The organism is Pectinatus frisingensis (genome assembly GCF_015732285.1).
Classification (GTDB): domain Bacteria; phylum Bacillota; class Negativicutes; order Selenomonadales; family Selenomonadaceae; genus Pectinatus; species Pectinatus frisingensis.
In genome coordinates, this window is record NZ_WIQU01000019.1 from 1 (window position 1) to 55807 (window position 55807).

Consider the following 55807-nt stretch of genomic DNA (forward strand, 5'->3'; position numbering starts at 1 on the left):
CCTGCCATATTGATTCTTTACAGGTGTCTGTAAATCTATGGTTAAGCCGCTGCCAGACTTCAGCGGAAAAACCTTAACCAGTAAATCATTTTTTTCTTCAAACCCGGCTTCAGCGGGGCTGGTTAATACTTTTGCCATTATCGTTCCTCCAATTATTTCCAAATGGGATATTCTTAATTTGTCATTTTTATTATAAATCACAATTATTTTTAAATAAAATAAAGAAATTTTATCATCAACCATTTATATTTTTTTATTTATACTTGTTCACATACAATAAAAAATAGTATTTGTATTATTTAATTAATTAATTGTCAGTAATCATATTTTTAAATTTTACATATTTATATATCTTTAATATTATATAATTAGTTTTTTTATTGGATGGAATCTTCATAAAATTAGGAATAGCTATTGGGGAGTGATATTGTGCCACAAGAAAAGAAGAAAAAATGTATTAGCTCTATTTTTACAGTAGGCGTGGTAGTGATATTGTTTTTGATACCACCACCAACTGGTTTAAATTTGGCGGCATGGCGTTTGTTCGCAATTTTTTTAGGTACGGTTGTTGGGTTTATTTTACAGCCTATTGAGTTAGGAACAATAGCCTTAATAGCATTGGTACTGTGTGCTTTGACAGGAGCAATGAAATTTTCACAGGTATTGTCGGCTTTTAGTGGAAATACGGTGTGGCTTATAGTATCAGCATTTTTATTGGCCCGAGCCTTTATTATCACTGGCCTTGGCCGTAGAATTGCATATATGGCAATGCGGGCATTTGGCGACAGCAGCCTCAAACTGGTTTATTCCCTGGCATTGAGTGATGTAATTATTGGACCGGCAATTCCATCTAATTCTGCGCGGGCCGGCGGGCTCATTTTTCCTATTGTTCAAAGTCTTGCTGATGCATTTGGTTCTAAGGCCGGTGAAAATCCGCGCAAAATTGGTGCCTATTTAATGGCTTGTGTATTTCATCTTGATTTAGTCGTATCGGCGTTGTTTCTGACTGCCATGGTAGGAAATCCTATTGCTGTGGCATTGGCAAAAAAAGTTTTAGATGTAGATATTACATGGATAAGCTGGTTTGTAGCGGCATCAGTTCCAGGCATCGCTGCACTCATTATAATTCCATTTGTTTTGTATAAATTGTACCCACCTGAGATAAAAAAGACACCCGAAGCAAAAATTATCGCCAATAAGGCCTTGATAGAAATGGGTCCTATGGGAATGAAAGAAAAAATTCTTTTGTTTGTTTTTGTGATGCTGCTTATTTTATGGGCAACAACGACAATCACTCATTTGGATACAACTTTAATTGCTTTTGTCGGATTGTGTGTACTTTTAATCGGAAGAGTTCTGACATGGAAAGATGTTATAAGTGAAAAAAAGGCATGGGATACATTAATATGGGTCGGCGGTGTAATTGTCATGTCCGATTATTTAAATAAATTAGGATTTATTCCATGGTTTGCAAATATATTAGAAAATCAGATGGTTGGTGTAAGTGCTATGACAGCGGTGATATTATCATTTGTAATATACTTATACAGTCATTACTTTTTTGCTAGTATGTCGGCACATGTAACGGCCATGTATGCTGCATTGATAACATTAGGTGCAGCTGCCGGGGCACCGGCATTTGTTTCTGCTTTTGTTGTGGCTATCGCTGCAAATATTTGTGGTTGTTTAACCCATTTTGGGACAGGACCGGCTCCTGTATATTTTGGAGCAGGATATATTGACCAAAAAACATGGTGGATCATCGGCTTTGGGGTATCGTTATTACATATAGTAATTTGGCTGGGATTAGGCGGTGTTTGGTGGAAATTCCTAGGTTATTGGTAAATCCAGTGTATATGTATCGATATTATATGACAACATAAATAAGCGAAAAGTTACTTTGTTGCAGGCTGCAATCATGATGATAGCGTTTTCAAAATTTTAAAAAGGATTGTTATATGCACCTATTTTCGTTTAGAAATTATGTAATCTTTTATTTCTTTCGTCTAACCTTTAGAAAAGCATAGAAATGGTATGGTTATAGTCGGCATTTTTATGAAATAAATGGTGTTTGTGCAGTTCCTTAGAGTATAGCTGACAATTTTAATCCCTTCCAAATATGCTGAATTATATTTGAAAGGGATTTTCATGTACGAATAAAAAAACGATAATATGCAACCCTCAAAAAAGACTGTCGCACTTTTATATTACCAAATATGCAATATTACGTTCATGGAAAGATGAGGAGCATATAGCTATGGTGAACGGCATCTTTGTGAGATCAAGAATGTTCATGCAATAACGACTGTGGATGTCATTTTGCTATATGCTGTAAGAGCCAAGCCATATTTTCACCAATGACCCGCATATTTTCCAGACCTTCTTTGTCATTTTCTACTTCACCGATTTCTCGTCCGTACACCATATTCCAATAGCTGCCCCCCACTAAAAACATCTGCATATAATGTAAGAAATGATTCATTGTATCGAAAGCATGTGTAGCTCCACCCCTGCGAACTGCCATTACTGCCGCACCGGCTTTGTATTTCAATAATCCACCATTAGCATTAGCTACCATTCCCGCGCGATCTATAAACGCTTTCATTTCAGCAGTAACATCAGAAAAATAAACCGGCGATCCCAATATTATCCCATCTGCTTCAATCAATTTCTGCATGTATTCGTTGAACATATCATCCTGCATGATGCATTTATTGTTTCTCGTTTTGAAACAAGCACCACATCCCGTACAACCGTGCAGTGGTTTACCGGCAAACTGTATTAATTCTGTATTGATGCTATCTTTTTTTAGTTCGTCAAATACCTTTTTAATGATTATTGCTGTATTTCCGTCTTTTCTAGTACTGCCATTTATTCCGACTACTTTCATAAATTTCCCTCCTAAATAAATATTGATATATCAAATTTTCAGCTGATAAGCCCATTATATTAGCAATACTTCCATATGTAAAGTAGTGTAAAAAACATCATATAGTTACCTTAAGTAAAGTATTGTACAACAGATAAAAAAGAGCTTACCACTTTTTTATAATTCTATACCGAAGCGTTTTAGCTCTATAAAAATCTTTTCTAATTTTTTCCCCTTATCAGTAAGTGAATACTCAACCTTAGGCGGAACTTCAGGATATACTTTCCTTTTAACAATATCATTTTTTTCTAATTCACGAAGCCGTAATGAAAGTGTTTTTGGGCTTATCCCTTTCATAGATTTTTGTAAATCTCTGAAGCGCATTGTACCTTCCAACAGTAAATCCCGCACTATTAAAAAAGTCCACTTCGTTCCTATAATGTCCAGTGTTTTTGCTATCGGACACAACTCACCTGGTTGTCCTTTGGTTAATTTTATATCATTTGAAATCTCCATAAAATTACTCCTTGAATTTATTTAAATTAATTTATTTACCTGATAATCTGCTCAATCAGTTTTAAATATAGAATTTATTCCATAAAAATACTGGTTAATAAATAATTTTAAAATATTATCCGCTAATATTAAATTTATACTACTAGATAATTTATCATTTAATATTAATAAATACAATAAGCAATTATTCGATTTGAGCTATTACTTTAGATTCAAACGGAAAAATGAAATTATCACTGCAAGTGATAAAAACACGTACTCCAGTAATTGAAAAACATCAATATAAGCTGATGTACTGTCCTGCAAGCAAAGCACCTGGTGTATTTTTTCCAGAACAGCATATGATATCTCATTTGTATTTAATAAAAATAGTAAATGAATACCATTAATAACCGTGCCTTAAGCTTGATAGATATCCGACAGAATATGTCGTTGGATGTCAAGATAAGATTGTTCTATTTGTTGGCTGTTATCCGAGTAATTTGTTATTAATAATATGCCAAAACTTTCTTCCCAATTTTTTATAAGCGGAATAATAGTTACTACATCATTGCTTTGCTTAAGAGACTCATACTGTGAACCAGTCTATTCTATAAATATGCCATATGATTTTTTCAGTCTTACAAACGCCACATTAATTTCTAATGCTATACTGATATGAATGATGCAAATCTTGCTGTCTAATCCGCAATTTTCATCGTTCAATTATAAAAATAAACTGCAATGCTCATTTTTCATGCACAATTTAAAGAAGCAGACAATATATGAAAAGAGGGGAACTGCCATTGGCAGTTCCCCATATATATCATTTTAAAAGTGAATTTTGTGAATAATTTAAATAAAAGCGCCTGATAAAAATAAAATGGAAACTTTTTGTCTATGATCTGACCAGCAATTTAATAAAATATCTGATTTTTATATAACTATTAATAAATTTTAAATAAACTTATTGACAAAGCTGTCTGGAGTATCTACAATAGATATTCGCAAGGACTTATATCTTACTTACCCCTCAGCCTTTATGGTTAAGGGGTTTTTTTCTACCCTTTAATAGGCAATAGTAAGATTTATATGATTCTTTTCTAATAGTTTTCTGATTTCATCGGAAATTTTGCTGTCGGTCACGACTTTGTCTACTTCTGAAAAACGAAATTGTAAGACTACACCTTGTTTTTGGAATTTGCTGGAATCTGTTAATATTATTACCTGACGGGCTGATTCCGCCATGTTTCGCACAGCTTCCATACGCATCATTTCTCCATTGGTAAAACCTACTTTGGGAATAAAGCCGTCTATGCCAATGAATAATTTATCTACGAAGAATTCACTGGCATACTTTTTCAACAATGGCCCCACCATCGATTGTGTTTCCCGCTGATATTCCCCACCAAGCAGGATAATTCGTATATTACCCCGATCTCTTATATAAGATGCGAGAAAAGCAGAATTGGTCACAATAGTGACGTCTTTTTTTGTTTTGGCAATTTGTTCAGCTAAAAGTGTACAGCTGGAACCAGATTCAACCATTATGGTTTCCCCATCAGCAACCATTTCAGCGGTTTTGGCAGCTATCTTCATTTTGCTTTCGTAATGAATTGCCATTTTATTATTGACGTCATCAGCTTTGTGACATAAAGCATAACCATGTTCTCTGGCTAATAATCCCCGCTCCGCTAGAAGTTCTAAATCCTTACGAATGGTAACTTGTGACACATCAAGTATTTCAGCCAGACGATTAACTTCGATTTTTTTGTATTCATTGACTAAATCTAGAATTTGAGCATGTCTGTCATTCATAAAACAACCTCCTTTTACAAGTATAACATATGCATCTTTCATATGCAAAATAATAATATTTTTGTAATTTTATATTAAAAAGTCGCTTAAAATTAAGCGACTTTTTAAGGGATATAAAACATGCATATAAAATAAAAGGGGAGTGGGATTGATAATGAACAAGGGGATTGTTTAGTTTTAAACGTTATATAAATTAGTTATGAATGACTGTATTTAGATTATATAATATGTATATATAATTGTCAATAGTAATATAATTTACTTTTTAAAATATATGAAAAATATTTTAAAAATAACAATAAGCTTATACTATACTAATAGGCATATATGGACTGGTCGTTAACAAAAGTAATTTATAAGTAACTGGTCACGATAATTATTATCTAGTGTATTGTTAAAATCACATATTCTTTAGTTTAAATAGAGTAATATATGTTACAATATAAAAGATATATTATATTGATGGGGATGTGAACGATATTTTAACAGGAACTGTTGTAAATACGGCAGCGGTCGTTGGCGGCGGACTTGTCGGATTGGTTATAAAAAAGGGATTACCATTGAAATTGCAGGAAATTTTGCTGCAGGCGTTGGGGGTTGCTACGTTATTTATTGGATTGACAGGGGTTTTAAGTAAACAATTGGTTATCAAAAGTGGACAATTACAATCTGATGGTATCATGTTAATGGTAGCATCATTGATTATTGGCACTGTTATTGGTGAGATTGTAGACATCGAGCATGACTTGGGATTGTTGGGGGATAAGGCAAAAAAAATATTGAAGATGGACGAAAATGATAAATTTAGCGAGGCGTTTGTGACAGCTACGGTTGTAATTTGTGTCGGTGCTATGGCAATAATAGGATCATTTGAAGATGGGATAAATGGAAATTCTACTATATTATTTACAAAATCTATATTAGATGGTGTACTTGTTATGATTTTTGCTTCAACTATGGGAAGTGGTGCAGTGTTTTCAGCTGGGCCATTATTTTTGTACCAGGGAGGATTATCATTGGCTGCAGCTTCAATCGCACCTTATCTTACTTCGCAAATGATGAATGGTATGTCTGCCGTTGGTTCAGTTCTAATTTTTGTCATTGGAGTGAATCTCATGCTTGGTAAGATAATTCATATAAGAGTTGGCAATATGTTGCCGGCAATTATAGTTCCATTGTTGTATTATGCTGTAAATTGACAGAAGAGGAGATAATTATATGAATATAGATAGAATAGAACGGGCTGCTGGCAATCACAACAAAGGATATAATTGCGCACAAGCGGTTGCTTGTGCTTTTGTAGATAAAGTTGACATGGATGAGAAATCTTTATTTCGTGTGAGTGAAGCGTTTGGTTTTGGCATGGGGGATAGTTACGGAACATGCGGGGCTCTTTCTGGTGCGGCAATTATCATAGGATTACTTAACAGCAGTGGTAATCTGGATGGACCTTATTCAAAAGCTGATACATATGGGATAGTGCGGAGAATATCACAACTTTTTCGTGAAAAAAACAGTACAACTATTTGTCGTAAATTGAAAGGAATGGATAATAAAAAAGTATTGCGCAGTTGTGATGGTTGTATTGAAGATGTTGTTTCAATTTTGTCAAAAATAGTAAAAGATGTATAGATTATAAACGAAGCCCTGCTACAGTATGATTAATAGACTGTGGCAGGGCTTTAATAATATCATTATTAATGAGATTAATTATTTAGTAGTTGAATACAATGAGTTTTTCTTCTGTTAATTCGCGAATGGCATATTCAGGTCCTTCCCGTCCTATACCGCTGTCCTTTACACCGCCATATGGCATATTATCCATTCGGAATGTTGAACCATCATTTATAATGATACCGCCGGTTTCAATTTTTTCGGCACAAGTATGGGCAATTGCTAATGATTTGGTGAATACACCTGCTTGTAGTCCATAAGTGGAATTGTTTACAGCAGTGATGGCTTCTTCTATATTATCATAAGGTATGATGGAAAATACAGGTGCAAAAGTTTCCTTACAGATTACATCCATATTATCAGTAGTGTCAATTAATATTGTCGGTTCAAAAAAAGTGCCATTGCGTTTGCCGCCGATCAGCAAGTGAGCACCCTTGCTGATGGCGTCTTTTATCCATTTTTCAATGCGAATAGCTTCTTTTTCGGCAATCATCGGGCCGATATCGGTATTTGCGTCGGCAGGATTTCCAACTTTTAAAGTTTTGGTATAATCTACCGCGGCCTGATAGAATTCTTGGTATATATTACGTTGCACATAGACCCGTTGACATGATATGCAGACTTGACCGGCATTGGTAAAAGCATATTTGGCACAAAGCTGAGCTGTTTTTTTAACATCTTCGATATCACCATGAACGATATTGGCTGAATTTGAACCTAGCTCTAAAGCTATTTTCCTAAAGCCGGTATTCTTTTGCAATGCCTTGCCAACAGGAACGCTGCCGGTGAAGGAGAACATTTTTATTCGATTATCTTCAGTAAGCAAGTTACCAATAACTGAACCTTGCCCCATGATAAGATTTAGAAATCCTGCCGGTAAACCGGCATCGGCAAATGCTTCACAGAGTAATGAAGCAGTGAGTGGTGTAGCTGAGGCAGGTTTGTATATGACAGTGTTACCGGCAGCAATAGCCGGACCTATTTTATGGCAGGCAAGATTTACTGGAAAATTAAATGGAGTTATAGCGCAAACTACACCTAATGGCATTCGTTTGGTATAGGCAATGCGATTTTCACATCCAGGTGCTCCTTGTATGGGAACCATTTCACCGGTAAGGCGTTTGGCTTCTTCAGCTGATAAAATTAGTGTTTGATAGGCACGGGCAATTTCACCCATGGCATCTTTTATTGGTTTGCCTGCTTCCAGGGACAGTGTTTCACCAAATTCTCTTTGCCGCTGCATCATGTTAGCGGCAGCCTGCATCAATATTTCATAACGTTTATATGGTGTTAATTTTATTGTATCAAAGGCGTGTTGAGCGGCGTCAACGGCTAGCTTTACTTCTTTTTTCCCGGCAGTGCAGACAGTTGCGATTATTTCACCAGTGGCTTTATTATAGACATTTTGAGTTTCAGCGGTGGATAGTTTTTTACCATTTATAAACAAATCATATGCTTTCATAGATGATCCTCCCTAATAGATTTATATCTAACATGCAATATATATATTATATACATATAAATGATTTTTGTTAACTGGATAAAATGATAATTTATTATAACTTGTAAATTATTCGACTATGTGATACTATTCAAAAGACATCCTTGTACAACCAGATGGCATTCTGAAGGAGCCATACTGTAAGTGAATACGGTACTTTTTATATCTGCTTGGATCCGCAGCGACTAAGACAGAAGGGAGTTTTATATAGTAAAATATGAGTGCGCCTTTCGTTTTTTCGAAAGGCGTTTATTTTAGTTTTGGCAGCAAGTTATTAATTATAGATGGTAAAAGGGAGCATTGGCTATGAAAAATTTGTCTTATAAAGAAAAGTTTGTGCAGATGAATCGTGAAGCTCGTGTTATTTGTATCGTTACGGCTGTTATAATTGCTTTTTGGTGGTTAACAGCCTTTGGCATTAATGAATATATCACATTGTTTTATTTACCATTATGGCTTATTGTCTCGTGTATTGGGACCTATGTTTTGGCTGTCGTTTTACTGATATTTGCTATAAAAAAATTTTTTGTCGATTTTAGTTTAGATGAAGATGCCCCTGAAAAGGAGCAAAATAGTAAATGAATTTTGCAATATTGATACCAGCAAGTATATTTTTTGCCTTATTATTGACAATTGGTTTTTATTTGAAAAACAGAGAACGGCATAATCGCAGTGTTGATTTTTCTAAAGAATATTTTATTGGTGGTCGACGATTGAACGGTTTTGTTTTAGCAATGAGTCTGGTTGCCGGATATAGTTCAGTTAGTTCATTTGTAGGAGGACCAGGCATAGCATGGCAGGTGGGGTTCGCATGGGTGTTATTTGCTTCGGTGCAGATTGTGGCAGCTTATTTGATATTAGGATTATTGGGGAAAAAAATGGCAGTAATTGCCAGAAAGATAGATGCTATTACAATAATAGATTTAATTCGTTTCCGTTATAATTCCAATTTGTTGGCTAATTTATGTGCTTTAGTTATATTAATATTTTTTATTACGCGTATGATAGCTCAATTTATCGGAGGAGCCCAAATTTTTGCTGCGGTAACAGGAATGAATTATACTACAGGGTTGTTATTTTTTGCGGTAGTTGTTGTTGTGTATACATCAATAGGGGGATTCAACACTGTCGCTATAACAGATACGCTTTGTGCGATTATGATGCTGATAGGTATGGCATTTCTCACTTACACAATATTTGACCGCGGTCATGGTCTGGCTGCTATAATGCAGACGATACATAATGTCTCAGGCACAGCCGGTAATGCTGAGATGTTCTCTCCCACCGCCGGCGGGAAAATCCCTGTACCGCTTTTAATCAGTCAGTGGATATTATGTGGTATTGGCACAGTAGGATTACCGCAGTCAGCCGTTCGCTGCATAAGCTATAAGGATACCAGATCAGTGCATCGGGCAATGATAATAGGAACAATTGTATGTGGTGCAATGATGATTGGTATGCCGCTGTTAGGAGTATTGGCACATGGTGTAATAACTGAGCCGCTCAGTGAAATAGGTAAAACAACTGATGCGATAATCCCTATGCTTATTGCAGGTTATATGAATCCATGGCTGGCAGGAATAACGATTATTGGGCCGTTAGCAGCTACGTTATCGACGATATCTTCTTTATTGATTACTGGTTCATCGGCAGTGGTTAAGGATATATATCTTTTTTATGCCAAGGATAAAGACAGTGCAAAAAGTCAAAAAAATATTAGTCGTATTAGTATGACGGTCACTGCTGTAATGGGAATGATTCCGGTTATACTGGCAATAAGTCCGCCAGATGTCATCGTCTGGATAAACTTATTTGCTTTTGGTGGTTTAGAAACAGCATTTTTCTGGATACTGTTATTTGGCTTTTTTTGGCATAAAGCCAATTCACAAGGAGCTGTTTTATCACTTGTTGGTGGATTGGCGGCTTATTGTGTGACAATGGCTTTGGGGATAAAAATAGCTTCATTTCATAATATTGTAATTGGTATCGGTACAGGGTTGATTTTGTTTATTTTGGGAAGCTTGTTGACAAAAGAGCCAACGGATAAGGTAAAACGCATCTTTTTCCCGGAATTGTATTAAGAGATAGAGCTCTGTCACACAAGCAGTATTGTTTTTCAAAGATGCAATCCATTACCATTGTGTGATTTTCTGTACTTTTAAAGGCAGATAAAAGTACAGAAATGTTGTATTTATGAATAAAAATAATTATGTGTAGCAGTCATCTAAATATGATTATGGAATTTCCGGAACAAATAATGCCGGCATTTTATTTATGATATCAGATACTTTTTGTTCTAAGGTTAAAACTTCTTGATGGTTTTTTTCTGCTTTTGCCAGCATGGCAGGTGAATCGTCAGCTATTCCTTGGGCAAAATACTGCCAAGCTTGTATCGTTTTGGCATTGCTCTGCAAACGTAAAATGTGTAAGTGAAGTGCACCGGAAGGGACATCTACATCTTGTAGATAAGCTTCATGTGTTTTATAAGTCGGAATGATTTTGTTTACAATGAAATATTGTATTTGTTGACGTTGTGTTTTACTGATACTGGAGTTTATATTCTTTGTCAGGTTTTGAAACTGTGTTTGTAAACTTTGAAATGCACGGTTGTATTCAGCAGTTTTATCTTTGGTGTCTTTCACATAAGTAACTATATCATTATCACATAAATCACGCACATGGAGTAAATATTCATGATAGTTAATAATTTTGGTAACCTGCCAGGTCCCGGAAGTAGTTTTCTGCAGCAGTAATTCAAGAGTGAAGTCTGTATCAGTGTAACGGTCAGCTACTGTTAATGGTAAAATAAAGTCACCGTTTTCATTTTTTGTGAGTTTGCCAAAACTATGTATTGCCGTATTACGAAGCATTGAACGTTCTACAAGCTCATCATAATCAATACCAAGTTCGCGGCCTTTTAGTACAGAAGTTCCTGTAGGATCGTTCCATACATTATTTTTTAAATAGTCATCAATTATTTTTAAAGTCCCGGAACAAACAGGGGTTTTTATTAATTGATAAAATTGATTAAAAATTTGTTTCACTTTAGGCGGAATATTACTATTATATGTAAATAAATCACCGGTTAAATCGTCATAGCCGCTGGAAACAACGGAGTCTATATCGACGCTGTTAGTCAGCATTACAATATTGTGGTTTTTGTAAGCAAATTTAAGCTGCGCAGCAGTGTACCATGGGGTATACATAAAAAAAATGAATCCTGTATAGCATAGTAAAAAAACAAATGTAAATGTTAAAAAAATTTTATTTTGCATAAATTGATTACGCATTAAATACTTTCTCCTTGTTTGGTAAACATTGCATACGGATGATTTTAAGTTTTTGATGAAGAAATAATATGCCTATTTTAACATAATATGGATAATAACGTAAGGTGTAAGAAATATTACATTATCTGTGTGACAGGAAATTTAATTCATTGATTAAATTGTGATAATATCCTATAATAGTCAGCATATCTATTTTTGGTTAATTGCTGAGGAAGTGGTTAAAAATGAGTGTAATATTAAGTTCGCAGTTGGAGTTATTGGTCAGATTAATAGTAGCCGGTATATGTGGATCATTAATTGGTTATGAAAGGAAAAACAGATTAAAAGAAGCTGGTATCCGCACTCATATGATTGTGGCATTAGGAAGTGCTTTGGTAATGATTGTTTCAAAATATGGGTTTGCCGATGTGTTGCTGCTGCATAATTATATTTTAGATCCATCACGCGTTGCAGCTCAAATAGTCAGCGGAATAGGTTTTCTTGGTGCAGGGATTATTTTTGTTAGAAAACAGGCAATAAGCGGATTAACAACAGCAGCCGGTATTTGGGCCACTGCCGGTATCGGCATGGCTATCGGAGCCAAATTGTATTTTATGGGAATTTCAGCAACTGTATTGATTTTGTTAGTACAAATTATTATGCATAAAAATCTTGGATGGCTCAGTGTTCCTTATTCAGAACAGATTAATATAGAGTTTAGTGAAAATGCTGATGCTATTTCTTTTGTACAAAAAAGATTTGCTGATAATAATATTAAAATTATCAATATTAAAGTTGAAAGAACCAATAAAGGATTTCTTGATGTAGAGTTGTATGTGAAGATGCCTGCTGATTATGATATATCACATTTAATGGATTTGTTTAAAGATAATCCTCACGTGCGTTCTGTTGAATATTGATAAGAAAGGCAGCCCTCCGGCTGTAAACAGACGAGGGACTGCCTTTTGAGGGTTATTTTATTACATCGACGCCCATATATTTACGCAGTGCAGTAGGAATCAGAACACTTCCGTCTGCCTGTTGATAATTTTCTAAAATAGCAGCAACTGTTCTGCCGACGGCAAGCCCTGAACCATTTAGAGTATGTACGTATTCGGGTTTTGCCTTACTATCACGGCGAAAACGTATATTGGCGCGACGAGCCTGATAGTCTTCGACATTAGAGCATGATGAGATCTCCCGGTACATGTTACAGCTTGGCAGCCACACTTCAATATCGTAAGTTTTGGCTGCGGTAAAGCCAATGTCACCGCTGCACAGTGTGACCACATGATAAGGAATTTCTAATAATTCCAAGATATGGGACGCATCGCGTACCATTTTTTCTAATTCGTCATATGAAGTCTCTGGTTTGACGAATTTAATCAATTCAACTTTATTAAATTGATGCTGGCGGATGAGACCTCTTGTATCTCGTCCGGCGGAACCTGCCTCTTCGCGGAAACAAGCAGTGTAAACACAGTAATGTTCGGGTAATTTATCTCCATCTAATATTTCATCCCGATGGTAATTGGTCGCCGGAACTTCTGCGGTAGGGACGAGATAGAGGTCTGCATCCTGAATTTTGAACATATCTTCAGCAAATTTTGGTAACTGACCTGTTCCGGTCATACTGTCCTTGTTTACAATATATGGTGCCAGCATTTCCGTATAGCCATGTTCGTTAGAATGAGTGTCCATCATGAAGCTTATAACGGCCCGTTCCAATCGTGCACCTAACCCCTTATAGAATGTGAAACGTGATTCCGATACTTTGGCAGCTCGTTCAGAGTCAAGAATATCAAGATTTGCACCTATTTCCCAATGAGGTTTTGGTGTAAATTCAAATTGACGCGGCAGTCCCCACCGACGAACTTCCGGATTATCGCTGTCATCTTTGCCGACAGGCACTGCCGGATTTAGCATATTGGGGATATGCAATAAAATATCACGCAGCTTATCTTCAATATCACGCAGCTGACCATCCAGATTACTTATTTTCTCGCCAACCTGGCGCATTTGAATGATAAGCTGATCGGTATTTTCCTTCTTTTTTTTCATTTCACTTATTTGTTTGGAGACATTATTGCGCTGACCTTTTAAGGTTTCTGTTTCACCGATGATTGCACGGCGTTTTTCTTCCAAACTTTTAAAATCGTCAAGTTTCATTGGATTATTACGGTTCTTAAGCATTTCTAAAACCCTATCCATGTTATCCCTGACAAATTTAATATCCAGCATAGTATACCCGTCCTTTATCAATTTATCATAATAGTTGTTAAGATTTATATTTTAAATAAAAACAATTTATGTATTATTTTATCACATTTACGGTGAAAAATGTACGTTTATTTTACTACCGGGAGCAATGAAACTGCCTCCGACCGGTGATTGAGTATCACAGATGCCATTGCCAGATACATTTATTGTTAAATTAAGTGATGCCAAAGCCGCAGTTGCATCGCGTATGGTTTTACCGCGTAAATCCGGAACGGCAACCATTCCTGCCGGAATATTTTTGGCTGCAGTATCATTTTGTACAGCTTTTTTTGCAGAGACAATGGGATTGTTGTCTTTTATCGGAACAGAAGGTTCTATATGGAGATAACGGAAAATTGCTGAGAAAATGTCATGGGCTATTGGCGCGGCAATTTGACCGCCATAATAATTTACCTTATGGGGGTCATCTAATATAACTAATACGACAAATTGAGGGTCTTCGACGGGAGCAAAACCACAAAATGAAGCAATATAGCGTCCTGGTAAATAACCACCGTTTTGCATATCAATTTTTTGGGCAGTACCGGTTTTCCCGGCTATGCGGTAACCTGTCACCGCAGCTTTGCCGCCACCGCCGTCGGCAACAACCTTTTCCAATAGAGAGACCAGTGTTTTGTCAGTAGAAGAATCAATTGTCCGACGGACTTCTTGTGGTTTAGTTTCTTCATAAACCGCACCATCAGAATTATATATGCCTTTTATTATATGGGGATGCATTAAAACGCCGTCATTGGCTATGGCTGCCATAGCAGTGACTATTTGCAACGGAGTAACAGCAATACTTTGGCCTATTGAAGTTGTTGCAATATTGATTTCACTCATATCCTTAGGATTAAATAGTATGCCTTGTTCCTCACCAGGTAATTCGATACCGGTTTTTTTGCCAAAGCCAAATTTTTGGGCGTAATCCATAAGACGTTCTGCCCCAAGCTGCAGTCCCACATGGACAAAGCCAGTATTTATTGATTCTTCAATAACTTTTGTAAAGGTAACAGTTCCAAAACTGTCGTCGCTCCAGTTTTGGATACGGCGGCCATCTACCATTAAATAACCAGGGTCAACAAAGATATCATTTGGTCTGACAATTTTTTCCTGTAAAGCTGCAGCTGCAACAACGGCTTTAAAGGTAGATCCCGGTTCATAGACAAAGGATATTGCTTTATTTTTCCAGTTGGCAGCCGGATAAGCCGTAAAGTTATTAGGATCATATGAAGGTCTTGACGCCATGGCTAAAATATCGGCAGTCTTGGGATCCATAACGATAGCAGTGGCCGCGGCTGGAGCGTACTTGACCATCGCTTCATCTAAGGCTTGCTCAGTGATATATTGTATAGTACTGTCGATTGTCAATTCTACGTTCTTACGAGTGTTTTCCTGTGGTTTAGCTGAGTTGAGCACAGAATCAAGAATTGGACGGGCTAAAGTATCAGTAAATAATGAAGTGTTTATTACCTGCCCTTTAATTACCTTGTCCATGGATTGTTCTATGCCGTCGAGACCGGTGTCATCGGTTCCCACAAATCCCAGAATATTTGCAGCAAGTGTTTTGTTGGGATAGTAGCGTTTGCTTTCATTTTTAAAACCTAAGCAAGTTCCATAGGATTTTGATTTTATGAGTTTTTCCACGGCATCGGATTCGTCAGGTTCCATTTGACGCTTGAGCCATACAAAACCACCGCCAACAGAAATTTTCTGTAAGATGTCAGTTTTAGACATTTTCAGCAGCGGTGATAAATCTTCTGCTAATTGATCCGGATCTTGCACGTGGACCGGGTCTGCATATAGAGATTTAGTGATATTGCTGACGGCCAGCTCCCGGCCATTGCGATCATAAATCGAGCCGCGCGGTAAATGAATTGTATATTGATCTTCGGCTTGATATTGCACTCTGGCGAGCAAATCAGGATGGAGAATTGTCTGTACCCAGATATAGCGTAGTGCCAGCAATACAAAGAGTGCTGCCAGTAATAGTACTATTATGGCAATACGGGACTGAGTTTTTTGCGGATTGGTGGCATTTTTTGTTTCGCTGTATTTAGGCACAGCAGACACTCCTTATAATTATAATTGGACTGATTTGAGATAAAACAGCCAAGCGGCTGTTATGGTTTTACTGTACCAGAAATAATGTGTCATCACCAGGATGGCAGATAAAATTTGCGATCATAACAGGAGAAGCCGTTTTGCGAGGTTCGAACCGCCATTGGTTAACTGCTTCAATCAATGCATCATCAATATCCTCATTGCCGGATGATTTTGATTTAGGGATATTGGCAGAAACTGTGCCGTCAGGAGCGGCCTGATATAAAACTTCTACAGCGATGGATCCTTCTACCGGCAGTACGGAATCAGGCAACTTAACCCTGTTAGTTTTGTTTATTACAACAGGAGGTTTTTCATAACCAAATTGTGATAGATCTTTATTGCGGGTGTCGGTAGTAAGAGTACGATTGCGGTGCGGCCTGTTTTTGTCAGACTTGTTATTTTGAGTACCGGCAGGATTATCATTTTCTGCTGTATCCTGTAGATTGCCCGCGTCCGTCGGAGGTTGCTGCGATATAGTCACAGCAGCCTCCGACGGAAGTGATACTGTTGAATTATTCTGTGACGAGGTACTACCCGCGTCGTCGGAAGCAGATTCATCTTCTGACGATGTGTCTTCATCCATATATACCTCGGTAACAACGGGATCTTCTTGTTCCTCAGCCTGTTGGGCGGGAAGCCATAAGGCTATCTGATACGCGGCAAATAGTAGTATTATTAAATGAAGAAGCAGTGAAATAGCGATTGATATTTGCCAGCGTTTTTTTCCATTCATAATAATGTGGCCCTTTCATTGATAAAATGAATAAGATAAATTCTATAATCTATTATGAACGATACAACAGAAATACACCAATGCAAATGAGAGCGATACCGCTCAATTTGTATAAACCCATACTTTCGCCAAAGTAAAAATATCCGACAAATGCGGCGATGATATAACCTATGCTTAAAAATGGATAGGCATAGCTCACCTCGCTGCGGGACAGTACCATCAACCAAACGACAAAGCTTAATACATAGCAGAGCAATCCTAAATAAATATATACGTTAGTAGCCGCTTTCATTATCATGGTGATGATAGATGGAATATCCACCTGTACAACACCGATGATCGACATGCCTTTTTTTAATACCAGCTGGGCAATAGCGTTTAACAATACACCTGTCAATATAAGTATGAGATTCATGTTTAACCTTCTGACTAAAATTTATTAAAAGGGCCATTTTCCATGATAAAATAATAAAATTACGGAAAGAACAATGGAAAAAAAATATTCACCCGGTGAATCTACGGTAAATAATTTAAAGCCAATTTTCCTATTATGTGAAATAAGAGGAACTTTGCCACATAAGGCATCTTCGATAATGTGCAGCAGCGCTCCTGTCAGAAAAAAAAGGGCAATGAGCGCCACCGGCCAGACTAACGGAGTAATAATGTCAATGCGGTGTAATATTAAAACAGCAGTTATGAGCAGCAGGTATGGTACCGGCCAATGTGTCCAGGTACGGTGTCTTTGGCGCCACTGCCAGTAGGCCTTTTTATTATTGCGCGGTGGACGCCCTTCCAATTTGTCAGGTAAAATACTGCCGGCTGTGCTGTAAAGAGCCAGCAACGGGTCTCCCGTAACGGAATACACGACACTGCCGGTGACTAGCATATGATTTATCCATTTCATAATGCTGTCTCCCCATCCGGGATTTTATAATATTTTATAATAAGTAAAGTTTTCTTCATCTTTTTTACCGCCGAATTTTTCATAAAATTGCTGCGCCGGATCATTCCACACTAAACATTTCCATTCTATTTTACAACAATCAGTATTATTGGCAATAGATGTCAATTCGTTCATCAGGGTTTTTCCGAGTTTATGTCCACGCTGTTTTTCCCGGATAAATAAGTCATCCATATAAATAACTTTTTTGCCTTTAAATGTAGATACCATATAAAAATATGTAAGTAATCCTGCCGGTTCTCCGGTTTCATCGAAAGCAATCAATGCCTGCAGGATGCTTTCTTTAAATAGTTTTTTAATATCCTCCGGTTTTGCCGTACAGATATTTCCCAAGTTTTCGTAAACAGCCAGTTCACGTATTAAAGCAGCAGCAATCCCCCATAATTGTTCATTGTTGGCTTTTTTTATAGTATACAAATAAAATCCCTACTTTTTATTTATTTAAGCAACCTTTATATCTCTGCTTTATTTTACGCAAAAACAATAGCTTCTGCAAGTATTAAGAAATTAAAAAAATACCTTCTGCAGAGCAGTTTTAATATATCTGACTGTACTACAGAAGGATAAATTCGTTTAGAAATGATTATGAGACAGGTTTATTTATTACTAAGCCGGTCAGCAATTGTCCGGCGGACAAAATAAATCATTGCCGCAATACAAACTAAGATACCCAGCCAGCTTGCTGTTGAGCTGAAACTTTTACCAACAAGTGCCAATGGATTATCGCTGCCGCCCGATGTAACAGATACAACTATTATACCGGCAACAATAACGCCAATGATACTTTCTCCGACGATCATACCGGAGGCAAATAGTACACCGCGCCGTTCATGCTGTTCAATATAATCCTTGGCAGCAGTAAGATCCCTATCTTGGGCGCGATTTTTTAAATACTTGTGGACAAAATAAGCTACTATTGCACCGACTACCAGCGGTTCATCAGCAGATGGCGGTAAGTAAATTCCCATACCTACGGCAAGAGGGGGCAGACTCCAAGAAGGGTTTGTCCTATGCAGCAAGCTGTTTATTATTATAGCTGCGATACCAATACCAATGCCCACTTCAATCAAAGTCCAATCAACGTTGTTATTAAAAATTCCTTGGGCAATTGTCGTCATTAAGTTAGCCTGCGGAGCAGCCATTGCCTGGGACGGATCCATGCCTGGCCGTGGAAACGCACCGGTAAAACCGTATGCCTGATATAAAAGATTTAAGACCGGAGCTATGGCGCATGCCCCAAATACACAGCCGATAATAAGAGCAACCTGTTGTTTCCAAGGAGTGGCGCCGACTAATAAACCGGTTTTCAAATCTTGCAGATTATCATTGGAAATGGTAGCTGTAGCAAGGATTATACTCGTGATAAAAATAGCAAAAGCTATGGCGAAACGTTTACCATTGGGATCGGCAAATATTCCTTCGGAAGAGCCGGCTATTAAAATAATTATAGAAGTTATTATAATACCAAGTAATCCAATACCAGATATCGGACTTGATGAAGAGCCGACAAGTCCTGCCATATAGCCGCATGCGGCAGCTACTAAAAAGCTTATGATTAAAACAACGATGGTTCCTAAAATGGTAAATCCAATTGTCGTCCCGCTGGAAAGACCGGCAGCAGCAACAAAAGAATATATGGTAATGAAAAGACCGATTAATACCAAACCAAATACTATGGACATGGCTTTTAATGATAAATCTGTATCCATACGGTGTGTGGACTTTTCAGAAACACTGCGGGACGCATTGGCAATCAATTCTTTTATACCGCTTATTACGGGTTTTAATAAGGTTAAAAAAGTCCATAATGCCGCAATACCGATTGTTCCTGTGCCTATAAATCTGACTTTTGATGACCAGACTGAAGAGGCAAAGCTGACTAAATCCATACCTTCTTTTGGCGGTATAATGGTTGTGAAATAAGGTGTAAAAACACCCCAGGCCAAAATCATGCCGACGAGCATTGCAATACCACCGGCTAAACCAATCAGATAACCTGCACCAAAAAGGGCTAATGAAAGACCGGCAGTCAAATTAAAAACTGCCTTACCAATGGAAAAGGCCCACTGAACGTCACCGGCCAGAAGACGAAAACCTGATGTGCATAAGCTTACACCGCCGGCGATAATGCCACCAAGACCGATTTCCTTCAGACCGCTGTCTGATTGTTCAGCAGCGTTATCGTTGTTATGTGAAGCACTGCCGGCTTTTAATATTTCAGCAGCAGCTTTGCCTTCAGGATAAGCCAAGTCGCTGTGCACGACCATTGCCCTTCTGAGCGGAATACTGAATAAAACACCCAGCACACCACCGCACAAACAAATCATGAAGGTCTGCCACAATGGGAATTCAGTCCAGTAGCCGCTCATTAAAAGGCCTGGAATGATAAAAATGACCGCCGATAAAGTTCCTGCTGCGGAAACTTGTGTTTGTACCATATTATTTTCCAGGATATTTGATTTGGCGAACATTCGCAAGACTGCCATAGAGATAACTGCTGCTGGAATTGATGATGAAAAGGTAAGACCGACTTTAAGGCCGAGATAAACATTCGATGCTGTAAAAATACCTGTTAAAATCATACCTAAGATCATACCGCGAAAAGTAAGCTCGGGTAAATTTACTTCGTTTGCCATTACATCAACCGATTCTTTCATAAAAATCCTCCTATATATAGTATTTTATCGGGATGTGACAAATTAATCAGTAAATAATAATAAATTATAAATACATATATTAATTTATCAATACTTAATAATAATACCCTTTAATATGTGGATTGTAAATATATAGCATTAAATATCATAAGTTATATTGGAAAATCTTTCTGGGGAAGATAAAGGGTAAATACAGTTTTGCTGTTTTGTTCGCTTGCTGCTGATAATCTGCCATCGTTTTTTTCAGCCAGGGCCCTGGCAATGGAAAGACCCAGACCGTTGCCTTCATACTTTTGTGTATCGGTTGAGCGGTAGAATCTGTCAAATATATGAGGAAGGTCATCTGCAGCGATACCATGTCCGGTATTGCTGATAAAAATGGAGACCATGTTTTTTTGCAGTGTGGTTCCTATACATATTTTTCCGCCTTTGGGCGTGTATTTAACGGCGTTATCGAGCAGAATTGTCAATATTTCTTCCACATGCTTGGCATCGGCATAAATGTTTACATTTTGTGTATCTCCTGACAGAAGAAGTTCAATATTTTTGCCGGTAGCGATAGTCATAAAACGGTTCAATACATTCGTAATCAGTTGTTCGGCTGGGATAACTTCTTTTTTCAAATTGATAGCGCTGCTGTCGGAGCGGGCTAATAATAACAGATTGCCGATTAATGTCCGCATGTTAAGTATTTCATCTTTCATATCATTGATGATTTCCTGGGAAAAAGCCGATAATTTGTTGTCGGTGTCATCTTTTAATATATCCAATCCGGACATTAATACACTGAGCGGCGTTCGTAGTTCGTGTGAAGCGTTGGCAGCAAATAATGTTTGTTTTTCAAAGGATTCTATAATAGGCTGCATTGCATTATTGGCCATAAAGTTGGCAATTTTATTAATAATAAAAAATACGCCGATTAACAGCAGTATTATCCAAAGCAATAAACGGGCAAGAAACATCAAATCCCTGCTCACATCAAATCCGGCGTATACTTTTCCTGCATAGATGCCATTGTAATAAGCAGTTTCCCTGGCTATAACAAAAAAGCGGAAATCTTTTTTCTGGGTAAATACCGAATGAATTTCTGGTTGTCCGTTAAGCAGGGCATCGGTTGTTATCTTTTCATTGATAGCGGCAGTACTCCAGTCAATTTTATTGGAATATTTGATTAAATTGCCATCTCGATCATATATATAATAGAATATTTTATTTAAATATTTTTGGGTATGATTGTCATCGGAAGGAAAATCGGGCAGGGTTTTACCGTCACTGACAATATAGGTGAGTTCTTCTGCTTCTTCGGTAGCGAGCATTTGTGCCTGGTCGATAAAATTGTTATAGACCAACGATCCGACAAATCCGTAAATGAGGATAAGCAGTATAAAAATTATTGCCCCGGTAAGCTGCATATAACGCTTGATTAAACGTTGACGAAAACGTGAAAACAGATTCATAGTTATTCCTCGATTTTATAGCCGATGCCATGTACGGTTTTTATTATATCTTTTCTACCGGCATCAATCATTTTCCGCCTGAGTAATTTTATCAAGGCATCAAGCGCGTTTGATGAAATACCGTCGGCACTATCCCATATACTGCCGATAATTTGTTCCCGCGGCAGAGTAGTTCCTTCATTTTGCAATAATAAATCAAGTAATTGAAATTCCCGTCGTGTCAGTAATAAGTCTTGGTCATTTGAATAAGCGGTAAATTTTACTCTATCAATTGTAATACCATTATTAAAGTGAATAATATTACTTTGGTAGGATTTATTATGCCGACGCAGTACGGAACGAATTCTGGCTAATAATTCAGGAAATTCAAATGGTTTTACAATATAGTCATCAGCGCCTGTGTCCAGTCCTTCAATACGATTTTCCAGGGTATCCTTAGCAGTAAGCATTATTATGCCGCAATTTTTACCTTGTTTGCGGATGACTGCACATGCCTCAATACCACTTTTCCGCGGCATCATCCAGTCTAGCAGTACTATATCATAATCTTTGACTGCTATATAATTCAGCACATCTTCACCGTTGTCAACGACATCAACATTATATCCTTCTTTTTTGAGTAAAAAAACAAGCATTTTAGCAAGTCTTATATCATCTTCAGCTAACAGTATCTTCATAAATATATCCTCATAATTTATAGTATAGAAATGTAAAAAAATCATAATAAATTTTATCATCTTGATTTTAGCGCACGGCTCTGAATTTATTCTGAAATTAGCAATAAGAATACCCTAACCAGCGGCTTTCATAATTATTTCATTTCTATATATTAGAATATTATCATACAGTAAAAAATGCAATAACAACGGTTTAAAAATTGAAATAATAAAATATAAGGCTGTTATCTTGCGTAATGTCTGTATAATGATATAATAATTCTAGTTGTATAGAGAGGAGTATGTCATTGCATACCTTGAGCACTCGGCAAAAAAAACTGGCAGCAGCGGCTGTCATAATTTCAATAATTGCCCTGTACCTTGTTCATATTTATGATTATCCCCTTATGGATCCCGATGAAGGACGCTATAGCGAAATACCGCGAGAAATGATTGCTACCGGAGATTTTATAACGCCGCGCCTGAACGGTGTGGAGTATTTTGAAAAACCAATTTTGCAGTACTGGCTGACAGCTGCTTCTATGACTGTCTTTGGAGAAAATGAGGGCGCAGTACGCGTAGTGCCTGCCGTCACTGCTGTGGTTAATATATTCCTCACTGCGTGGCTGGCAAAATTGATGTTTACTAATCGAACGGCATTACTGACAGCAACTATTCTTGCAACGGCTACATTGCATATTGCAGTTGGTTCCATCAATATCCTCGATATGATGATAACGATGTTTATGACGTTGTCACTGGTTACATTTTACCAGGGACGGCGTACTAAAAATCGACGCTGGTATTTATTGATGTATGCAGCGATGGCACTGGGACTGCTGACTAAAGGCCTTATTTCTATAGTACTTCCCTTGGGAATTATTTTTTGGTATATGCTTTTTACCAGACAATGGTCAATAATACGTGACATTATTTATCTGCCGGGGATTATATTGTTTTTCATTATTGGTGTTCCGTGGTTCTATCTAGTTTGTCGGGCTAATGGCGATTTTTTCTACTTTTTCTTCATAAGAGAACATTTTCTGCGTTTTGCCACTAAGATTGAAGACAGATATCAACCGGTTTGGTTTTTCATTCCAATGGTAATCCTCGGAATGTTTCCCTGGCTTGGATTTTTGCCGGCTCTTTTTACCAAACAGGGAGTTATTCGCAGTACTGAGTCAGATGATAATAAACGTGATATAATATTTCTCTTGACTTGGTTTTTTGTTGTGTTTATTTTTTATTCCTGTTCTGATTCCAAATTAGTACCATATATCCTGCCTTGTTTATCACCATTAGCCATTTTACTTGCGGCTTCAATACGTCGCTCAGTGAAACTTGACCGGTGGATGGCACACGGATTATTAGTGAATAGCATTGGCTGTTTCATCTTTGTCGCGGCGCTCATTTGGTATTCTACACATGCTGATTATTTAAATGCCTGGGAAATATTCCACAAAGGCTGGTTGATTTTTTTATCATTGACTGTAGGCCTTGCAGTGGTGATATGCATTTGGCTGAAAACAAAGCAGATACGCTGCACGATTTCAGCATTTGTGGTAGTGGCTTTTTTGTTTGCCGCCGGATTGCAGTCAATTCACGGACAGGTAGCTGTGGAACGTACTGCTGATTACGTTGCTACCGATATTCGAAGGATAGAACAACCGGGGGATATTGTTGTGTCCTACGGAGATTACATACAGGGACTGCCGTTTTATCTGCAAAAGCGCGTTGTAGTGGCCTCTTATCTGGGTGAGTTGGAATTTGGGTCAAAACATCCTAGTGGTCAGGGGTGGTTTATCAATGATGCGCAGCTGATGAATTTATGGAATAGTGATAAACGTGTTTTTGTTGTTTTTGATAAAAGTAAAAAGCGGGCTATTAATAAACTTTTTCCTGATAAAATAAAAAGCAGTTCACCTAAGGGCGGATATTATTTTATTGTAAATAGAGATTGATTTTGTTGATGGTTTAGTTTTATTTTATAATAAGGAGAGAAATTAATTATGAGAAAAGATTTCCTGCCATTTTCTAAGCCCAGTGTGAGTGAAACGGCTATTGCTGATGTTTGTGATTCTATTCGTTCCGGTTGGTTGGCCATGGGACCCAAGACGGTTGATTTTGAAAAAAAATTTGCCGGATATGTTGGTGCCAAATTTGCTATATCGGTTAATTCTGCTACAGCCGGATTGCACCTTGCAGTTATGGCAGTCACTGAACCGGGCGATGAAGTAATAACTACACCAATGACGTTTGCCAGTACTGTGAATGCAATAATTTATTCTAATGCCGTGCCAATTTTGGCGGATATAGATCCGGTTACATTTAATATAGATCCCAAAAAAATTGAAGAAAAAATTACAGCAAAGACTAAAGCAATTATTCCGGTACATTTTGCCGGCCGGCCTTGTGATATGGATGCAATTGAAAAAATTGCCGCCAAATATAATTTGGCTATTATTGAAGACAGTGCTCATGCACTGGGGGCGAGCTATCATGGCAGAAAAATTGGTGCGGGTAAGGGTGCCCGTCATATTGCTGTGTTCAGTTTTCATCCGACAAAGAATATAACTACCGGAGAAGGCGGTATGATAACTACCGATGATGAGAAGGCAGCTGATCAAATGTCGGTACAGCGACAAAATGGTATGGACAAGGGCGCATGGAATCGCTTTGGGGCTAAGGGGAAAAGTCATTATGACATTTTTAGACCAGGGCTTAAATATCAGATGATGGATATACAAGCGGCAATCGGTCGGGATCAATTGAAATATTTGGAACAATTTAACAGCCGCCGTACGGCAATTGTTGAAAGATATAATGACGCTTTTGCCGATATAAAGGGGTTGACCGTGCCGGCACCGATTGAAACAAATTGTGTTCATTCCTGGCATATTTATACCCCGCTTATTGAAAGCGACGAACTTGGGTTTACACGAGATGAGTTTATGGAAAAAATGAAAGCATATAATATAGGTACGGCTTATCATTATCAAGCCTTACACTTGTTTAGTGCGTATGCCAGGATAACCGGACTTAAAAAAGGTGACATGCCGGTTTCAGAATTGATCGGGGAAAAGATAGTTTCACTGCCGTTGTTCCCGGCAATGTCAGATCAAGATGTAGCGGATGTAATAGAAGCCGTAAAGAATGTTTGTAAATAATAAGATGCACGAAAAGGTGAAATAATGGATCCGGAAATATCAGTAGTAATACCTGTCTATAATGAAGAAGAATCGCTGCCTCGTCTGTTTGCCGAGTTGTACCCTGTAATGGAAGACATTAAACGAAGCTACGAAATAATTTTTGTTAATGACGGTAGTCATGATAAATCGTTTGCTATGCTATATGATTTTCAGAAACAACATCCTCATAATGTAAGATTTATTGATTTTAATGGCAACTTTGGTCAGCATATGGCTATAATGGCGGCTTTTTCTAAAGTGCGTGGTCAATTTATAATTACACTGGATGCTGATTTGCAAAATCCTCCTGAAGAAATCCCTAAGCTTATAAAACAAATGGATGATGGACATGATGTTGTTGGGACTCGTCGGAAGAATCGTCATGATCCACTTTTTCGTAAGGTTGCATCAAAGGCAGTTAATAATATTACCAATAGAATAACTGGACTGCATATTAATGATTATGGCTGTATGCTTAGGGGATATAACCGCAGAATAGTTGATATAATTGCGCATAGTGGTGAATCAACGACTTTCATTCCGGCATTGGGACAAAAGTATGCGGTTAATCCGATAGAAATATTTGTGGCTCATCGTGAACGGGAATATGGTACATCCAAGTATAGTATTTTTCGACTTATTCGGCTTAATTTTGATCTTATGACGAGTTTTTCATTGTCACCGCTTCAATGGGTGACAATGAGCGGTATAGGAATATCAGCGTTAAGTTTTTTATTGGTTGCGTATATATTGATTCGTCGTTTTATTATTGGGTCTGAAGCACAGGGATTATTTACTTTAATGGCAATACAATTTTTCCTGACAGGTATATCAATTATGAGTCTGGGGATAATCGGTGAATACATAGGACGTATTTATAAACAAATTCAAAAGCGGCCGCGGTTTGTGATAAAAAAGATATGGGAAGAGGAAAATAATGATAAGCAAGCAGACTGAGAGTCGATCTTCCATAGCTTTGTTTGCCTACAGTCAGCCAGGATTTGCCTGTCTGTCTGAATTGATAAAAATCGGTGCCAATGTTTCAGTAGTGTTTACCCATATTGACGCTGATGATGAGGAAATATGGTTTGATTCGGTATATGATTTGGCAAAAAAAAATAACATTCCAGTCTATCGTTCTAAAAAAATAGATGAATCTGCGCGAAAGTTTTTTTATCAAGCGGCGCCTGATATAATTTTATCGGCATATTATCGTGCCATGATACCTGATGAATTTTTAAGTGTCCCAAGATTGGGAGCTTATAATTTACATGGTTCACTTTTACCCAGGTACAGAGGGCGTGCTTGCATTAATTGGGCGGTACTGAAAGGTGAAACGCGCACAGGAGTTACTTTGCATGTTATGACGGAAAAGGCTGACAGGGGTGATATTGTTGCTCAGAAAGCCTTTGATATAAAGATGACTGATACTGCACATGATGTTTTTTTAAAGACAAGTCTGGCAGTTAAAAAGATAATTAAAGAATACCTGCCTTTAATCGAAGCTGCTAAAGCACCACGTTTCAGACAGGATGAATCGCAGGCGACAAAGTTCGGCCGGCGGCATCCTGCTGACGGTATTATTGACTGGAATGACAGTGCTGCTGCTGTTTATAACTTGATTCGATCGGTAACACATCCATTTCCTGGAGCGTTTACCTTTTATAGGCAGCAGAAACTTTTTATTTGGTGGGCAGTCCCTCTAACAGAGGATTTTTCTGATCAATTGGCGGTTTCTTTACCAAAAAATTTACAGAATTATTCAGCAGGTACTATTGTCAGGTCGAAAGAGCATGTTATTGTAAAATGCGGTCAGGATTCTTTATTGCTGCATACTATCGCTTGGGCTGGAGAAGCTGATAATATTCCAACTGATAAAACATTTATTGATGTTTTCAAAACTGGCAATCGGTTTGATTGGAAAAATTAACTTTAAGGAGAGAATACTTTATGAAAATTTTTATTACGGGGATAAATGGCTTTATCGGAACACACTTATTGCGTGCTATATTGGCTAAAACGGATTGGTGTGTTCAAGGGTTTGACCTGCGTGACAGTAATCTTGCTGAATTTAAAGATAATCCGCGGTTTTCTATGAAAACCGGAGATGTTTTTGCTGAAAATGAGTGGCTGGAACAGGCTGTAAAAGATAATGATGTTATATTACCTCTTGCTGGGATTGCTCGTCCGGCTTATTATATAACACATCCGTTGTGGACATTTGAACTTGATTTTGAACAAAACTTAAAAATTGTCCGTAACTGTGCCAAATATCATAAACGTGTTATCTTTCCATCTACTTCTGAAGTTTATGGTATGCCGACGGAAAACAGTAGGGTGATGATTGAGGATGAAAGTACCTTGACCTTAGGTCCAATTAAAAAATCCCGCTGGATATATAGTTGCAGCAAGCAAATGATGGACCGGGTCATTTTTGCATTTGGGCAGGAAAAAGATTTGCCGTTTTCCATTTTTCGTCCATTTAACTGGGTGGGACCGGGACTGGATACATTCAAAGATGCTGCAGAACATAAAGCTCGCTCGATAACACAATTTATTTATGATGTGTTGTATACCGGTGAAATAAATCTTGTTGGCGGTGGTGCGCAAAAACGTTCTTTTATCTGGGTAGGTGATGGGGTAGACGGACTCATAACGATAATTAAGAATGAAAACGGCAAGGCTGACGGAGAAATATTCAATATCGGCAATCCGGCAAATCATTATTCAATAAAGGAACTGGCATTGATGATTGTTGAAGAAATGAAAGCTTATCCAGAATTTGCCCAGGCAGCACAGAAAGTTAAAATGAATGAAGTACCGGCAGCAAAATATTATGGGAAAAATTATGATGATATGCAAGATCGCTTGCCATCAGTGAAAAAGATAAAAGATATATTGGGATGGGAACCTAAGACTACTTTGCGTGAGGCAATTAAATTAACACTCGATTGGCATGCGTCTCATTTGGAAAAGGTATAGTTAAATGGCTAGAAAAATTGCGATAAAAATAGATGTTGATACCAAGCGCGGTTATACGCAAGGTGTGCCTAATATGCTTGATGTGTTTCAAAAACATGGGGTGAAAGCATCATTCTTTTTTTCGATGGGACCTGATAATTCCGGCAAGGCTATACGGAGAATCTTCCGTAAAGGGTTTTTAACTAAAATGCTTCGTACTAAGGCACCTTCTACTTATGGATTAAAAACTATATTGTACGGAACACTGTTGCCGGCGCCGCTTATCGTGGAACCAAATCCGGCACCGTTACTGCGGGCAATGGAGGAGGAACATGATTGCGGTATTCATTGCTGGGATCATGTTTATTGGCAGGATAAATTATCTCATTTGCCGGAAGCAAAGATTCGGGAACATCTGACAAAGGCATGCAATTTATTTGAAAAGGTAACGCATCAAAAACCGCACTTTTGTGGTGCTCCAGGTTGGCAGGTAACCGCTGACAGCCTTAAAGTGCAGCAGGAGTTTGGGTTTGATTTTTGTTCTGATGTACGTGGATACTATCCTTTTTATCCGGTTATGGATGGAAGAGAATTTTCACCATTGCAGATTCCTGGCACACTTTTGACAATGGATGAAGTGTTGGGAATCATGGGAGTGACAGAGGAAAATATTGTTGACTATTGGTTGAAAAATTGTGATAAACAATGGAATGTCTTTACTATTCATGCTGAAATGGAAGGTTTATCCAAATTATCAATACTTGATGATTTTATCACTAAGGCAAAGCAGCAGAAATTCGAATTTGTTCTTTTAAAAGAAGGTAAAAAAGTACCGCAGATAAGAAAATGTCGTGTATATGCAGGGACTTTACCAGGCCGGGCCGGAACTTTGGCAAGGCAAAGTGATCCGATCGAATAGTCTTTTTTAATGTATAAAGCAATGAGTCTCAAATTTGTGGTACAGTATGGTTAACAAAAAACAGTCGGGATATACTCATAAACTTTAGAGTATGTCCTGACTGTTTTTTGTTAATAGTTACGATAAAATTTCTTGATTTCGCGATTGACAGCGGAGTAGTTTGTACAAATATTTTTATAGTTGATCGGGGGTCGATCAATAACAACTGCAAAAATGCCGGCTTTTATTGCTGCCGTAAGTTTGGTATCGGATCCACCCAATTTGCCGCTGTTCTTCATCACGACAACCTGAGCACCGGTCTGTTCATACATAGCTTTATTGAGTCCTATAGAAAAAGGACCTTGCATAGCAATTATATGCTTAGGAAGGATGCCGACAGCCATACATGCTTGTATGGATTCCACTACAGGTAAAATTCGTGCGGTAAGTATTTGGTTTTTATTGTTAAGCAAAGCAGTAAATTCCGATAAGTGGCGGCTGCCGGTTGTCAAAAAAACGTTATTGCCAAGTTCAAAGGCTTTTTGGGCAGCTTCTGCAAAAGATGCTGTTGTATACAATTTGTCATAAATCGGTAATGCTATGGTGGGGCGTTCATAGCGGATATAATGAATTTTTAACTGTGCACATACATTCATAGCTGTTTGGGAAATATTTACAGCATATGGATGACTGGCATCGATAAATATATCTGCATTTATATCTTTTAATTTTTTTTGCAGTTCCGTTTCATCAAGAGCTTGTTCAATTACTGTGAGGTGGGAATGGTGCCGCAGGAGAATCTTTCCGTAATCACTGACCACGGAAGCGGTAACAGTATGACCTTCGTGTAATAATTGTTCAATTATCTGCCTGGCGTCTTGTGTTCCGGCGGCGACAAAAATCATAATTTATAGCCTCGTGGTGTTATCATTAGATTATTTTTTACATAAGTATGACTATTGCCGATGATAACCAGTGAAAACATATCTATTTCTTCTTTGGTAAAGTTGTCTAAATTGGATATAGTTACACTTTCGTTGTCGCGGGTCGCACCGCGTACGATACCGACGGGTGTATCGGCAGATTTGTATTTAAGCAGTATATCGCGAATTTCTTCAATATGTTGAACCCGTTTGCGACTTTTAGGGTTGTACAGGGCAATGACAAAGTCACCCTGTGCGGCATATGCGGCCCTTTTTTTTATAAGCGCCCAAGGAGTGAGCAAGTCACTTAAACTTATTACAGCAAAGTCATGCATAAGCGGTGCGCCAAGGATGGCAGCTGCGGCATTTACAGCACTTATTCCCGGGATGATATCAACCTGAGGACGGTTTTCAACGGGCAGCTGGAATAAAAGTTCCAGCACAAGTCCGGCCATACCGTAAACTCCTGAATCACCACTGGAAACAACGGCCACATTTTTACCTTTTACCGCTTCATCCAAAGCCATTTGGCAGCGATCTACTTCCTGCATCATACCCGTGCCAATGATATTTTTGTCCTTTAATAAAGGACTTATAAGTTTTATGTATGTATTGTAACCGGCAATTGTGTCGGCTGTTTCAATACTTTTTCGGGCGTGCGGAGTCATATCATCCAAACTTCCTGGTCCGATACCAATAACTGTTATTTTTCCCATGCTAATGCCACCGTCACTTTCTCAAATTTTGTTTTAGTCAGTACCAGTTTTTTACAGCTGCTGCCGGCAAGAGCAGCGGCTTCGCAAACATTGCCGATACCTATCTGCTGTTTTACAAATGGGGATTGTGATAATTTATAATCCAAAATAGTCTGCTGCAGGACAGTATTAGGCCAAAATTTGACAGGAACGGTATATTTGGCTGCAGTCTGCAGGATTCCTGTTTCATTTGCCTTGATGCAGGCACTGCTGATAAGAGTGATATCATTGATAGAATAATTTATTATTGCACAGGCTTTTTTCAAACATTGTTCGATATGTTTTTGAGAAACACCGCGGCGACAGCCAATACCGGCAATTAATCGATGCTTGATGAAGTATAAAATAGCTGCATCAGTTTGTTCATAAGTGTCGGTTATCATGATAGCTGGTTTGTTTATTATATTGGCAGTTACTTTATTGATCGACCGGGCGTCAATCGATAAATCACGCAGCTTGTCTACACATTGTGAGGCATCAGGCAGCGAATCATCCACATAATAATAAATTGGCCGGCCCTGCAGCAAGGCAGTATTAAATAGCTTGATTTTTGACACTGGCTTGACACTATAGCCAAGCTGGCGAGCTATAATATCCGGAGCAATCAGGCCATTTACATCGGTTGCTGTTGTTATTACCGGAACAGCATTGATGATACCGGCAAATTTTTTTGTTAATTCATTGGCACCGCCCAAATGACCTGATAGAAGACTGACTGCAAAATGGCCCTGCTCATCTATAACAATTATGGCCGGGTCCTTATCCTTCTTGACAATATATGGTGCAATCATGCGCACAGCAATACCGATGGCGCAGAAAAAGACTATTGCATCGCAGTATGGAAAGAGATGCTTGACCAGCAAGGACATTTTTTCATAAATGACTGTAGATGTATTTTCTGGACAACGGTCTTTTTTGCCATAAATCGTAATAGCATCATCAACTGCGGCAGCTAATTTTTCTGCCAAAGATACTCCGTTAGGAGTAATTGTAATAATTGCACATCTCATAATAGGTCAATCATCCTTTTTGTCCGTGCCTTGTCGGTACATATGGGTGAATTCAGGGGCATATAATCGTGATAAAGCATATTGGGAATCGAGGCAGTGACCGACAACGATCATTGCGGTGCGATTTATTTTTCCCGATTGACTTTTTTCGACAATATTATTTAGCTGTCCGCGGATAATTTTTTGCTCCGGCCAGGAAGCTTTTTGGACTATGGCAATGGGGGTTTCAGGAGTATAGCCGCCGGATATCAGCTCTTTTACAACTTCGTCGAGCATATGGATACTTAAAAAAATACACATTGTTGCTTTATGTGTGGCCAGCGATTTCAAATTTTCCTGTTCGGGGACAGGAGTGCGGCCGGCGTTTCTGGTGATAATGACGGTTTGGGATATTTCAGGTAGTGTATATTCCTGCTTTAGTGCCGCGGCAGCGGCCAAAAATGAACTTACGCCAGGAATTATTTCAAAGTCGATATTTGCTTTACGGAGAGCATCCATCTGTTCTTGTATTGCGCCATAGATAGCAGGATCACCGGTATGCAGGCGGACTACCCTTAAATTTTTGTCTACAGACTGTTTGATGGTGGTTATTACTTCATCTAATGTCATCGAGGCACTGTTATATATTTTGCAATTTGACGGGGCATAGTTTAAAAGCGCTGGATTGACAAGTGAGCCGGCATAAATTATTACATCGGCTTTTTGCAATAAATGCTGTCCTTTTACTGTTATAAGTTCCGGATCACCGGGACCGGCACCAATAATATAGACTGTGTTCATTATTATAATCGCTCCTTAAATGTGGAAATAGAATTTATTTCAGCAGGGTAATTTTATAATCATGCTCTTTATATATTAATATGCATTTAATTATAACAAAATTGTTTTGACCGGGCAATTTATGCCGCGTATTGACTTTTATACAATAGTATTTGAAAATGAATTGGACTTTAGCAAGGTTTTTAGGTACAATAGATTAGAAAAATAAGCAGGAGGTAGCTAAATGGTTGTTTCTGTCGAACTGGTGCCGCGTAATGAGCAGACATTGCGCGGGGAACTGCAGCAATTGAAAAATAATAAATTTCCTATTGATTTAATAAATGTGCCTGAACTTTTGCGATTTGATATTCATGCGTGGGAAGGAGCGGCTATAGCACAAGAATATGGTTTTGCTGTTATGCCGCATATTCGCTCGCTGGATATAGATTTGGATGAGAAACTGCCTATGCGTGACTACATTGAGCAAAAAAACATGCAGAAGGTCTTGGTTATAACAGGTGATCCACCGCAGGATATGGGGCACAAAGTTTATCCGACAGTGAGCACAGATGTAATTAGAAAGTTTCGTGAAGAAATGTCTGATGTCAAAATTTATGCTGGTATTGACCAGTATCGCTCAAGTATGAGAGAAGAACTTTACCATGTACGGCGGAAAAATCAGGCAGGTGCTGCTGGTTTTTTTACACAGCCTTTTTTTGATTTGCGTTATTTGGAAATGTATGCGGAACAACTAGCAGATAAAGAAGTATACTGGGGAATATCACCGGTTTTATCTGAACGATCGGTAAGCTATTGGGAAATAAAAAATAATGTTATATTCCCCAATGATTTTGAACCAACTATGAGATGGAATATTGATTTTGCTCGTAAGGTGTATAGATTTGTTGAAAATATTGGTGGCAATATTTATATTATGCCGATAAAGGCTAATTTAATCGAATATATGCAAGGAATATTTGCTTAAATTAACAAATAATATGAGTTATTATATAGATTATATTTTTTCATTTTATGGTAAATTATGCTATTATAATAACTATAAATAAGATAATATTTATAATACAATATTAGGTGTGTTGATGCGGTGAATCAGATAGTTTACCGCAGATATTTGTTTAGAGGAGTTAATTATAATGTATAAGATTTTGAAGAAAGTCTTGCTTTCCCCCAGTGTTTGGCTGTATGACATTGAAGCACCACGCATTGCTAAAAAAGCTGAGCCGGGACAATTTTTGATAGTCCGCACTGATGAGGAAGGTGAACGTATCCCATTAACTATTGCTGATTTTGATCGACAAAAGGGATATGTATCAATAGTGTTTCAGGAAATTGGTGCAGGTACAGAACTTCTGGGTAAACTGAATGAAGGCGATTATATTCTTGATGTAGTGGCTCCGCTTGGCAGGAAAACTCACATCGAACCCGGTATGGGAACTGTGGTGTGCATTGGCGGCGGCATAGGTGTGGCGCCAATTTATCCTATAGCCAGAGGAATGCATCAAGCTGGTAATAAGGTTATATCAATAATGGGAGCCAAGAATAAAGATATTCTTATATTGGAAAAAGAAATGCGGGCTGTAAGTGATGAAGTATTGATCACTACGGATGATGGTTCATGTGGTATTAAGGGATTCGTGACGACAGCTTTGCAGCAGATTATTGATCGTAGTGAAAAAATTGATGAGGTAATAGCAATTGGTCCTGTCGTAATGATGCGAAGTGTGGTTGAAGCAACACGGCCTTATAAGATAAAAACTGTAGTAAGCCTCAACCCTATTATGGTTGATGGGACAGGTATGTGCGGTGGCTGTCGTGTTCAAGTTGGTGATGAAATAAAATTTGCCTGTGTGGATGGGCCGGAATTTGATGGGCATTTAGTTGATTTTAAAGGGCTGATGTCGCGTCAGCGTATGTATAAGGATGCGGAAAAAGAGGAAACTAATCATGTTTGTAAATTAAGCAAAATCAAGGGGGCTATTTAAGCATGGCTTTACGAATGATGAAATATGCAATGCCGGAACAAGATCCGAAGGTTCGTGCCCACAATTTTGATGAAGTTGCCTTGGGATATGATGAAGAAACAGCTATTGCGGAAGCCAGCCGATGTCTGACATGTCCAAATCCTCGTTGTATAAAAGGGTGTCCGGTGCAAGTCGATATACCGGGATTTATTGCGAAGATGAAAACCGGTGATTTTGCAGAAGCTATAAAAGTAATTAAAAAATCTAATGCCCTGCCGGCAGTTTGTGGACGTGTATGTCCGCAGGAACATCAGTGCGAAAAATATTGTGTTATGGGTATTAAGGGTGAACCGGTAGGAATTGGACGCTTGGAAAGATTTGCTGCTGACTATGATTTGGCATCAGAAAATGAAACTAAGCCAATCGAGTATGCGGCAGATGCCTCAAAGGTGGCTGTTGTTGGTTCTGGACCGGCAGGCTTGTCAGCAGCCGGTGAATTAGCCAGACGCGGTTATAAAGTCACTATATTTGAAGCGTTGCATAAAGCAGGCGGTGTTTTGTCATATGGCATACCGGAATTTCGTCTGCCAAAGGAAAAAGTTGTGCAGGTAGAGATAAAAAATTTGGAAAAATTAGGCGTTAAAATAGCACTCGACACTGTAGTAGGTAAACTATATACAATCGATGAATTGATTGACGAGGAGGGATTTGGAGCCGTATTTGTGGCAACAGGAGCAGGATTGCCAAGCTTTATGCATATCCCGGGAGAAAATCTGAATGGGGTATATTCAGCCAATGAATTTTTAACACGCTGCAATCTGATGAAGGCGTATAGGTTTCCAACATATCAAACACCGATAAAAGCAGGTAAGGTGGTTGCGGTAGTTGGCGGCGGCAATGTTGCTATGGACGCAGCCCGTACTTCACTCCGTTTAGGGGCGGAACAGGTATATATAGTATACCGCCGCAGTGAGAAAGAACTGCCGGCGCGTTTGGAAGAAATTCAGCATGCCAAGGCTGAGGGGATAGACTTTAAATTACTGGTCAATCCTGTCGAAGTTATTGGTGACGATAGTGGTAATGTCAAACGACTTCGTTGTATAAAAATGCAGTTGGGAGAACCAGATGCCTCGGGTCGGCGGCGTCCTGTTCCTATAGAAAATTCAGAGTTTAATATAGATGTGGATACGGTCATAATAGCCATCGGGCAGGGTCCTAATCCTTTGGTTCAGTCAACTACGCCGGATATGCAGACGAACAAACGCGGCAATATAATGGCCGATGATAGTACCGGTAAAACAACAAAACCGGGAGTGTTTGCCGGCGGGGATATTGTGACCGGGGCAGCAACGGTTATTTTGGCCATGGGCGCCGGTAAAAAAGCTGCGGAAGCCATAGACAAATATCTGAAAAATAAAAAACATTGATAAATATAAATAAAACTGGAGTTTTGATATGAAAAATCGGTACAGTGGCAACCGCTGAGAATTCATTGCAGTTTGTGCCGGTCTCAACTGTCAGATTCAAAATAAGGGAAGTGGTTTTTATATGATGAATTTTGTGGCCATTGATTTTGAAACTGCCAACAGCGAAAGAAACAGCGCCTGCAGTATAGCAGTAGTTGATATTCGGGCAGGAAGGATGGTGGATGCGTATTCGACCCTGCTCAAACCGCCGGTAATGAATTTTGATCCTGGTAACGTTGCAATAAATGGAATAACAGCTGATATGGTTCAGGATGCACCAATCTTTTCTGAGGTTTTTCCGAAACTGCGCAGTATGTTGGAAAATCGTATGGTCATAGCGCATAATGCTATGTTCGATATGGGTGTTATGCGTTCATCCATCTGGCAGTATCATTTGCCTAAAATAAAATTTGATACATGCTGTACTGTGCAAATATCAAGAAAAGTCTGGCCGGAGTTGACAAATCATAAATTGAACACAATGGGTGAATTTTTTAAGATAAAATTCAAACATCACGATGCATTGGATGATGCCAAGGTATGCGCTAAAATTCCTTTAGTGGCCGGAAGAACTGTTGATGCACCGGACTTTTACTCGCTGATAGATAAAATTGGAGTCAAAGCACGTCCTTTTAAATGTTAAAAATTAATTGTTTGAATAAAACGCTGCTGTCGTAAAAGACAGCAGCGTTTTTATGTCGTACAGAAATTATTGCTATTAGAAAAATGTAATGTTTCAAAAGAAGATTATACAGAAGCACATTTATCCAGCAGATTGATTTTATTTTTGCAAAAATGGATAAGCTTTTCGTCTTGCATTTTAGATAATTCAGCAGACATTGCACTACGATTGACCGAAAGAAAATCGGCTAATTCCTGTCGGGAAAAAGGAATAATGAATTCGCTGCTGCCGGCAAGCAGTGCTTGTTCGGAAAAATAAGATAAAAGCTTTGCCCGAGTGGTCCGCTTGGTAATATGATTTATTTTGCAAGTAAGCATATAAGCTTTTTTAGCTAAAATAGACAATAAGTTATGAATGAGCTGAGAATGGTAGATACAATTGGATGAGCAAAGTGTTGTTATTCGCTGCACATTCATAAATAAGATTGTTGTTTTTTCGGCGGCAACAGCACTTATATTAGTGGACAACAGGGGTTCACAGGCATATACTTCACCAAATAATTCACCTTTGGTTATCATTGTAAGTAGACTGCGATTTCCCCAGTAATCTTCCCTTTCAAGACGCAGACTGCCGGATAATACCAAGCCCATATTGGTAATATTTTCGTTGGCGTGGAATATAGCTTCAGACTTTTCACAGTCAGTGATGGTACTGCCCAGGCAGGTCAGCATGGAATAAATTTCTTTTTGGGAAGAGCCGATGAAAAGCGGTGAGCCTTTTATAACTTCGATAAAATTTTCTGGTATTTTATCAAAGCTTTTAACGTTATTGTTGAAGGAAAAAAAAGTTTTCATGAAATTCACCTTTTGTTATATTTACAACCGACTATTTTATTATATTATAATAAAATAAGTACGTAAAGATAGTTATAAACATATTTTTGTATTGAAAGAGGAGCAGTTATGATACGAAAAATAATAAAAATAGATAAAGAAAAGTGTAATGGCTGTGGTATATGTGTAAATGCGTGTCATGAAGGTGCTATAGGTTTGGTGGATGGCAAGGCTCAATTGATGTATGAACATTATTGTGACGGACTGGGAGATTGTCTGCCAGCTTGTCCTATGAATGCCATATCATTTGAAAAACGGGAGGCACCGATGTACGACAAAGAAGCGGTAAAACAGGCTCAAGCAGAAAAAAGAAAAGCTGCAGGAGCGTTTGTTTGTCCCGGATCTATGGCAAAATCCTTAAAACATGATACCGATAAGTCGGAAAGTTTCGCTGTGAATAGTGGCAGTCAGTTAACACAGTGGCCGGTGCAGATAAAACTTGTACCGACTAATGCGCCATATTTTGATAATGCCAATTTGCTGATCGCAGCTGATTGTACGGCTTATGCTTATGGAAAATTTCATGATAGATTTATTTATAATCATATAACACTTATTGGCTGTCCTAAGCTTGATGAAGGGGATTACACAGAAAAACTCACTGCTATTATAAAGGATAATAATATAAAAAGCCTTACTATAGTACGTATGGAAGTTCCCTGTTGTGGCGGGATAGAGAACGCTGCCCGGAATGCTTTGCAGCAAAGTGGGAAATTTATCCCATGGCAGGTATATATTATTTCAACTGATGGCAATATATTAGAATAAATATTAATTATTAAACAGGAGGAATTACGATGAAGAAAGAAATGTTTTGTTTTCAATGCGAACAAACGGCAGGTTGCACAGGGTGCATGGGTAAAGCCGGAGTGTGTGGCAAACCGGCTTCGACAGCGAGATTGCAGGACAGATTAACCGGGGAATTGATTAGGCTGGCTCGGGCAATGGGTGGACAAAAAACTGATATGGCCACAAATAAATTGATGCTGGGGGCTTTTTTTACAACTGTTACGAATGTTAATTTTGATGATAAAACAGTCGGTGAATATGTTGAAAAAGTCCGTGCGGCGACTGATAGGATAACTGAAAAATCTGGCAGACAGGTTGATGCCTACGATATGAATAGCATATGGGAAAATAATGATGAAGATATACGTTCACTGAAAGCATTGATATTATTCGGAATGCGTGGGATGGCATCATATGCTTATCATGCTTTCACATTGGGTTATACGGATGAAACAGTGCTGGACTTTTTCTATAAGGGATTGTTTGCATTGGGAGAAAATAAGGATATGAATTATCTTTTGCCGATGGTCATGGAGGTTGGCAAAGTAAATTTAAAATGCATGGAATTGCTTGATAAAGCAAATACACAGACTTATGGAATACCGGAGCCCACTAAAGTCAGCATGACAATTGAAAGAGGTCCGTTCATAGTTGTAACCGGGCATGATTTGAAAGATCTGGAATTATTGCTCAAGCAGACTGAAGGCAGGGGTATTAATATATATACACATGGTGAAATGCTGCCGTGTCATGCTTATCCTAAATTGAAAGCTTATAAACATTTAAAGGGTAATTTTGGAACAGCATGGCAAAATCAGCGTAATGAATTTGATGATATACCGGCACCAATATTATTTACGACAAATTGCTTGATGCCGCCAAAAGATAGTTATAAAGACCGTGTATTCACTACTGAAGTAGTAGAATTTCCGGAAATTGTCCATATTGGGGAAGATAAAGATTTTACACCGGTCATAAATAAAGCATTACAGCTGGGTGGTTATGATGAAGACCATAAAATGACAGGAATAAATGGTGGATCTGTAGTAATGACCGGATTCGGTCATGGTGCGGTTCTGTCAGCTGCCGGTGAAATAGTTAAGGCAGTAAAAAACGGAGCTGTGAAACATTTCTTCCTGGTTGGAGGCTGTGACGGAGCAAAACCGGGACGTAATTATTATACTGACTTCGTAAAACAAACACCGGCTGATACACTTATTTTGACGCTGGCCTGTGGAAAATATCGTTTTAATGATCTTGACCTTGGCAAAATTGGTGATTTTCCCCGCATCATGGACGTGGGGCAATGTAATGATGCCTACGGTGCCATCAAAATTGCTACTGCCTTAGCAGATGCTTTTAAATGTGGGGTAAATGATTTGCCATTAACTTTGGTATTGTCGTGGTATGAACAAAAGGCCGTATGTATTTTGTTGACATTATTATCACTTGGCATAAAAAATATTTATCTTGGGCCAACTTTACCGGCATTTATATCAAAAAATGTATTGGATTATCTTGTAGAACATTTCAATATTACACCAATAAGCACACCGGAAGCGGATTTGAAAAAAATATTGGGATAATTATTCTGCTTGTATGAAGTTTGTTGGAAATCAGAAAAGAAAGCAGGAATATTAATTGCAAAAATGGCTTATTGTTTATTCGAGCAATACAGGTAATACTGAGCAGATAGCCAAAGCGATGTTTCAGGTATTGGGCAGTGAAGCAGCTGACATTTATTCAATAAAAGAAGCACCGGCTGTTGAACAGCTGCCACAATATAATATTATTGCAGTGGGATACTGGCTGACACGCGGTGCACCGGATAAAGCAGTTCAACAATGGCTGCATAATTTGTCTGGTAAACGGGTCGTGTTATTTCAGACACACGGCACGGATAAATATAGTGAACATAGTGTTACAGCATTCGCCAGAGCAGCAAGCTGTCTGGGGGATAATTGTGAAGTGCTGGGAACTTTTGGGTGTCAGGGCAGAATAAATCCTGTACTTTTAAATAAACGGTTAACATTGTCTGCAGATGATCCACATGCACCGACGGAACGCAATAAAAAACGCTGGGCAATGGCTGCACAGCATCCTGATACAACAGATTTGGCAGAAGCACGACAGTTTATTGCAGCTATACGAAGAAAGTTAATTTTACGGGAAAAATATCAAAATACACAGCAATAAATCAAAAATGGCGGTAAAAACCGTTTTACAGATAAAATTTAATTGACTATATGTAAAAAACCACGTATAATAATTAGCGATGCGGAAGTGGCGGAATTGGCAGACGCGCTGGACTTAGGATCCAGTTCCCCGTGAGTGCAGGTTCAAGTCCTGTCTTCCGCACCAGATACTAAAAATAAAGCACTTTGGGATTTTATCCTGAAGTGCTGTTTTGTTGTCCAGTTCTTTCTGACAGCCTGCCTTTTTATTTTCACTTTCAACAGTGCTCATGAAAGTGAAATAGCACTTTTTAATAAAAGGCAATCCGCATTTGACGCTCAACGATACATGATGATAGCTATAACTCATATTTACGGCAATCTGTTCCCAAGTTAAAAAGTCGCTCATCGTATGGAGAGCGTGAATTGAAGCGCTTCTTGTAGCAGCTTCATTGCATCGGGTGTAAGTAAAATATTTTGGTGATATTGCAAGATTCATTCTACAGTAAAATTGACATTATATGCAGGTTTGATATACTGGTAACAGATGTTGCGCAACTATTGTTCCCTTATATGTAGAGATTTATTTATCTGAGATGAATCTAAGTCGTTGTGCATATTTAAGCAAAAGGAGATTTTGAAATGCCGCCAAAGCCAACGACTAATAAAGAGGCCATATTGAGCGCTGCTGTTTTCTTGGTACGAGAACAAGGGATGGAGAATGTAAATGCCCGAAGCATTGCTTCGAAGCTGAATCGTTCGACTAAGCCCTTATTTCGCGTTTATGAAAATATGGACGCCCTAAAACAAGATGTAATTGCTAAACTCAATTTATACTATAATACGTTTATGGGAGCTCGGATTAGCGACGACAATCGCCTACTAGCGCAAGGAATAGCTTACATTGAATTTGCAAGACAAGAAAAAAATATATTTAATACTCTTTTTATGGATAAAACCTGTGCAGGAAAAAATATTGAAGAAATACTTAATGCTGATTGGAACCAGCGTTCCATTATGAATGCACAAAAAATAACGGGACTTAGCTTGGCAAACGCTCGAAGCTTATTTCGGGATGTATGGCTTTATTCACATGGAATTGCAACTCAAATTGTATCAGACGATATTAATATACCCCCAGAAGAAGTAGTTCAACTTATGAAAAATGTTTTTCACAGATTTTCTTTAGTATTGGAGGACGAGAATATGAATGAGATTCCAGAGAAGATGGACGAATTTTTCAACACTCGTGCAGATATATACGATGTTCAACAAATAAAAAGTATCGATGGAGAGGATAAATGCTATCACGAAATAGCTAAATATATCCCCACTTATACAAAAACATTATTGGATTTGGGGTGCGGAACTGGATTAGAATTGGAATCTATTTTTAATAAATTTCCGAAGATGGATGTAACGGGTATTGATCTTGCGGATAAAATGCTAGAGAAACTGGCTGCAAAATATTTTAAGCATTCGATTAATCTAATCAATGGCAATTATTTCATTGTTGATATGGGTACAAAAAAATATGATACGGCGATATCAGTTATGTCTTTTCATCATTTTACTCATTCACAGAAAAAGGAGCTTTACACCAATATTTGTCGCTGTCTAAAAAATAATGGAGTATTTATTGAATGTGATTATATGGTTGGGTCCAATAACAGTACCATAGAGACACATTTTTTATCGGAGAGAAAAAAGCTCTTGACGGATAATAATCTAACGGAAGATCTCTATCACTATGATATCCCTTTTACGATAGAACATGAGATGTCATTATTAACCGAATCTGGGTTTCAGTCAGTCAAAAAAGTATGGGGTATTGAGAACACGATTATGCTTTTGGCGACGAAACAGGAGAAAAAATGAAGAGACTGATTTTTGTCAATGGGACGATGGGAGTCGGGAAAACATCGACTTGCAAAGAACTTCTCGGGATATTACAACCAAGTGTGTTTTTGGACGGAGATTGGTGTTGGTACATGAATCCCTTCCGGGTCACAGATGAAACAAAACATATGGTAGAAAGCAATATTTGCTTTTTACTGAATAATTTTTTATCCTGCTCAGAGTATGAAAATGTAATATTCTGTTGGGTCATGCATCAAGAATCGATCATAAATAATTTATTGAAAAAATTAAATTTGACAAATGTTGAGGTATACAAAATCACGCTGTCTGCCTCAAAAGAGGCACTAACGCAAAGAATTAAGAAAGCTATTGAAAATGGCGAAAGAACATTCGACGTTTTACAAAGAAGTTTGGATAGGCTTCCACTATACCAAGAGCAAGAGATGCATACTTCTCACATTGATGTGAGTAATATTTCACCCGTTCAGGCAGCCAAAGAAATAGCAGCTATGCTTGGTGCTTAAGGGGTATTACATAATATGATATAAAATCTACCATCTGCGGCAATAAATATACCGCTTTTATTTTCGATTTTATTGCTTGTAAAAGTAATGCTCTTTAAACATCTCTTTCTAAAAGGCGTTCTTCAAAATAGATATCTAGCTGCACCCTTATTGACTCCAGTCTTGTTGTCATCTAGTCCATTTTTTAGTAATGTCCATCATTGCCAGATAAAACATTTTTAAGAGGCTGTCATCTGAAGAAAAAATTGTCTTGGATTTAGTGACTTTTCTAAGTTGCCTATTAAATTTCTCTATGTATTTGTGGTAAAAATAAATACAGATATAAATCGAGCCCCAATACTGAGGTGAAAAATCAGTGTTGAGGTTTTTCGTTTTACAGAATATGTAATAGGTTTAGGCTTGCAGAGCATAATTTGCAACAATAGTAAATAAAGCAATTAATATTTGTGAAAGAAATTCATTAATAGAATTTTGTATGTAAATCACTCCTATCATGAATACAACATAATCAATTATTAAATAAAGTACTGTAAATCCTGTGTTTTATAGCGCAGGATTTTTTTGTACTGTATTACAAAAGTGGCTGAACCATATGAATTTGACAGTTAATAATTCAAAATGCTACACTAAAAATGGTTTTTTTATGTTGGATAGCAACATTTGAAATATTTAGTTAAATAAACAGGAGGAATAACATTATGAATGAACAATCTCATTATTTTACTACCAATGATGGGGCCAAAATTTATTACAGGGATTGTGGAAACGGGCAACCTATTTTTCTTTTGCATGGATGGCTTTGTTCTTCCAAATTTTGGGAACGAAATATTAACAGCCTAGCGAAAAAATTCCGTATTATAGCTATGGATTTGCGAGGACATGGAAGTTCTTCTAAGATTCTTAGCGGGCATACGGTTGATCAGTATGCGAGAGATGTGCGGGAATTGATTGAATATTTAGATTTATGTGATTTGGTTTTGGTAGGATGGTCTCTTGGAGGACCAACTGTTCTTTCTTACTGGAAACAGTATAGTTCCAATAGCCGTTTGAAAGGTATGGGGCTTGTTGATATGACACCTTACCCATTCAGTGCTGAAGATTGGAATGGACATGCTCTTAGAAATTATAATGCTGATGCTATGAATTTGAGTTTTTCAGTATATCAAAAGAATCCACGCGAATATGTAGAAACGTTTATTCATAAAATGTTTAAAGATGGACAAGTATCCCCTGAAGATATGGACTGGATTGTAATAGAAATGTTAAAAACACCACCGATAATTGGTGTAGCAGCTTATTCTGATTATCTGATGAGTGACTATACTGCTGTACTCCCAACCATCTCTGTTCCAACTATTGTTTTTTCAGGTGAAATAGGAATTTATTTAGATGGTTATAAACAAGGCCGCCATATTGCTTCTAGCATCCCGCATGGTACTTTCATTGGCTTTCATGATGCAGGGCATATGCTTTTTTATGAGCAACCGGAAAAATTTAACCAAGCTGTTGCAAAATTAGCAGAATAATAATATTAGCTTTTCTCAGCTAGAGAATTAAATTCTCTGGCTGCTTTTTTATTTCGCATATATTATTTGCTGCATAAAAATTTCAGTTTCTTTTTTATGTGCCGCTTTAATTATTGTACCATATCCATTTTTGTCTTTATTGGTTATTTTGTGCATATTTCTTAAAGATTTTATGGTCCTTTAAGATACATCGCATGGGAAGAAGTAAAAGATTATAGATAAAAAATAACAAAAAACCGGCAGAAAAATTCTACCGGTTATCATTTAATTTTTAAGTTTGTTGCCAATTCGTTGCCATGAACCGTCTGACAAGTTGATGCCACAATTTAGAGACCCTTATTTTACTTGGTTACCCACCGGGGAATTGAACCCCGAACCTGCTGATTAAGAGTGTGTACCATACAGTTTTTATAATCTTATTTATTTTTAAAAAGCCTTAATTCATATGGAATTTGGCGGTTTGTTTTTTTATTCATTGTAATAAATTTAAGGCGGTTTAAATGCTGTTGGACACCAATTGGACACCAACTATTTTACGCAAAAAGCTATGGAACTAATTCTTATAAGCCCTTTTTTTATCCAGTCAGATATTTCTTGTCTGTTTATTTTACTATTACCTGAACCAACAAGAACGGCCATGTTGGATAATTCCTTTTGGGAATACTCCAAACTAATATCATTTACACCCAAGAAGCAAAGCATACTATGTGTTGCTGTCCTTTTATTGCCATCTTGAAAACCATGATTATTTGCTAAACCATGCCAAAGTGCAGCAGCTTTATTAAAAATAGATGGATAAAGGTCAAATCGTCTATTGCTGTCATCTATTAGCTAAATCCTTATATACTTCCTTATTTTTCAGCATTATTTGTGCAGAAACTTTAGCCATTTTTTTAGCTATTTCATTATTCTTGCTTGTCAAAGTAAAATTATCACTTTTAATAACTTCATTTATATGACTAAGATGATTTTTATTGGTCATCATAATACTCAGCTCTTTCTTTATATTATATCATATATGATTTATTATGGGTTAATACGGTAATAGATATAATGTTAAGAGAAGATAGAACTATGTTCCTTAGTGGTTAATTATAGATGTCATTATTACTTCGCTCTGACTAATCATAAAAATTGTAAGTTTTATTAAACTAAAAAAGGTCACTATGTGTCCCTGTCCTCGTGAGATACAATATTAGTTCATCATTTTCTACTTCATAAATGAGAATCCAATCTGGTGTAATATGGCATTCTCTACAACCACCATAATCACCGATCAAAACATGATCCTTATTTTGGGGTGGTAATTTTTTGTTATTAGATAATTGGTTAACTATAGATTCCATCAATTCCATATTATAACCACGTTTTATGGCAATTTTTAAGTCTTTCTTGAACCTTGAAGAAGATACAATTTTATACACCTTTTTTTACCTCTTCTAAAAGTTCAGCGAAATTATTATATACCTTTTTCTTGGGATCGTTTTTAATTTTTCTTATTTCATTAATTGCATTTACAGTAATTTTGTTTGGTACATTGCGTGATATAACAAAAGGGATTCTTTGTTCCCTGACTGATTGTTTGGCAAATGTGATAAATGCAGTTGTCATATTTAAACCTAGATCTGAAAATAATTCTTCAGCCTGTTTTTTTAATTTTTCATCCATACGGATAGTTACATTTGTTGTCGGCATATGAACTCACCTCTTTAACTAAAATTATATACTAAAAGATGTGCGCTGTAAATATATAGCACATATTATTCAAGCAACAACTTTAGCAACCTTCTGACATTCCATGCAAAGCGGCCTGCCGTATTTTTCCATGGAATAGGTTTTCACATTGTCAGAAAGAATCACTCCGCATTCCATACAAGCCGGTTTCACGGATTTTACTGATGGGGTTTTCTTTTTTCCCGCAGGCTTTGGCTGCACCGCATTTTCATCGGTTTTACTGTCAGCTTCCGGATCATCTCCGGTGGCAATGGCAAAAGACAGCATATAGGCATATTTTATTGCTGCTGTCTGGGCTTTCATGACGGCCTTGTCACCCGCATCCTGCCCTGAACCTAATCCTGTTATGGTAATGCTTTCATCAGAATCTCTGCCTATTAATGTAATATTTATTTTTACGGTAGCCAGTTATTCCGTATTTCCCTTAGCTGTAGTAACTTCGTCAATGCTGATTATTTCCGGTACCGCTGTGGAACAGATTCCCTGCTTTACCATAGCGGTGTTTACTTTTTCCAGCACATCAGCACTGGTGGCATATTTATAGTTATGAAAGTTATTAATTCCGTTTTTAGTGATGTAGGCACAGTCTTTCATTATTTCAATGAGTTTTTTAGCTAATTTTTGCATAAATAAATCGTCTCCTTTATGTTTTGGTCATATTGTCATGTCTGTCAGCTGTAATTTATAGGTATATACAGTTAAGCTAAGTGTAATAAATAAGTATGTTGTTCGCTGACAGACATGACACGCCGACAAGCGGTTATTTTTTATCAGTTTTTAATACATTTATCACGGCTTCAGCGATAGCGATAATAATGTTCCACCAATTTTTTCCCATATTAATCCCCTTATATAATTTATTGGCATTTATGGCAAGTTTCACAGCTTAGCCTTATATAATAACCATTTTTATCAAGTGTCAGGCAGTCGCTTTTCCCCCAGCAGGTTTCATATATTTCATAGGCATCGTTGCTATAGGCAGCCGGTTCAAAAGATCGTGCGATCAGGCCATTTTTATATATATAATCACCTGTATTTACACCTATATCTTCGTCAGTCCATAAGTGATGAATTTCTACAGCCGGATAACCTGTGGCTAATTTTTCCAGCACCGGTACGGGAGCGTTCCACGCGGTAGTAAAGGAAATATTGCCATTAGTGTTAAAGTTATACGGCAGGTCGTTCCTGCTGTTTTCTTAAAACGTCTGCATAAGGGCATATCGCTGACACATCGCAAAAATCAAGACATTTGCGGTCATACCAGCGTTCTTTAGCAGTGCATACCGGTGGCAGTTGTTTATTTTTTAAAGCCTGCTGCAATTTATCGGCTTTATACTGAAAGTATCTTTTAAGCCAGATGTCACTGATTCTGTTTATTCAGGTACAGTGGACGCGTTATCTCTCTTTCAGCAGCGGTTCTTGTACTGAAATCACGGCACAGTGCCTGTATGACCATGTCTTTTACTTCATAATCATTCGCCTCCAGCAGCATCCGGTAATAGTTGAGCTGCAATGCCCAGTCCATGACATGACGGACACCATTAAAACAGATCTGTTTCTTAAATTTAGGCTGTCCTTTTTTTAATCCTGACTTATAAATTTCACCGGTAGATATATCTTTTTTATAAATTCCCAGAGCCCGCATTAATTTATAGCTGGATGTCACTTTAAGATCACCAAGGATGCTGTCCTCATTGTTTAAAACGCAGCCGAACATATCAAATTGACCGGAGGTTATGCTGTCTTCCAGTCTGACCTCAGCTAAAATAGTATCACCATGCTTTTTATAATTCATATAATGGACAGCTTGTCCGTGCAGAGCAAATAATGTCTTAAATGGATCTATGGATATTCGTTTGTCCGTTTCAGGTATATTTCACGTGTCCCGGTAATAAGCTCAGTTACACTTGGTTTAAAAAGCTTCCTGTCTGATGAGGATGCTATTGCTCTTAATGTCGGCAGGAACATACATCTTTCACGCATATGACATTTATTAAGGCAGGACAAGATTTTGGTCTTTTTACCATCCGGACAGATAAAATAAGCTATTGGCATATACATTCTTCCCTTCTTTTTAGGCATAAAAAACGGGCAGAAAAATTTTCCTGTCCGTTCATTTAAAATGAAAACATCTGTAAAAACTATATTTTGTGGTAATTACAACACTTCTCTTTTTAATAGTAATAATTGTATTGTTATTTTATTCAGTGGCATCGTCATTGTTATAGTATGTGTTTATATTTTTAGTATTTTTCATAGGTATATTTTTTACAGCGATTATTTAAGTTTTTGATTATATCTGCCAATATATGTTGAATCCATCATCTGCTGTTTAAGTATATGGATTTAGTCCAAGATCACTAGCACAGTTTTCAAATAGGAAATTCATCAAGTGTAGTTCATTCAAGCATGTCGTAAATATGTCCTGCATATATTCCTTATACTCGTCAATAGTGAAAGACTTTTGGGCTTTGTTACGTGTTATCAACCGTCCTGAACCGTGGGTGCAGAGTAATTTCAGCCAGGGTTTCCCTTGTCAATTCCAATGATGGAGCCAGCGCGCATATTTAATGGAATAATACAATTCTTATATTCAAAGGCACTAATAGTGTCTTTGCGGATGATATTTTTAGTATAAATGTTTACGTACAGGCTCAATAACTCTACCATGGAATTTTCTTATGGTATTGCAATATCTTTTTCCTATAGATATTCTTTGATTTTTGTTACAGTTAATTTTTGTACAAATAACAATATTATTATTATCCAGTTACACTATAAGAGTTTTTTGGAGTTGAGCATTCCCACCAACTAAAACCTTCGCAATTTTCTCATTTTGTACTATTAATTTTACAATAATCTCAGATGGTCGTTCCATAACATATCCCTGCTCAAAATTCAACTTATGACAAATTTTTTTATCTAAAAAACTATTGTTATAAAGATAACATGCTAAAGCTCCATTAGATGTTCCCGTAGCTGCTTCCTCAAAAATATCATATAATGGTGCAAAATTTCTACAATGCGCAGTGTTGCCATAAAGTGTTTCTAAAGAAAATAGATGCATGCCAATACATTTATATGTACGGCTTAATTTTTTTATCTGGTTAAAATCTGGTTTTAATTTTAATAAAGTATCCAATTTTTTTATTGGTACAATTATATCTTTTAAGCCTGTTGAAACTATTTTTATTGGTAATTGGCTATTAATTTCATTTAAATTTATATTTAAACAATCACATATTTCTTTTGCAGAAGGTGCTTCATAGTCCTCAGGCAATTTTTGTTCCATGAAAACAATATCTTTTTCAACGTATATTGGTAATATTCCAGATAATGTTTCTTGTAAATAATTCCCCAGGGGAATTATACCTTTATCCCGTAGCAATGTAAATAATGCTATTGTAGCATGTCCGCAAAGATCAATCTGCTCATTAGGAGTAAAAAAGTTGACCATATATGATGCGCACCTTGATTTCCTTATAAAAGCTGTTTCAGAAAACCCAATTTTTTTAGCAATGGCCTGCATTTCTTCAATTTGTATATTATCCGCATTTAAGACAACCGCAGCTGGATTTCCACCTGATTGAATTTTAGTAAAAGCATTTAATGCATATGCTTTGATCATAATAAATCGTCCCTCTCATTTATTATTGGAGTGTCCAGCTATACAGTGATGCTTGGAATTATTGTATAGCTGGACAATTTCAGCAGTACTTTAATTAACGGCTTATGAAATCATCTTCCATGAATTTTTTATGTTAAAAACTTCCTCAGAAAATAATCGATTTATTACGATACCAATTTGAACATAGAGTTCATCAATATCGTTCTCGTGGTCTTTTTTATCTTTACATTTTACGTTTTTGGGCAGTATCGTTTTCAAAAGCAGACGCTACACAACGATAGTTTCGTTTTTCCATCTTGAAAGCATATTGTGATGAATGCTATGTTCTAAAGCAATTTCATTGAGTGTATGTTCGCCTCTTAAGACTTCAAGAATCAGTTTTGCTTTTTCATTAGGTGCGTGCGGATTACATTTCATAAGAATCTTTACTTCATCCAAAATATTAGTCAATACTTAACTTAAGAACAACTGATTTTTTGTCTTAATTTATGGGTTCATTATATTGCAGTGTTGCGAATGATTGTCTGGAAAAGTGTTGCCAATCCAAGCTATTAAAAATGCTATAATTAATAATATAAATAATACATTGAGAAACGAAGTAGCACCAAAATTTCTTAGTAGCATTCCACCGAAAAAACCTCCACCTGCTATAGCTAAGTTCCAGACAGTTGCACTTATCGACATAGCTATATCCACGCCCTCATCTGGAACATTGTTAGCAAGTGCTGTACTTAATAGGGTAGAAGACCCACCAAAGGTCATACCCCAAATAGCGGTACATAAACAGATAGCCACAAAATTATTGATTGACATTTCAAAAAAGATTGAATCCAATAAAAATACAAATATACTAATCAAGACTAATACCCGTAACCAACGATCTATGAATAGACCAACAATCCATATACCTATAATTGCTGAAATACCAAAAATGAACAATGCTAAATCGATATTATTTCTCATACCCAATGAAGATAGAAATGGATTTATATAAGTGTAAATAATATTGTGAGACAATATCCAAGTCATAATAATGACTAAAACAGGGCATACTCCAGAAGTCTTAAGTATACTTAAAATAGAACATGTTGATTTATCATACTGTACTTGATAATCAGGAACTTTTATACTAATCCATATTACCAAAATAAGATTAAGTATTGCCATGAATCCAAATATATAGCGCCATCCAATCATGTTACCCAAAAATGTTCCAATAGGCACTCCAAAAGCTAAAGCAATTGGAACACCCATCATGGCTATTGTTAAGCTTCGCCCTTTTAAATTATCTGGAACCATGCGTCTGGCATATCCAGGAATCATTCCCCACAAAACTCCAGCAAATATTCCAGCAAAAAAACGTACAGTTACTGTCAACATATAGTTAGAGGATAATGCTGTAATTATATTAAAAATAAGCAGCCCAGCAGTACTTATAAGAAAAAGTTGGCGACGTCGCCAGCTTCGAGTTATGGTGATCAATGGTATAGCGGCTACTAATGAACCAATTGCATATAACGTAACTAACTGGCCAGTAAGACTTTCTGAAATTTCAAGGCTCTTTCCTATTTGTGGTAGAAGCCCTGCAGGAAGCGTTTCCGTCATAATGGCTGTAAAGACTGTTGTTGTCAAAGCGAGTAGCTCTAAAATTGGAAAATCTTTTATTTTGTTTGAATCTTTTATATTAGCATTCATTTTTCTATTTCCGTCCTCAAATATCTTTTATTCCAAACGCTCAATCGACATATTTAGAACGCTTTTGGACTGTTTACCATTCAAAACCATCCTTTCTTTGATTACACATCATTGGTTAAACTGCATTTTAGTCCTGATAGCGTCTTTCAAAATTAACCACCTTCAAAGGTGATAAAAAATATAACGGCTTTTCCTGAAAAATCATAAGGTAGGGTAGTCCGTAGTGATTGTCCCGTCTGTGTGATGGGTTCTTAGCAAATCATCTTGTCACTGTTCAATCACTATAGATTTTTATTATATCATTTTACAATGAGTAATTATTAAGTTTTATATCATCACTCAATTTTCACTTCCCCATTATCCCGTCTCTTTGCTAAAACCTCTTTTAAAGTATTTATTCCATTTATGGCCTTTGGAAAACCTGAATATACAGAAATCAGAAGCATAATTTCCTTAATTTCGTCAACCGTTGCACCTACATTAATTCCTGCATTAATATGAAAATTTAATTGTGGAGCAGCAGTTCCCAAAGCTGTCAAAGCTGAAATAGTAGACAGTTCTCTAAGTCTTTTACTTAAATTGTCCCTCGCCATAATATCGGCTTGCCCACATATTATAAACTTAACCAAATCTGGTGAAATATCCTTGTAAGTTTCGTTAAGAAGTTCCGCCTGATGACTATCCAATTGAGAAAGTTCTTTTAGCCCAGCATCATATCTTTCTGTAGGTAAAACTCTATTTGTGGGTTTCTCTCCTATACAATCCTTTATTCCTTGATTTTCACGTTCTTTTAGTACATTCTTTAATTCATCTATGGCATTTATGCTTGCTGGAAATCCTGCATATGCCGATATTTGAAGTATTATTTCTTTAATTTCATTAATTGTACAGCCAACATTTAATGCTCCATTTATGTGAACCTTTAATTGTGGTTTTACATTTCCCATCGCTGTTAATGCAGCAACTACAGCCATTTCTTTTGATTTTAAATTCAGTATATTCCTTGTGTATATATCCCCCCAAACGTACTCAATCATATACTTAACGAAATCCGGAAATATATCATTCATGTTATTTGCTACATCATCACCGACTTTTCCGTCCACCTCTTGTAACTTTTTTAGTCCTCGTTTCAATCTATCTTCCATTCATTTTCCCTTCCATTTCCGTATAAATTTTAACTTTTTTTGCGACATAATCTCGTGATTTTGACAATTCTGCAATCTTATTTTCAATGAATTCCAAATGTTCTTTCATAATACTTTTTCTTTCTGTAATAGTTAAATCTCCCATCCTCCGCAATTGAGCATATTTCTTCATTTTATTTATATTCATTCCTGTTTCTCTAAGCCTACTTATCATCTCAATCCATTTTATGTCTTCCTCACTGTATACTCTTTTTCCAGAAGCATTTCTTTTTATATCTGTGATTAATCCAATGCTTTCATAGTACCTTAGCGTACTTGAATTTAATTTCATTAAGTTTGATACATCACTTATTTCAATATCTGTCATAAAACAACACCACCTCACATACATAAAATATCACTTAAAGCGCGCTTTAAGTCAAGTTACTTCTAAAAATTTACCGTAAAATTAAAAGGTAAATTCTTGATTGAGAGTGTAACTTTGTATTTGAAGATTTTAGTCTTGCACAAAACGAACATAAAATGAATAGCGTCCATAAATAGTTTCTAACAATCTCACCTAATATGGATAGTATACAAATGTAAATTTTAGCACTTTAATAAAACATCTAATAATATGAGTACCGTAGTAGCAATAGTGGATATTATAATCCAGTCGAGCTTTTTATGGTTCTGCCCTAAAGGTTTTGCCAGATATCTGCAGATTGTTGAAATTTCTAATAGCTTTTGACTTCATTATTGACAATTTTTTATACTCGTCCAAACACTGCTTATGAATCTTGTATTAAAAACCACATAAATTAAACAGAGCATGGTACTTCATAAGATTGACTAAAGTACTGTGCTCTGTATGTTCATTATTTAAAATATCTGTTTTAACTTAAACAAATCATTTATAAAAATATAGTAAAGAAAAGCTTATTACATCCATTTCTCTGGATGATTCATCAACAACTGTAATTCTTCTAAAAATACTTTTATATGATACCCATCTATTACAGCGTGGTTAACTGTAATAGATAAGGGCATTTTTATAGTACCATTTGCTCCATCGAAACCACCTGCCTCAAAAATCGGGGCATAGTAATTTTTAGCATTTTGTAAATGCATAGTCAAACCGTTGAAGGAAAACCGTGGGGTACACGCTATAATATAGCTGTCAGAAGGTGGTGCCCCTTTTGATGACATAATTCCATGCTTATTTCCATATTTTTTGATATCGGAAATATAATTTTTATAAAACACCTTGAAACTATCATCATATTCTGTCCAAAGAAATGTTATCGTTTTGTCATCTTCATGTAATACAGGATAAAATGGTGTTCGAACGTTAAAATATCCTAATGTGTCATTTTGAATTGTCATAAGAAATTCCTTTTGCCCTGCTAACACTTTAGTAATCAGATACAGATATGCCGGGAAAAATTTCAATTTTTTCTTTTTTAATGTAGTCCTAAGATTTGTAACGTCAAGTGTCACGTTAACGGAATAAATCAATGTTGATACTGTTTCTGTAAAATATTTATATGTTTGTACTCTCGGCCATGTTTTTATATCAATTGCACGAAAATATGTTTTCATTTGCTTTTTCCTCCCGGGACGAATGTTATCAGTCATAAATTAAACAAAAAAAAGACACCACCCGGTGTCCTTATATTACAAAAATAATTTGGTTATATCTATATATAGCCAAGAACTCCGACATCATCTTTTCTATGCATTTTTCTAAAAAAGAACAGACTTATCCCTTGTAAAATGAAACGAACTATAAAAACAGGTGATTTCAAATCACATGGTGCATTCTTGTATAACGATGTCATCACTCTTGGCCTCCCTTCATAAAAAATCCATTTTATTATAAAGAATATTGTATTAAGTGTCAAACAAAGCTGGTAAGTCTATATTTCACATATCCAATCTGCTCACTCGCAAAGCCATTTTTCCACAAAACATCCAACTTATACACTCATGAGCCCATTATCTAACTCACCGTCTAAACTATTAAAAAATGGTTTTCGTCGATATATTCCCATGGGGTGATGAAATTCCGATTTTTAACTTCTCATTTTTAATCTCAAAATCATAGGAACAGCTTATTTACTACACTTTTCAGCATTTTTACTTTTCCACCCTAGACATCAAACAGACACTCTCGACGTGGACCGGATTACTGCCTTTGGCAGACGGCTTTGCCGTGCTTCGTTTTCCTATTGAAAAACGAACCAAAAAATTTTTACAAATTTTAAAAAGAACAAGCAGCCCCGAAAGATCCAGAGCTGCCAAAGGACAGAGATATGGCCCATTACTATTTTGAAAACACACCACACGGCACGCGAAAAAACGGTACCAAGCTAAACACCAAAACACATTACGACTATATTTTCCGTGAAGGCGAATACGCCCATATGGAAAATCGCGAAGAGGACCTAGCCTTTACTTCTTACGGAAATATGCCGAGTTGGGCCGATCATCCGGGGATGTTTTGGGAAGAGGCCGAAGTATACCGTGATAAACCAGATGGACGCGCTTACCGAGAATTCCGCTTTGCCTTGCAGGAGGAATTTACCCTTGCCGAAAACATGGAGCTTGTCGAGCAGCTTTTAAAAGAAACCGGCATCAAGGATCACCATGCCTATTCCTATGCCATTCATGATAAAGTAGCTACCTTTGATAAGGATCATCGAAACATTCACTGCCATCTAATGTTCAATGAAAAAATTATCGAACGCGACCGGCCACTTACACTGGATAAATTCTTCAATCATTATGCAATAAATCGCGCCGGGGAACCAACTCAGGGCTATCGCTCATCCAGAG

58 protein-coding genes and 1 tRNA gene are annotated in these 55807 nt (G+C 37.2%); 24 read left to right on the forward strand and 35 right to left on the reverse strand.

Annotated features, from left to right (window positions below; all coding sequences use genetic code 11):
* Positions 1 to 429: 429 nt before the first annotated feature.
* Complete coding sequence (locus tag I6751_RS02715) at positions 430 to 1845, forward strand: DASS family sodium-coupled anion symporter (RefSeq protein ID WP_196591526.1); 1416 nt, start codon at positions 430 to 432, stop codon at positions 1843 to 1845.
* A 469-nt stretch (positions 1846 to 2314) separates the two neighbouring features.
* Here I6751_RS02715 and I6751_RS02720 read toward each other — a convergent pair whose 3' ends face one another.
* The 3 genes from I6751_RS02720 to I6751_RS02730 all read right to left on the reverse strand — a co-directional run bounded on the left by I6751_RS02720 (position 2315) and on the right by I6751_RS02730 (position 5182).
* Positions 2315 to 2890 (reverse strand): flavodoxin family protein, encoded by a 576-nt coding sequence (locus tag I6751_RS02720; RefSeq protein WP_196591527.1) that lies wholly within the window; start codon positions 2888 to 2890, stop codon positions 2315 to 2317.
* Positions 2891 to 3046: 156 nt separating this feature from the next.
* Positions 3047 to 3385: a winged helix-turn-helix transcriptional regulator gene (locus I6751_RS02725; protein ID WP_182186739.1), complete on the reverse strand. Its 339-nt coding sequence runs from the start codon at positions 3383 to 3385 to the stop codon at positions 3047 to 3049.
* Positions 3386 to 4432: 1047 nt separating this feature from the next.
* Complete coding sequence (locus I6751_RS02730; RefSeq protein WP_196591528.1) at positions 4433 to 5182, reverse strand: DeoR/GlpR family DNA-binding transcription regulator; 750 nt, start codon at positions 5180 to 5182, stop codon at positions 4433 to 4435.
* A gap of 470 nt (positions 5183 to 5652) precedes the next feature.
* Between I6751_RS02730 and I6751_RS02735 the strand changes: the two genes are divergently transcribed.
* Positions 5653 to 6381 (forward strand): DUF554 domain-containing protein, encoded by a 729-nt coding sequence (locus I6751_RS02735; RefSeq protein ID WP_196591529.1) that lies wholly within the window; start codon positions 5653 to 5655, stop codon positions 6379 to 6381.
* A 19-nt stretch (positions 6382 to 6400) separates the two neighbouring features.
* Entirely contained in the window at positions 6401 to 6814 is a 414-nt protein-coding gene (locus I6751_RS02740; RefSeq protein ID WP_196591530.1) for a C-GCAxxG-C-C family protein, read from the forward strand.
* 82 nt (positions 6815 to 6896) lie between these two features.
* Here I6751_RS02740 and I6751_RS02745 read toward each other — a convergent pair whose 3' ends face one another.
* A complete protein-coding gene (locus I6751_RS02745; protein ID WP_196591531.1) occupies positions 6897 to 8318 on the reverse strand; it encodes an aldehyde dehydrogenase family protein in 1422 nt (473 codons plus the stop codon).
* Between the two features lie 345 nt (positions 8319 to 8663).
* On the opposite strand from I6751_RS02745, the gene I6751_RS02750 reads away from it, so the two are divergent.
* Complete coding sequence (locus I6751_RS02750; RefSeq protein ID WP_182186735.1) at positions 8664 to 8939, forward strand: YhdT family protein; 276 nt, start codon at positions 8664 to 8666, stop codon at positions 8937 to 8939.
* Positions 8936 to 10438 (forward strand): sodium/pantothenate symporter, encoded by a 1503-nt coding sequence (panF, locus tag I6751_RS02755; protein WP_196591532.1) that lies wholly within the window; start codon positions 8936 to 8938, stop codon positions 10436 to 10438. Before I6751_RS02750 ends, panF begins: the two co-directional genes overlap by 4 nt.
* A 153-nt stretch (positions 10439 to 10591) precedes the next feature.
* Here the strand turns inward: panF and I6751_RS02760 are convergent, their stop codons facing one another.
* Positions 10592 to 11647, reverse strand: coding sequence for a hypothetical protein (locus I6751_RS02760; RefSeq protein ID WP_196591533.1), 1056 nt, complete (start codon positions 11645 to 11647; stop codon positions 10592 to 10594).
* A gap of 224 nt (positions 11648 to 11871) precedes the next feature.
* On the opposite strand from I6751_RS02760, the gene I6751_RS02765 reads away from it, so the two are divergent.
* Entirely contained in the window at positions 11872 to 12546 is a 675-nt protein-coding gene (locus I6751_RS02765; protein WP_182186732.1) for an MgtC/SapB family protein, read from the forward strand.
* A 52-nt stretch (positions 12547 to 12598) separates the two neighbouring features.
* Here the strand turns inward: I6751_RS02765 and serS are convergent, their stop codons facing one another.
* The 9 genes from serS to I6751_RS02810 form a co-directional block, all read right to left on the reverse strand.
* Entirely contained in the window at positions 12599 to 13867 is a 1269-nt protein-coding gene (gene serS / locus I6751_RS02770) for a serine--tRNA ligase (RefSeq protein ID WP_196591534.1), read from the reverse strand.
* 87 nt (positions 13868 to 13954) lie between these two features.
* Positions 13955 to 15949, reverse strand: coding sequence for a penicillin-binding protein (locus I6751_RS02775; protein ID WP_196591535.1), 1995 nt, complete (start codon positions 15947 to 15949; stop codon positions 13955 to 13957).
* A 67-nt stretch (positions 15950 to 16016) separates the two neighbouring features.
* Complete coding sequence (locus I6751_RS02780) at positions 16017 to 16724, reverse strand: energy transducer TonB (protein WP_196591536.1); 708 nt, start codon at positions 16722 to 16724, stop codon at positions 16017 to 16019.
* 52 nt (positions 16725 to 16776) lie between these two features.
* Complete coding sequence (locus I6751_RS02785) at positions 16777 to 17139, reverse strand: EamA family transporter (RefSeq protein ID WP_196591537.1); 363 nt, start codon at positions 17137 to 17139, stop codon at positions 16777 to 16779.
* Positions 17140 to 17163: 24 nt separating this feature from the next.
* Positions 17164 to 17628: a metal-dependent hydrolase gene (locus tag I6751_RS02790; protein WP_196591538.1), complete on the reverse strand. Its 465-nt coding sequence runs from the start codon at positions 17626 to 17628 to the stop codon at positions 17164 to 17166.
* 24 nt (positions 17629 to 17652) lie between these two features.
* Complete coding sequence (locus I6751_RS02795) at positions 17653 to 18102, reverse strand: GNAT family N-acetyltransferase (RefSeq protein WP_196591539.1); 450 nt, start codon at positions 18100 to 18102, stop codon at positions 17653 to 17655.
* Between the two features lie 179 nt (positions 18103 to 18281).
* Positions 18282 to 20342 (reverse strand): OPT family oligopeptide transporter, encoded by a 2061-nt coding sequence (locus I6751_RS02800; protein ID WP_196591540.1) that lies wholly within the window; start codon positions 20340 to 20342, stop codon positions 18282 to 18284.
* Between the two features lie 152 nt (positions 20343 to 20494).
* Positions 20495 to 21799 (reverse strand): sensor histidine kinase, encoded by a 1305-nt coding sequence (locus I6751_RS02805; RefSeq protein ID WP_196591541.1) that lies wholly within the window; start codon positions 21797 to 21799, stop codon positions 20495 to 20497.
* Positions 21800 to 21801: 2 nt separating this feature from the next.
* Positions 21802 to 22476 carry a response regulator transcription factor gene (locus tag I6751_RS02810; RefSeq protein ID WP_196591542.1) on the reverse strand — a complete coding sequence of 225 codons (675 nt, stop codon included), beginning with the start codon at positions 22474 to 22476 and terminating at the stop codon, positions 21802 to 21804.
* A gap of 287 nt (positions 22477 to 22763) precedes the next feature.
* Between I6751_RS02810 and I6751_RS02815 the strand changes: the two genes are divergently transcribed.
* From I6751_RS02815 to I6751_RS02840, 6 genes are read left to right on the forward strand one after another with little or no spacing between them, the layout of a single operon-like run.
* Positions 22764 to 24416: a phospholipid carrier-dependent glycosyltransferase gene (locus I6751_RS02815; RefSeq protein WP_196591543.1), complete on the forward strand. Its 1653-nt coding sequence runs from the start codon at positions 22764 to 22766 to the stop codon at positions 24414 to 24416.
* Positions 24417 to 24464: 48 nt separating this feature from the next.
* Positions 24465 to 25622, forward strand: a complete 1158-nt coding sequence (locus I6751_RS02820) for a DegT/DnrJ/EryC1/StrS family aminotransferase (protein ID WP_182186721.1) — start codon at positions 24465 to 24467, stop codon at positions 25620 to 25622.
* A 24-nt stretch (positions 25623 to 25646) separates the two neighbouring features.
* Complete coding sequence (locus tag I6751_RS02825) at positions 25647 to 26600, forward strand: glycosyltransferase (RefSeq protein ID WP_182186720.1); 954 nt, start codon at positions 25647 to 25649, stop codon at positions 26598 to 26600.
* Positions 26581 to 27573 carry a formyltransferase gene (locus I6751_RS02830; protein WP_196591544.1) on the forward strand — a complete coding sequence of 331 codons (993 nt, stop codon included), beginning with the start codon at positions 26581 to 26583 and terminating at the stop codon, positions 27571 to 27573. The genes I6751_RS02825 and I6751_RS02830 overlap by 20 nt, the downstream gene beginning before the upstream one ends.
* A gap of 20 nt (positions 27574 to 27593) precedes the next feature.
* On the forward strand, positions 27594 to 28625 hold the full coding sequence (locus tag I6751_RS02835) for a bifunctional UDP-4-keto-pentose/UDP-xylose synthase (protein WP_196591545.1): 1032 nt from the start codon (positions 27594 to 27596) through the stop codon (positions 28623 to 28625).
* A 4-nt stretch (positions 28626 to 28629) separates the two neighbouring features.
* On the forward strand, positions 28630 to 29523 hold the full coding sequence (locus I6751_RS02840) for a polysaccharide deacetylase family protein (protein ID WP_182186717.1): 894 nt from the start codon (positions 28630 to 28632) through the stop codon (positions 29521 to 29523).
* A gap of 110 nt (positions 29524 to 29633) precedes the next feature.
* Here the strand turns inward: I6751_RS02840 and cobK are convergent, their stop codons facing one another.
* Genes cobK through cobM form a run of 4 tightly spaced genes read right to left on the reverse strand, consistent with a single transcriptional unit; the run spans position 29634 to position 32970 of the window.
* Positions 29634 to 30407: a precorrin-6A reductase gene (cobK, locus tag I6751_RS02845; RefSeq protein WP_196591546.1), complete on the reverse strand. Its 774-nt coding sequence runs from the start codon at positions 30405 to 30407 to the stop codon at positions 29634 to 29636.
* Positions 30404 to 31141: a precorrin-3B C(17)-methyltransferase gene (gene cobJ, locus I6751_RS02850; RefSeq protein ID WP_196591547.1), complete on the reverse strand. Its 738-nt coding sequence runs from the start codon at positions 31139 to 31141 to the stop codon at positions 30404 to 30406. Before cobJ ends, cobK begins: the two co-directional genes overlap by 4 nt.
* Positions 31129 to 32190, reverse strand: coding sequence for a cobalt-precorrin 5A hydrolase (locus I6751_RS02855; protein WP_182186714.1), 1062 nt, complete (start codon positions 32188 to 32190; stop codon positions 31129 to 31131). The genes cobJ and I6751_RS02855 overlap by 13 nt, the downstream gene beginning before the upstream one ends.
* Positions 32191 to 32196: 6 nt before the next feature.
* Positions 32197 to 32970: a precorrin-4 C(11)-methyltransferase gene (gene cobM / locus I6751_RS02860; RefSeq protein ID WP_196591548.1), complete on the reverse strand. Its 774-nt coding sequence runs from the start codon at positions 32968 to 32970 to the stop codon at positions 32197 to 32199.
* Between the two features lie 223 nt (positions 32971 to 33193).
* On the opposite strand from cobM, the gene I6751_RS02865 reads away from it, so the two are divergent.
* The 4 genes from I6751_RS02865 (at position 33194) to I6751_RS02880 (ending at position 37040) form a co-directional block, all read left to right on the forward strand.
* Positions 33194 to 33934, forward strand: a complete 741-nt coding sequence (locus tag I6751_RS02865) for a methylenetetrahydrofolate reductase (protein ID WP_182186712.1) — start codon at positions 33194 to 33196, stop codon at positions 33932 to 33934.
* Between the two features lie 169 nt (positions 33935 to 34103).
* Positions 34104 to 34952, forward strand: coding sequence for a sulfide/dihydroorotate dehydrogenase-like FAD/NAD-binding protein (locus I6751_RS02870; protein ID WP_196591549.1), 849 nt, complete (start codon positions 34104 to 34106; stop codon positions 34950 to 34952).
* A gap of 2 nt (positions 34953 to 34954) precedes the next feature.
* On the forward strand, positions 34955 to 36358 hold the full coding sequence (gene gltA / locus I6751_RS02875; RefSeq protein WP_196591550.1) for an NADPH-dependent glutamate synthase: 1404 nt from the start codon (positions 34955 to 34957) through the stop codon (positions 36356 to 36358).
* 121 nt (positions 36359 to 36479) lie between these two features.
* The gene (locus I6751_RS02880) at positions 36480 to 37040 is read left to right on the forward strand and encodes a 3'-5' exonuclease (RefSeq protein ID WP_196591551.1); all 561 of its coding nucleotides are present in this window, start codon (positions 36480 to 36482) and stop codon (positions 37038 to 37040) included.
* Between the two features lie 104 nt (positions 37041 to 37144).
* Here I6751_RS02880 and I6751_RS02885 read toward each other — a convergent pair whose 3' ends face one another.
* The gene (locus tag I6751_RS02885) at positions 37145 to 37873 is read right to left on the reverse strand and encodes a Crp/Fnr family transcriptional regulator (RefSeq protein ID WP_196591552.1); all 729 of its coding nucleotides are present in this window, start codon (positions 37871 to 37873) and stop codon (positions 37145 to 37147) included.
* A gap of 108 nt (positions 37874 to 37981) precedes the next feature.
* Between I6751_RS02885 and I6751_RS02890 the strand changes: the two genes are divergently transcribed.
* The 7 genes from I6751_RS02890 to I6751_RS02920 all read left to right on the forward strand — a co-directional run bounded on the left by I6751_RS02890 (position 37982) and on the right by I6751_RS02920 (position 44785).
* Entirely contained in the window at positions 37982 to 38680 is a 699-nt protein-coding gene (locus tag I6751_RS02890) for an ATP-binding protein (RefSeq protein ID WP_196591553.1), read from the forward strand.
* 29 nt (positions 38681 to 38709) lie between these two features.
* Positions 38710 to 40287 carry a hydroxylamine reductase gene (hcp, locus tag I6751_RS02895; protein ID WP_196591554.1) on the forward strand — a complete coding sequence of 526 codons (1578 nt, stop codon included), beginning with the start codon at positions 38710 to 38712 and terminating at the stop codon, positions 40285 to 40287.
* A gap of 55 nt (positions 40288 to 40342) precedes the next feature.
* Positions 40343 to 40897 carry a flavodoxin family protein gene (locus I6751_RS02900; protein ID WP_196591555.1) on the forward strand — a complete coding sequence of 185 codons (555 nt, stop codon included), beginning with the start codon at positions 40343 to 40345 and terminating at the stop codon, positions 40895 to 40897.
* Positions 40898 to 40978: 81 nt separating this feature from the next.
* Positions 40979 to 41062, forward strand: a tRNA-Leu gene (locus I6751_RS02905).
* A gap of 455 nt (positions 41063 to 41517) precedes the next feature.
* Positions 41518 to 42753, forward strand: coding sequence for a class I SAM-dependent methyltransferase (locus tag I6751_RS02910; protein WP_196591556.1), 1236 nt, complete (start codon positions 41518 to 41520; stop codon positions 42751 to 42753).
* The gene (locus I6751_RS02915) at positions 42750 to 43259 is read left to right on the forward strand and encodes an AAA family ATPase (protein ID WP_196591557.1); all 510 of its coding nucleotides are present in this window, start codon (positions 42750 to 42752) and stop codon (positions 43257 to 43259) included. The genes I6751_RS02910 and I6751_RS02915 overlap by 4 nt, the downstream gene beginning before the upstream one ends.
* Positions 43260 to 43957: 698 nt before the next feature.
* On the forward strand, positions 43958 to 44785 hold the full coding sequence (locus I6751_RS02920; RefSeq protein WP_196591558.1) for an alpha/beta fold hydrolase: 828 nt from the start codon (positions 43958 to 43960) through the stop codon (positions 44783 to 44785).
* Between the two features lie 528 nt (positions 44786 to 45313).
* On the opposite strand, the gene I6751_RS02925 is transcribed toward I6751_RS02920, so the two are convergent.
* From I6751_RS02925 to I6751_RS02985, 16 genes are all read right to left on the reverse strand, one after another.
* Positions 45314 to 45613 carry a type II toxin-antitoxin system death-on-curing family toxin gene (locus tag I6751_RS02925; RefSeq protein ID WP_196591572.1) on the reverse strand — a complete coding sequence of 100 codons (300 nt, stop codon included), beginning with the start codon at positions 45611 to 45613 and terminating at the stop codon, positions 45314 to 45316.
* Positions 45606 to 45770 (reverse strand): hypothetical protein, encoded by a 165-nt coding sequence (locus tag I6751_RS02930; protein WP_196591559.1) that lies wholly within the window; start codon positions 45768 to 45770, stop codon positions 45606 to 45608. The genes I6751_RS02925 and I6751_RS02930 overlap by 8 nt, the downstream gene beginning before the upstream one ends.
* A 166-nt stretch (positions 45771 to 45936) precedes the next feature.
* Complete coding sequence (locus I6751_RS02935; RefSeq protein ID WP_196591560.1) at positions 45937 to 46209, reverse strand: type II toxin-antitoxin system YafQ family toxin; 273 nt, start codon at positions 46207 to 46209, stop codon at positions 45937 to 45939.
* Positions 46202 to 46480 (reverse strand): type II toxin-antitoxin system RelB/DinJ family antitoxin, encoded by a 279-nt coding sequence (locus tag I6751_RS02940; RefSeq protein ID WP_196598980.1) that lies wholly within the window; start codon positions 46478 to 46480, stop codon positions 46202 to 46204. The genes I6751_RS02935 and I6751_RS02940 overlap by 8 nt, the downstream gene beginning before the upstream one ends.
* Positions 46481 to 46549: 69 nt before the next feature.
* Positions 46550 to 46822: an ERF family protein gene (locus tag I6751_RS14055; protein ID WP_414153179.1), complete on the reverse strand. Its 273-nt coding sequence runs from the start codon at positions 46820 to 46822 to the stop codon at positions 46550 to 46552.
* A gap of 105 nt (positions 46823 to 46927) precedes the next feature.
* Positions 46928 to 47146 carry an ERF family protein gene (locus I6751_RS14060; RefSeq protein WP_414153180.1) on the reverse strand — a complete coding sequence of 73 codons (219 nt, stop codon included), beginning with the start codon at positions 47144 to 47146 and terminating at the stop codon, positions 46928 to 46930.
* A gap of 230 nt (positions 47147 to 47376) precedes the next feature.
* On the reverse strand, positions 47377 to 47697 hold the full coding sequence (locus tag I6751_RS02950) for a DUF1281 family ferredoxin-like fold protein (protein ID WP_196598982.1): 321 nt from the start codon (positions 47695 to 47697) through the stop codon (positions 47377 to 47379).
* Positions 47687 to 47839 carry a hypothetical protein gene (locus I6751_RS13865; RefSeq protein ID WP_231038019.1) on the reverse strand — a complete coding sequence of 51 codons (153 nt, stop codon included), beginning with the start codon at positions 47837 to 47839 and terminating at the stop codon, positions 47687 to 47689. The genes I6751_RS02950 and I6751_RS13865 overlap by 11 nt, the downstream gene beginning before the upstream one ends.
* A gap of 40 nt (positions 47840 to 47879) precedes the next feature.
* Positions 47880 to 48314 carry a hypothetical protein gene (locus I6751_RS13870; protein ID WP_231038020.1) on the reverse strand — a complete coding sequence of 145 codons (435 nt, stop codon included), beginning with the start codon at positions 48312 to 48314 and terminating at the stop codon, positions 47880 to 47882.
* A gap of 47 nt (positions 48315 to 48361) precedes the next feature.
* Positions 48362 to 48574, reverse strand: coding sequence for a hypothetical protein (locus tag I6751_RS13875; protein WP_231038021.1), 213 nt, complete (start codon positions 48572 to 48574; stop codon positions 48362 to 48364).
* A gap of 715 nt (positions 48575 to 49289) precedes the next feature.
* A complete protein-coding gene (locus I6751_RS02960; RefSeq protein WP_231037753.1) occupies positions 49290 to 50147 on the reverse strand; it encodes a PhzF family phenazine biosynthesis protein in 858 nt (285 codons plus the stop codon).
* Positions 50148 to 50633: 486 nt separating this feature from the next.
* Entirely contained in the window at positions 50634 to 51842 is a 1209-nt protein-coding gene (locus tag I6751_RS02965; protein ID WP_196590053.1) for an MFS transporter, read from the reverse strand.
* A gap of 335 nt (positions 51843 to 52177) precedes the next feature.
* Entirely contained in the window at positions 52178 to 52990 is an 813-nt protein-coding gene (locus I6751_RS02970; RefSeq protein ID WP_196590054.1) for a carboxymuconolactone decarboxylase family protein, read from the reverse strand.
* Complete coding sequence (locus I6751_RS02975) at positions 52980 to 53357, reverse strand: MerR family transcriptional regulator (protein ID WP_196590055.1); 378 nt, start codon at positions 53355 to 53357, stop codon at positions 52980 to 52982. The genes I6751_RS02970 and I6751_RS02975 overlap by 11 nt, the downstream gene beginning before the upstream one ends.
* A 554-nt stretch (positions 53358 to 53911) precedes the next feature.
* On the reverse strand, positions 53912 to 54571 hold the full coding sequence (locus tag I6751_RS02980; protein WP_196598981.1) for a CatA-like O-acetyltransferase: 660 nt from the start codon (positions 54569 to 54571) through the stop codon (positions 53912 to 53914).
* A gap of 98 nt (positions 54572 to 54669) precedes the next feature.
* Positions 54670 to 54813: a hypothetical protein gene (locus I6751_RS02985; RefSeq protein WP_196590057.1), complete on the reverse strand. Its 144-nt coding sequence runs from the start codon at positions 54811 to 54813 to the stop codon at positions 54670 to 54672.
* 471 nt (positions 54814 to 55284) lie between these two features.
* On the opposite strand from I6751_RS02985, the gene I6751_RS02990 reads away from it, so the two are divergent.
* Positions 55285 to 55807: MobA/MobL family protein (locus I6751_RS02990; RefSeq protein WP_196590058.1), on the forward strand; the 523-nt coding region annotated here is incomplete at its 3' end.

Bases quoted from the DNA above. Each gene is read 5' to 3' on its own strand.
- I6751_RS02720 (WP_196591527.1), bottom strand. From the start codon at position 2,890: ATGAAAGTAGTCGGAATAAATGGCAGTACTAGAAAAGACGGAAATACA.
- I6751_RS02725 (WP_182186739.1), bottom strand. From the start codon at position 3,385: ATGGAGATTTCAAATGATATAAAATTAACCAAAGGACAACCAGGTGAG.
- I6751_RS02730 (WP_196591528.1), bottom strand. From the start codon at position 5,182: ATGAATGACAGACATGCTCAAATTCTAGATTTAGTCAATGAATACAAA.
- I6751_RS02740 (WP_196591530.1), top strand. From the start codon at position 6,401: ATGAATATAGATAGAATAGAACGGGCTGCTGGCAATCACAACAAAGGA.
- I6751_RS02745 (WP_196591531.1), bottom strand. From the start codon at position 8,318: ATGAAAGCATATGATTTGTTTATAAATGGTAAAAAACTATCCACCGCT.
- I6751_RS02750 (WP_182186735.1), top strand. From the start codon at position 8,664: ATGAAAAATTTGTCTTATAAAGAAAAGTTTGTGCAGATGAATCGTGAA.
- panF (WP_196591532.1), top strand. From the start codon at position 8,936: ATGAATTTTGCAATATTGATACCAGCAAGTATATTTTTTGCCTTATTA.
- I6751_RS02760 (WP_196591533.1), bottom strand. From the start codon at position 11,647: ATGCGTAATCAATTTATGCAAAATAAAATTTTTTTAACATTTACATTT.
- I6751_RS02765 (WP_182186732.1), top strand. From the start codon at position 11,872: ATGAGTGTAATATTAAGTTCGCAGTTGGAGTTATTGGTCAGATTAATA.
- serS (WP_196591534.1), bottom strand. From the start codon at position 13,867: ATGCTGGATATTAAATTTGTCAGGGATAACATGGATAGGGTTTTAGAA.
- I6751_RS02780 (WP_196591536.1), bottom strand. From the start codon at position 16,724: ATGAATGGAAAAAAACGCTGGCAAATATCAATCGCTATTTCACTGCTT.
- I6751_RS02785 (WP_196591537.1), bottom strand. From the start codon at position 17,139: ATGAATCTCATACTTATATTGACAGGTGTATTGTTAAACGCTATTGCC.
- I6751_RS02790 (WP_196591538.1), bottom strand. From the start codon at position 17,628: ATGAAATGGATAAATCATATGCTAGTCACCGGCAGTGTCGTGTATTCC.
- I6751_RS02800 (WP_196591540.1), bottom strand. From the start codon at position 20,342: ATGAAAGAATCGGTTGATGTAATGGCAAACGAAGTAAATTTACCCGAG.
- I6751_RS02805 (WP_196591541.1), bottom strand. From the start codon at position 21,799: ATGAATCTGTTTTCACGTTTTCGTCAACGTTTAATCAAGCGTTATATG.
- I6751_RS02810 (WP_196591542.1), bottom strand. From the start codon at position 22,476: ATGAAGATACTGTTAGCTGAAGATGATATAAGACTTGCTAAAATGCTT.
- I6751_RS02820 (WP_182186721.1), top strand. From the start codon at position 24,465: ATGAGAAAAGATTTCCTGCCATTTTCTAAGCCCAGTGTGAGTGAAACG.
- I6751_RS02825 (WP_182186720.1), top strand. From the start codon at position 25,647: ATGGATCCGGAAATATCAGTAGTAATACCTGTCTATAATGAAGAAGAA.
- I6751_RS02830 (WP_196591544.1), top strand. From the start codon at position 26,581: ATGATAAGCAAGCAGACTGAGAGTCGATCTTCCATAGCTTTGTTTGCC.
- I6751_RS02835 (WP_196591545.1), top strand. From the start codon at position 27,594: ATGAAAATTTTTATTACGGGGATAAATGGCTTTATCGGAACACACTTA.
- I6751_RS02840 (WP_182186717.1), top strand. From the start codon at position 28,630: ATGGCTAGAAAAATTGCGATAAAAATAGATGTTGATACCAAGCGCGGT.
- cobK (WP_196591546.1), bottom strand. From the start codon at position 30,407: ATGATTTTTGTCGCCGCCGGAACACAAGACGCCAGGCAGATAATTGAA.
- cobJ (WP_196591547.1), bottom strand. From the start codon at position 31,141: ATGGGAAAAATAACAGTTATTGGTATCGGACCAGGAAGTTTGGATGAT.
- I6751_RS02855 (WP_182186714.1), bottom strand. From the start codon at position 32,190: ATGAGATGTGCAATTATTACAATTACTCCTAACGGAGTATCTTTGGCA.
- cobM (WP_196591548.1), bottom strand. From the start codon at position 32,970: ATGAACACAGTCTATATTATTGGTGCCGGTCCCGGTGATCCGGAACTT.
- I6751_RS02865 (WP_182186712.1), top strand. From the start codon at position 33,194: ATGGTTGTTTCTGTCGAACTGGTGCCGCGTAATGAGCAGACATTGCGC.
- I6751_RS02870 (WP_196591549.1), top strand. From the start codon at position 34,104: ATGTATAAGATTTTGAAGAAAGTCTTGCTTTCCCCCAGTGTTTGGCTG.
- gltA (WP_196591550.1), top strand. From the start codon at position 34,955: ATGGCTTTACGAATGATGAAATATGCAATGCCGGAACAAGATCCGAAG.
- I6751_RS02880 (WP_196591551.1), top strand. From the start codon at position 36,480: ATGATGAATTTTGTGGCCATTGATTTTGAAACTGCCAACAGCGAAAGA.
- I6751_RS02885 (WP_196591552.1), bottom strand. From the start codon at position 37,873: ATGAAAACTTTTTTTTCCTTCAACAATAACGTTAAAAGCTTTGATAAA.
- I6751_RS02890 (WP_196591553.1), top strand. From the start codon at position 37,982: ATGATACGAAAAATAATAAAAATAGATAAAGAAAAGTGTAATGGCTGT.
- hcp (WP_196591554.1), top strand. From the start codon at position 38,710: ATGAAGAAAGAAATGTTTTGTTTTCAATGCGAACAAACGGCAGGTTGC.
- I6751_RS02910 (WP_196591556.1), top strand. From the start codon at position 41,518: ATGCCGCCAAAGCCAACGACTAATAAAGAGGCCATATTGAGCGCTGCT.
- I6751_RS02915 (WP_196591557.1), top strand. From the start codon at position 42,750: ATGAAGAGACTGATTTTTGTCAATGGGACGATGGGAGTCGGGAAAACA.
- I6751_RS02920 (WP_196591558.1), top strand. From the start codon at position 43,958: ATGAATGAACAATCTCATTATTTTACTACCAATGATGGGGCCAAAATT.
- I6751_RS02930 (WP_196591559.1), bottom strand. From the start codon at position 45,770: ATGATGACCAATAAAAATCATCTTAGTCATATAAATGAAGTTATTAAA.
- I6751_RS02940 (WP_196598980.1), bottom strand. From the start codon at position 46,480: ATGCCGACAACAAATGTAACTATCCGTATGGATGAAAAATTAAAAAAA.
- I6751_RS14055 (WP_414153179.1), bottom strand. From the start codon at position 46,822: ATGAAAGCCCAGACAGCAGCAATAAAATATGCCTATATGCTGTCTTTT.
- I6751_RS14060 (WP_414153180.1), bottom strand. From the start codon at position 47,146: ATGCAAAAATTAGCTAAAAAACTCATTGAAATAATGAAAGACTGTGCC.
- I6751_RS13870 (WP_231038020.1), bottom strand. From the start codon at position 48,314: ATGAATTATAAAAAGCATGGTGATACTATTTTAGCTGAGGTCAGACTG.
- I6751_RS13875 (WP_231038021.1), bottom strand. From the start codon at position 48,574: ATGCCAATAGCTTATTTTATCTGTCCGGATGGTAAAAAGACCAAAATC.
- I6751_RS02960 (WP_231037753.1), bottom strand. From the start codon at position 50,147: ATGATCAAAGCATATGCATTAAATGCTTTTACTAAAATTCAATCAGGT.
- I6751_RS02965 (WP_196590053.1), bottom strand. From the start codon at position 51,842: ATGAATGCTAATATAAAAGATTCAAACAAAATAAAAGATTTTCCAATT.
- I6751_RS02970 (WP_196590054.1), bottom strand. From the start codon at position 52,990: ATGGAAGATAGATTGAAACGAGGACTAAAAAAGTTACAAGAGGTGGAC.
- I6751_RS02975 (WP_196590055.1), bottom strand. From the start codon at position 53,357: ATGACAGATATTGAAATAAGTGATGTATCAAACTTAATGAAATTAAAT.
- I6751_RS02980 (WP_196598981.1), bottom strand. From the start codon at position 54,571: ATGAAAACATATTTTCGTGCAATTGATATAAAAACATGGCCGAGAGTA.